The sequence below is a fragment of the uncultured Phycicoccus sp. genome (assembly GCF_947495705.1).
Lineage (GTDB): Bacteria > Actinomycetota > Actinomycetes > Actinomycetales > Dermatophilaceae > Phycicoccus.
In genome coordinates, this window is record NZ_CANLZR010000003.1 from 167,364 (window position 1) to 225,034 (window position 57,671).

The following is a 57,671-nucleotide window of genomic DNA, read 5'->3' on the forward strand; positions in this document are numbered from 1 at the left end:
CGACTCAGCGTAGTGATGATCGTCGACGCTGAACAGGAGCGTGTTGTGGGGCCGGTGATACATGGCAGCCGGCAGCGGACCCCGGGGTCCGAGGTATCAGGGCGTCGTCGGGACGCTCCTTCGTTCGAGGAGCCGTCGTGGCGGTGCCTCCGAGGTCTGCGCGCAGGGGCGCAGGCGTCGGGGCAGCGTCACGCGTCCTGCCGACGCAGGCAGGGAACGTGGCGGTGCCCGCCCAGGACGGACCCGGTCAGTCGGTGCCCGTCGGCGGCCGGGTGGCTGCCGACCAGGCGTCCTCGTGCTCGGCGCCGTTCGTGTCGGCCCGCGTCGAGGGCGCACCTGCGGTGGATGCGCCACCGGAGTGCTTCCCGCTCGAGGAGTCGTGCGAGATGGCCTCGGAGGCGATGGTCTTGCCCTGGCGCAGCGTCGATGCGGTGGCGCGGGCGGCGTCGGCGACCATGTCGGCGACGACGGGGGCGGCCTTGGTCCGGGCGACCTCCTTGGCGTGCGCGACCTGCTTCTGCACCGGCGGGGAGTTCCACACCTTGGTGGAGGTCCGCTGGATCTGCTCGTAGCGTCGCGTCCCGGCCTTGGCCCCGAGGACGTAGCCCGCGGCCATACCCGCGAGGAAGGACAGCTTGCCCATGGGGGCTCCTTTCGTCGTCCTCGACCTTACCTACCAGGCCTCCGCCGTAGTCCCCGGGTGCACCGACGTTCAGGGCATACCCTTGACCCTCGTCCGGCCTGTCCGGGTGAGGAGGGCTCGCATAGTGGCCTAGTGCGGCGGTCTTGAAAACCGCTATGGCGGCAACGTCATCGTGGGTTCGAATCCCACGCCCTCCGCCCACCATCTGCTGGCAGGTGCCTCCCACCACTGCTGGGACGGCCTCAATGCCCGTGAGACGGTACGGGCCTCTCAATCCCCCTGCCCCGGGGATGCACGGGCGCAAGGCCCGGCGGCTCGAAATTCGGCGTGCGTTCGACCCGAACGGAGCGTCAGAGGGCGAGACAGGGCGCAGAGGCCTAGTTCGCGGCGTAACGTGCAGGGGTGAATCTGGAATGGGTGGTACCGCTGCTCACGGCGGTTTTGGGGTTCCTCGGAGGTAATGGCTGGTCGCGTCTTCAGTTAAGCGGCCGGCTGCGTGCTGACGTCGCGGCCGAGGTTGAGATCCTCAACCAGATGCCTGCCGGGCGTGCCCGTGACGCGCTCGCTCAACACATCGACGGCCGGGTGCTTCTCCTGGTCGCCGAGCAAGAAGGCCGTACATCAACTGAGCGGCAGAATGTGCGTTGGGCTGTCGTATTCATTCTGCTTGGACTGCTCCTTCCGGTATTGGCCTACGTAGAACCTGAGTTTGCTGCCTCGCCGTGGCTTCCCAGCGCCTTCAGGGTTATGGGGGTAGCGATGATGGCATTTGGCTTCTTCTCCTTGATGCGTGTTCGGGAGCAACATCAGCAACGCAAGTGGGCCAAGCGTCGAGCAGCAGAGACCGATGTGATCGCTGCCCAGGGTTCCTCGTCGTCGCAGCCGGACTGAGACCCGCAGCCAGAGGGAGCAGCGCCGGCGTGGGTGTGGGCAGGATCGAAGGAGGTTGAAGATTGCCGAGCTACGAGTGCCTCGCGGTGATTGGTCGTCAGAAGAGCGCCGGCGCGCTGCGCGCCCCGGTGTAGAGCGCGACCCCCACGAGCATCACGGCGAACGTGCCGGACAGGTGGCGGGCGTCCACCCGGCTCGCGACCCGGCCGCCGACGAGGCTGGCGGCCAGGGCCGCCACCGTGAACCCGGCGATGAGGCGCCAGTCGAGGTCGCCAGCGCCCGCGGAGACCCGGCTCGCGAGGGCGGTGGCGCTGTTGACGGCGATGACGAGCAGCGAGGTGCCCACCGCCACCGGCATGGGGAACGCCAGCGCGAGCACGAGGGCGGGAACGACGACGAACCCGCCGCCGACCCCGAAGAACCCGGTGAACAGGCCGGCGACGCTGGCGGTGACGACGAGCTTGACCACCCGGGGGCAGGCGCAGCGCAGCGGCCGCAGGCTCAGCATGGGCTCGGCGGTCGGGTCCGCGTCGGGGGCGGAGCCGGGTCGCAGGGCCTTGCGCAGCATCAGCGTCGCGACGACGAGCATGAGGCCGGCGAAGGCGGTGAGCAGGACCTGCTGGGGCACCCGCGCCGCGAGGAGGGACCCGAGGATCGCTCCGCCCGCGCCGAGGCCACCGAAGAGCAGGCCCTGGCCCGCCCGGACCCGACCGGCGCGGGCGTGCTGGATCACCGCGCCCAGCGAGGTGAGCCCCACGATGACGAGCGAGGTCGTCGTCGCGGTCCGCGGGTCCTGCCCGAGCGCGTAGACGAGAGCGGGGACGGTGAGGACCGACCCGCCCCCGCCCAGCGCGCCGAGCGAGAGACCGATGAGCAGGCCGAGCGGGATCGCCAGGATCGGCACGTGCTGCTCTCGCCCGGCTCAGCGACGGCTGAGAACGCGGTCCAGGAAGGACGCCCCTTGCGGCTCGTCGCCGTGGCCCGGGCAGCGCTGGGGCTGCGGGACCCCGGCCATGACCTGGTCGACGTGCTGGCCGCAGCCGGCCCAGGTGGTCTTGCCGCAGATGGAGCAGTTGGCGGGTCGGCACATGATGGATCTCCTCGAGAGGTTGGGGGGTGGCGCAGAAGTACAGGGAAGGACGGACGGACGGTCAGGCGGCGGCGACCATCGGCAGCCCGGTCTCGCCGGCCTTCTCGAACTCGTCGTCGATGGCGACGACCCGGCGGCCGCGGGCGGCCAGAACGGAGGCCGCGATCGAGGCGCGGTAGCCGCTGGCGCAGTGGACCCACACCTCGCCGTCCGGCACCTCGTCGATCCGGTCGAGCAACTCGTGCAGGGGGATCGCGACGGCACCCTCGATGTGCCCGTCGCCGACCTCGGAGTCCCGGCGGACGTCGAGGACGGTGACCGGGCGGTGGTGCCGGACCTCCGCGAGGTCGGCGAAGACCGCCCGCGGGAAGGTGCCGAGCGGGGCGTCGGTCCACTCGCTCGGGTCGCCGGTGGCGGCGCCCTCGAGCCGGTCGATGCCGATCCGCACCAGCTCACGCTGGGCCTCGGCGACCTGCTCCGGGGTGTCGCCCAGCAGCGTGAGCGGGGTGCCCCACGGGATGAGCCAGCCGAGGTACGTGGCGAACTGCCCGTCGACGCCGATGTTGAGGGTGCCGGTGACATGGCCCGCGGCGAACGCGGTGCGGTTGCGCAGGTCGACGACCCACTCGCCGGCGGCGATACGCGCCGCGACGGTGTCCTTGTCGGCCGACTCCGGCGTCGACAGCTCGGGGGCGTCGGGGCCGGCGCTGTTCATCGGGCCCATGTGCACGTAGTAGGCGGGGTAGTCGTCGAGCCCGGCGAGGGTGTCGGCGACCCAGCGGTCCTCGTCCTCGGTGAGGACGGGGTTCTCGCGGCGCTCGGTGCCGATCGTCGAGGACGTGGAGTTCCCGGAGGAGCCGGACGAGCAGAAGGAGCCGAACCCGTGCGTGGGCAGCACGTCGGCGTCGTCGGGGAGGGTGTCGGCCAGCCGGTGCGCGGAGGCGAACTGGTGGTGGACGAGGTCGTCGGTGTGCTCGGGGCCGAGCAGGTCCGGCCGGCCGGTCGCGCCGAACAACAGCGACCCGCCGGTGAAGACGGCGACCGTCTCGGCCGCTGCGGTCTCGAGGGCGTACGACAGGTGGGTGTAGGTGTGTCCCGGGGTGGCGATGGCGCGGACCTTGAGGTCGGCGGACACCTCCACGACGTCACCGTCGCTCACGGGCGTGCGGTCGAAGGAGACCTCGTCCGCCGCGTTGACGTGGTACGCCGCGCCGGTCGCCTCGGCGAGGGCCAGGCCGCCGGTGACGTAGTCGTTGTGGATGTGGGTCTCGAAGACGTGCGTGATGGTGACGCCGGCCTCCGCGGCGAGGTCGAGGACCCGGTCGATGTCGCGCTGCGGGTCGACGACGAGGGCGACCGAGCCGTCGTGCGCGAGGTACGAGCGGTCGCCCAGCGTGGGGGTCTCCACGGGGAGGATGACAGGGGTGGTGCCGTTGCTCATGGCGGGGACCTTCCTGGTGGCTGTCGGTGAGTCCATGGTGGCGCGGTCGGGTGGGTGCCGGCGTGGACGTTGCGCACCACTTTAGTACCCCCGGGGGTATTGTTCCAAACCGAGCGGGAGGGCGCCGCCTCCAAGGTCGCAGGTGGCTCCGGGCCTGGGCCACCGTTCCGCGCGGCACAATCCGATGCGACCACCAGTGAAGGGAGCACGCCATGGGCTACGCCATGACCACCACCCTCGACACCCCGTTCGACCGGGCCGTCGAGGACGTCCGTTCCGCCCTCGGGGACCAGGGCTTCGGGGTCCTCACCGAGATCGACCTCGCCGGGACGCTCAAGGAGAAGATCGACGCGGACATCGCCCCCCAGGTGATCCTCGGGGCGTGCCGGCCGCCCCTGGCCCACGCCGCCGTTCAGGCGGAGCCGTCGATCGGCCTGCTGCTCCCGTGCAACGTCGTCGTCCGGTCCCTCGAGGACGGGCGGACCGCCGTCGAGGCGATGGACCCCCGCGTCATGGTCACGGTCACCGGCAACGAGGCCCTCGGGGAGGTGGCCGCCGACGCGCACGCGCGACTCGACGCGGCGCTGGCCGCCCTCGGCGGAACCGCCGGGAACTGAGGCCTCGCCACCCCCGGAGTGACGGCTAGCGTGGCGGGATGGTCGACCGGGAGCCCGTGCGCGTCGTCGGCGACGACGAGCTCGTCGCCGCCGACCCGACCGAGGGGATGCTGCGGCGGCGGGCGTTCGAGGTGCCGGGTCTGTGGGCTGGGCAGGTCGTCACCGCGCCCGGCTCGGTGTCCGGGTGGCACCACCACGACTCCAACACGAGCATGCTCTACGTCGTCCGCGGCGTGCTGCGCCTCGAGTGCGAAGGGGTCGACGGGTGGCTCGACGCACCGGCCGGCAGCTACGTCCATGTGCCGGCGTTCACCGTGCACCGCGAGTCCAACCCCGGGCAGGAGCCGTCGCTCGCCGTCATCGCGCGCTCGGGCATCGGGATCCCCACGGTCAACGTCGACGCGGCGCCACCGCCGCACCGCTGATGCCCTCCGTCTCGGTGCGCCGACGGGGCGCGGCCAGGGTCGCCGCGTGAGCGCCGACCAGGCCGCCGCGGCCCCCGACGAGCCGCGGGTCTCGACCCCCGACAACTCACTCGCGGCCGCGGTCCGGGGCCTCGAGGACGCCGCCGCCCCCGTCGTCGACGTCACCCGGCAGGCCGTCGAGACGGTGCGCCACCAGTCCGAGGCTGTGGCCGAGGTGGCCCATCAGGTCGCCGACGCCACGATCGAGGCGGCCGAGGTCGCCGAGACCCACGCCGCGGTCAGCACCGGGGCCCGCGTCGGCTTCTTCCTCGACGGGCTCCTCCATGCGGCGATGGGATGGGCCGGGCTCCAGATCGTGTGGATGGGCCGCAGCAGCAGCACCGCGGACGAGTCCGGCGCGTTGACCGGGATCGCGTCCTCGCTCGGCGGCCGGGCGGTGCTCTGGGTCGGCTTCCTCGGGTTCGCGGTCGTCGCTCTGTGGAACCTGTCGCGGGGGCTCACCGGGCGACACTGCCGGACCGGCCGCAAGCGGCTCGAGCACGCGGCCGACGGCCTCACCTACGTCACGGTGGCCTGGTCGGCCGCTGCCTTCGCCGTCGGCACGGGGCAGACGAGCCGGGAGTCGACGATGGGGATCACGCGCACCCTGCTCGCCCTGCCCGCCGGGGTGCTGCTCGTCGTCGGCACCGGTGTGGCCGTCGCCGGGGTGGGGGCCTTCAGCGTCTGGTCGGGCCTGTCGCGGGACTTCCTCCTCGACCTCGCCCAGCGGCCCGGGCGTCTCGTCGTCGCGGTCGGGATCCTGGGCTTCGTCGCCCGCGGGGTCGTGTACGGGCTCGTCGGCGTGCTCTTCTTCGTCGCGGCCTGGACCCACGACGTGGACGAGTCGACCGGGATCGACGGGGCGCTGCGCTTCCTGCAGGGCGTGCCGGGTGGCGAAGCGGCGCTCGCCCTCCTGTCGGCGGGACTGGTCGCGTTCGGGGTCTACCTCATGACGCGCGCCCGCCACCTGCGCGCCTGAGTGTGATCCGAGAGGTCAGGCCGGTGGGGGGATCTCGCCGGATCCCCGGGTGACCAGGGTCGGCTCGATGACCACCTGCCGCGGGGTCTGGGTGTCGCCCCCGATCCGGCCGAAGACCATCTCGGCCGCCGTCCGTCCGATCCGGCCGACGTCCTGGCGGATGACGGTGAGTGGCGGGTCGAGCAGGTCGGCGAGGGGGAAGTCGTCGAAGCCCACCAGGGCGACAGTGCGGCGCAACCCCCGCTCTGCCAGTGCCGCGACCGCCCCGGCGGCGAGGATGTTGCGCCCGGCGAAAATCGCCGTCGGCGGGTCCGCCAGGTCCAGGAGTGCCAGGACGGCGGCTGCCGCCTCGTCCGCGGTCGAGAGGTCGGTGACGACGAGCCCGGGGTCGGGGGTGAGGCCCAGGGCCTCGTGGGCAGCCCGGTACCCGGCGAGCCGGTCCTGGACCGTCGAGATCCGGGCGAGGTGGAACAGGCCGGCCACGCGCCGGTGCCCCTGCTCGAGCAGGTGCGCCGCCGCGAGCCGCGCGCCGAGAGCATGGTCGACCATGACCGAGTCGGCGACGATCCCGCGGGGCGGACGGTCGACGAAGACGACGGGAGGCCCGCTGCGCAACTCGGTCACGAGGTAGTCCTGGCGCTCGCTCGCCGGCATGATGACGAGGCCGTCGACCCGCCGGCTGACGAGGTCGTGGACGAGCTCCCGCTCGCGCTCGATGCCCTCGTCCAGACTGGCGGCGAGGACGGCGGTCCGGTGGGGGCGGGCGCCGTCCTCGAGCGCGCGGAGCAGGCCGGCGGAGTAGGAGTTCGACAGGTCCTGGACCAACGCTCCGAGCAGCCCCGTGCGGGCCACGGTGCGACGCAGGTTGCTCGCGGCGAGGTTGGGCCGGTAGTCGAGCCGCAGCACCGCGGCCGCCACCCGGTCCCGGACGTCCGCGGACACGCCGCTCTCCCCGTTGACCACCCGGGACACCGTCTTGAGGCTGACCCCGGCCAAGGCGGCGACGTCCCGCATGGTGGCGCGCGAGGGGCCGTCTGACAACGATGTCACGTTCACGTCTCGATGTGTATCGGATGTCTTGACCACATCGCAAGCAAACGATAGACATCGTCACGACAACGTTGTCAGGCGGATGTCCCCAGGGGGCGCGCGCCGGGAACTCGAAGGAGTCACGCACCATGAACCTGAGTCACATCACGGCAGTCCCGGCAGCCCGCCGGCTCGTCGCCTCCGCCGGCATCGTCGGCCTCGCGCTCACCGCCGCCGCCTGCGGCTCCGACGACGGCGGCGGCACCGGTGGCGACGCGGGTGGCGAGGAGACCATCGGCATCGCCCTCATCACGAAGGACTCCTCGAACCCGTTCTTCGTCGCCATGCAGAAGGGCGCCCAGGAGGACGCGGCCAAGAACAACGTCGACCTCACCATCGCCTCGGGCAAGCAGGAGGGTGACGACGCGGGCCAGATCGCGGCCATCGAGCAGGCCATCGTCCGCGGCGACAAGGGCATCCTCATCACCCCGATGTCCACGGGCGTCAACGACGCCATGACCAAGGCCCGCGACGCCGGCCTCTACGTCATCGCCCTCGACACCCCGCCGGACCCGCCGGACACCGTCGACATCACCTTCGCCACCGACAACCGCCTCGCGGGCAAGCTCATCGGCCAGTGGGCCGCGGGCCAGCTGGACGGGGAGAAGGCGACCATCGCCCTGCTCGACCTCTTCAACGACAAGATCGTCTCGGTCGACTACGACCGGGACCAGGGCTTCCTCGAGGGCATGGGCATCGACGTCGCGGACCCCAAGCGGAACGGGGACGAGGCGAAGACCGGCTCCTACTCCGGCGGCGACTACGAGATCGTCTGCAACGAGCCGAGCAACGGTGCCGAGGACGGCGGCCGGACGGCGATGGAGACCTGCCTGACCAAGAGCGACGGCATCAACGTCGTCTACACGATCAACGAGCCCGCCGCGGTCGGCGCCTCGGCGGCCCTCAAGACCGCCGGCATCACCGACGCGATCATCGTCTCGGTCGACGGCGGCTGCGCCGGTGTGGCGTCGGTCAAGGACGGCACGATCGGAGCCACCAGCCAGCAGTACCCGCTGAAGATGGCGACCCTCGGGATGGAGGCGATCGCCGAGATCGCCCGCGGCGGTGAGAAGCCGCAGACCACCGAGGGCCTGGACTTCTTCAACACCGGGGTGGCGCTGGTCACCGACAAGCCGGTCGACGGCGTCGAGTCGATCGACACCGACGAGGCATCGCAGATCTGCTGGGGCTGACCTGATGTCGTCGTCCACATCAGCTGCTGCCGCCGAGTTCGCTCGGCGGCAGCACAGCCCGCTCCAGCGGGTCCAGCACCTCCTCCACGGTTACCCGTGGCTCAGCCCGCTGGTGCTGCTCGTTCTCACGACGATCGTCTTCACGATCCTCAACCCGAGGTACATCTCGCCCAACGCCCAGTCACTGCTGCTCCAGCAGGTGGCGGTCATCGCGTGTCTCGCGATCGGGCAGACCCTCGTCATCCTCACCGCCGGCATCGACCTGTCGGTCGGGGCGGTCGCCATCCTCGCGATGATGGTCATGGCCACGCTGGCCGCCGAGAACGGCGTGCCCGGCCTGCTCGCGATCGTCATCGGGGTCACCCTGGCGGTGGGGGCCGGGCTGCTCAACGGCTTCCTCGTCACCCGGGTCAACCTCCCACCGTTCATCGTGACGCTGGGGACGCTGTCGATCTTCACGGCCATCGCCCTGCTCTACTCGGGTGGGTCGAGCATCCAGAACAACCGGCTCCCGGACATCATGAACGTCACGGGCAGGACGTTCTCGATCGGTGGGTTCCGGCTCACCATCGGGGTCGTCATCGTCCTGGCCCTCTACGCGATCGTCGGGTTCGCCCTCTCGCAGACCGCCTGGGGACGGCACGTCTTCGCGGTCGGTGACGACCCGGAGTCGGCCCGGCTCTCGGGTGTCGCCAGCAAGCGGGTCCTGCTGTCGGTCTACACGGTGGCGGGCCTCATCTACGGCCTCGCCGCCTGGATCCAGATCGGCCGCGCCGGGGCAGCGACGCCCAACGGCATCCCCGACGCCAACCTCGACAGCATCACCGCGGTCGTCATCGGCGGCACCTCGCTCTTCGGTGGCCGCGGCGGCCTGATCGGCAGCCTCCTCGGCGCCATCATCGTCGGCGCGTTCACGCTCGGGCTCTCTCTCGCGGGCGTCGACCAGCAGTGGCGGCTCCTCGCCATCGGTGTCCTCGTCATCGTCGCGGTCTCGGTCGACCAGTGGATCCGGAGGGTCAAGGCATGAGCACCATCGAGCGGCTTCCGCTGACCGTCGACCACATCCGGGACGACAAGCAGCACATCTACGAGGCCGAGCCGGTGCTGTCGGCGCGCAAGCTCGTCATCACCTTCGGGCGGGTCATCGGGCTCGACGGCGTCGACGTCGACCTGTACCAGGGCGAGGTCCTGGCGGTCATCGGGGACAACGGTGCCGGCAAGTCGACCCTGATCAAGTGCCTGACCGGGGCGTACGTCCCGGACTCCGGCCAGATCTACGTCGACGGCTCCCCGGTGCACCTGCGCCGGCCCCAGGACGCCCGTGAGGTCGGCATCGAGACCGTCTACCAGCAGCTGGCGGTCATCCCGGCACTCGACATCGCGAGCAACCTGTACCTCGCCCGCGAGGAGCGTCGTCCGGGCCCGCTCGGCTCGGTGCTGCGGATGCTCGACAAGAAGGGGATGAAGGAGCGCGCCGGTGGCGCCGTCCAGAACCTCGGCATCCAGACCATCCAGAACATGGGTCAGGCCGTCGAGACCCTCTCGGGTGGCCAGCGGCAGGCCGTCGCCGTCGCGCGGGCTGCCGCATTCGGGTCCAAGGTCGTCATCCTCGACGAGCCGACCGCGGCCCTGGGCGTCAAGGAGTCTGCCGCCGTCCTCGGGATGATCAAGCAGCTCCGCGACAGCGGCCTGGCGGTCATCCTCATCAGTCACAACATGCCGCACGTGTGGGAGGTCGCCGACCGGATCCACATCCAGCGGCTCGGCGGCTGCGCCGGTGTCATCACCCCGCAGTCGCACGACATGGGCGAGGGCGTCGCCATCATGACCGGCGCCACGACGCTGGAGCCCACCCCCTGAGAACGCGGGCCGCCGCACCCGCCGGACGACCGGGTGCGGCGGCCCGTTCCACCGCCCGCCGGGTGGGCGTCGGGGCGCGGTCGCAGACCGTGTGTCCGTTCCCCGAAACCGTCCCGCCGCACATCCGGCCCGCTCGCTGAGGGTCTGCTAGGTTCGCTGGCGGTTGCAGCAACAGCAGTACCTCGAACGGTCGAAACACCACGCGCCACAGGGGGCTGGAGTCGCATCCACGGCCGGCGCGAGGTGCGCCGGGCGAGCGCTACAGATGCAAAGGAAGTTGTCCCCATATGGCACAGGGCACCGTGAAGTGGTTCAACGCCGAGAAGGGCTTCGGGTTCATCGCCCAGGATGATGGCGGCCCCGACGTGTTCGTTCACTACTCCGCCATCGACGTCCAGGGCTACCGGTCCCTCGACGAGGCACAGCGGGTCGAGTTCGAGGTCACCCAGGGTCCGAAGGGCCCGCAGGCCGACCAGGTCCGCCCCATCTGACCCGGTCCACCGAGTCTCACGACGACCCCCGCCCGGCCTGCCGGGCGGGGGTCGTCCGCGTCCCACCCGTCCCGGCATTCCGGGGTCACCCCGGAAAGTCAGCGCAGCAGGGGGTGCGAGGTCGTGCTGCGCTGACGATGTCGTGCGTCGGCCCTGCAGACCTGCCCGGCCGGCCCACGAGCAGCGTCCGGGCGCCCGTCGTCCGGCGACGTCAGTACGACGACGTGACGACCAGGGTGGGCGCTGTCGCCCCTCCGGCCTCCCTGCTGGCGTAGGCGACGGCGGTGCTCCCGGTCTGGGTCAGGACGAAGGTCACCGACCCGTTGCCGGTGACGGCCACGGTGACCGGCACCTCGACCCAGCCGCCCTGCGTCGTGGGTGGCGCCGTCGCGACCGTCCCGCCGAAGGCCGGCGCGTTGGCGTAGGTGATCGTGCCCTCGTCCCAAGCGCCGGAGGACGTGCGGACGTCGAAGCCGCTGGTGTTCTTCGCGTTCGCGGAGATCCGCAGCACCGCCGAGGTGACGGTCGGGTAGAGGCCGCTCGGGGTGAACCGCAGGTACGAGTTGACCACCGGGTCGCCGTCCAGCCGCAGGGTCGTCGCGGTGCCGTACTTGGACGACGGCGAGCCCGCGTTGACGTACGCGTCGGCGGCGACGGCGAACGAGAGGGTCGCGGGCGGCGGCACCTGCGTGCGGGCGGTCACCGGGGCCGACCGGTCCGACCGGTTGCCCGCACCGTCGACCGCGTCGACGGCGTAGCCGTGGCTCGCGCCGGTGGTGAGGCCGGTGTCGGTCCACGACGTCTGGGTGGCCGCGAGGTTCGCGACCGTCGCGCCGTCGCGGTAGACCCGGTAGCCCGCGACCCCGCGCTCGTCGGTGGACGCCGTCCACGACACGGCGATGGAGGTGAGGCTCGCCCCGGCGGCCGACACGGCGGACGGGACGGTCGGCGGGGTGACGTCGACGGCCCACGTCCGCGCGGTGGCCGGGGGCGAGAGGGCGGAGTAGTTGGCGGCGGTGTCGACGGCCCGGACCTGGTACGAGTACGACGTGTCGGGGGTGCGTCCCGAGTCCAGCCAGGCGTCGGTGGACCCGCTGACGAGACCGACCGACGCCCCGTCCCGGAAGATCTCGTACCCGCTCACGCCGTTGTCGTCGGTGGACAGGGTCCACCCGAGCGCCACCGTGGTCTCCCCGGTCGCCGTGGCCTGGACCGACCCGGGCACCGTGGGCGGCGTCGTGTCGCTGGTGTCGGCGGGGATCGTCACCGACCCGGTCACCGGTTCCGAGACGTTGCCGGCGGCGTCGCTCGCAGTCAGGGCGTAGATGTAGGTCTCACCCGGCGCCACCGTGTCGTCGTCCCACGCCTCGGCGCCCGGCCCGAGCTGGGCCACGGTGCTGCCGTTGCGCTGGAGCCGGTAACCGGTGACGCCGACGTTGTCGGTCGAGGCGCCCCACCGCACGCCGACCGACGTGGGGCCGGTGAGGACGACGTCGAAGGGGTCGGGCAGCTCGGGTGGGGTCTCGTCCGGTGGCCGGACCGACGCCGTCGCGGACGTCGCCGAGCGGTTGTCGGAGGGGTCGACCGCGTCGACGGCGTAGACGTAGGTGCGCTGCGCGTTGACGTTGGTGTCGACGTACGTCGTCCCCGGGACGCTGTCGACGGCCACGCCGTCCCGGTACACGGTGTAGGAGGCCACGGAGTCGGCGTCGGTCGAGGCGTTCCACGACAGCTCGACCCGGTTCTGGCTCGGCGCCGTGGCGGTCAGGCCGGTGGGGGTCGTCGGTGGCGTCGTGTCCGGCGGCGGGACGCTGTCGACGACGAGGGTCGGCGCGGTGCTGCCGCTCTCGCGGCTGTCCACGGTGAACGCGGTCGTCTGCGTCGTCCGGAGCTGGAAGGCGTACGTGCCGTTGCCGGGGACGGCCGGGGTGACGTCGATGTCGACCCACGTCCCGGCGCTGAACGAGGTCACCGAGCCGGCGACCGCTCCCGGGGTCGGGGCGTTGGTCGCCGTCATCGTGAGCTCGGACCAGGAGGGCGACACCGTCCGGGCCGTGAAGGCCGTCCCCTTCTGGTTCGCCCACACCCGCAGGGTCGCCTTCGTCACCGTCGAGTGTGACCCCGTCACGGCGAACTTGACGTAGGACTGCATGAGCGGGTCACCGTCGTGCCGGAGCGTCGTGCTGCGGCCGTAGTTCTTCGTCGGGGACTGTTCGGAGGTGTAGGTGTCCTCGCTGGCGGTGACCGTCAGCGTCACCGGCTGGGGTGCCGGTGTCGTGACGGACGCGGTCGACGACGGCTCCGACTCGTTGCCCGCCGCGTCCAGGGCCGTCACGGTGAAGTCGTAGCGGGTCGACGCCTTGAGGGACTTGGCCTGGTAGGTCCGGGCGCCGACGGGCAGCGTCGCGACGACGACGCCGTCCCTGCGGACCCGGTACTGCGCCACCCCACGGTTGTCGTCGGCGGCGGTCCACGCGAGATCGGCGGTGAACGAGGCTCCGAGCGGCGCGCCCAGCGCGGCGGTGAGGCCCGCGGGGGCGGTCGGGGCGGTGGTGTCGGGGGACAGCGCAGGGCACCCGAGGAAGCCCGAGGCCAGGGTCTTCCCGGTGCCGCCGTTCGGGGTGCGGTAGGTGTAGTCGATGCGCTCCGGGTACACCTCGAGCCGCAGGGCGCCGTAGGCCTGGGCGGACTCCACGACCCGGGCGTCGGTGCTCTGCACGCCCTGGCTGGAGTGACCACCGGCACCCGCGACCATCTGGACCACGCCCTGGGGGTCCGGCTGCTGGTCGGCGCCGAGCGGCATCCAGTGCTGGTACTGGTGGTCGTGCCCGTTGAGGACCAGGGTCACGTCGTGCTGCCGGAGCAGGCTCCAGATGGCGGACATCCGCTGGGAGGGGGCCTCGCTCCCGACGGTGTTGAGCGGGTGGTGGTACATGACGACGGTGCACGGGTTCGCGCGGGTGGCGAGGTCGTTCGCCAGCCACTGGTACTGCGACGAGCCTGCCGCCGTCTGGCCGTACTGCGTCGTCGAGTCCAGCGCGATGAAGTGCCAGCCGCCCGCGTCGAAGCTGTAGTAGTGCGGGATGTCGTTCCAGTAGCGGAAATACCCGTCGGCGACGTACTGCCCCTGCACCTTGTTGTACTCGTGGTTGCCGACCACCGGGGCGGTGATGTCGCGGAACCGGCCGAACCACGTCGAGGGGCCGCCGTACCAGTTCTTGAACTCGGTGATCGTCCCGTCCTCATAGACGTCGCCGAGGTAGGTGAACAGCTGGGGACTCCAGGACGCCATCATGTCGGTCACGTCGGTCGCCGCCTGCTCACCGCCGGCCCCGTCGCCGACCGCCGCGAACACGACGGGCTCGGTCTTCGTGGCCACCGGTGCTGTCGGAGGCGTCCATGACCCCGTGGGGCCGGGCTGCGTCGTCACGCCGTTCGACAGGGTGATGGTCGCCGACACCGGGGTGGACGTCGTCCCGTCGCGGAAGACGGCGGTGGCGACGATCTCCGCGGGCCCGTCGACGTAGTCGGCGGTGTCGAGGTCGAACCGGTACGGCGCCTCGTAGTCGGTGATGAGGTACTCGTCGCGCATCGAGTACTCGACCTTCGCGACGCGGGGGCCCGCGGTGCTGACGTCGACCGTCGTCGACACCTGCACGGTGCCCGAGGCGGTGCTCGTGCTGGCGACCGCGAGACACGTGGACGCGCCCCACCCGCCACCGTTGGTGGTGGCGCACGCACTGACGGCCGCTCCGCTGGGTGGGGCCGCGGCGAGCGCGGCGACCAGAGTCGAGACGACTGCAACTGCGACGGTCCACCGGCGCCTACCCACCATGTTCACGCTGGCGCTCCTGTCCCGCCTCCGGGGCGGACCTCGATCCGGCGATCCGACGAGTCGTCCGGGCGGACTGCGTCGTGCGCGGAAGGCTCGCCGAGGAGCGTGGCGCACCCCTGCGGCCCGAACACAACGTAGGGGCCGCGCCGTTGCCGCGGCTATAGCCCGACTGAGGCATTCCCGACTCGGCGACGTTGCGTTAGGTTCGGCGACTGTCATCGTCGGACGGACGGGAATACAGGGCTCCTGCGTCGGCGATGGCGGTACAGGACAGGGGTGTCCACCATGCAGGGACTGTTGACGTGCCATGGGCCGGAGTCGGCGAGCCGACTGCCGAGACCAGCGACGAGCCGAGGCCCGGGGGGTCTCCGATGACGGCAATCGACGCACCACGCAACGAGATCGGGATCCGACACGACAACGAGCCGGCGGACCAGGTCCGCGTGCGGACGCCGGCGACGGTCATCGTGCCGACGCGCAACGAGGAGGGGAACGTCCGCGAGCTGCTCCGCCGTCTCGTGCCCGTGCTTCCGGCCGGCAGCGAGGTCATCTTCGTCGACGACAGCGACGACGACACGGTCGCTGTGATCGAGGAGGCAGCGGCCGATCGTGCTCTGCCGGTTCGGGTTCACCACCGCGAGCCGGGCCAGCGCGGTGACGGGCTCGGCGGCGCGGTCGCCGCGGGGCTCGCCAAGGCGACATGCGACTGGTGCGTCGTCATGGACGCCGACCTCCAGCACCCGCCCGAGCTCGTCCCGGTGCTCGTCGCCGAGGGGCAGGCGACCGAGAGCCAGCTCGTGGTCGCGAGCCGCTACGGCGGGGCCGGGGACGCGGACACCTTCAGTGCGGGCCGGGCGGCGCTGTCGACCTGGGCGACCCGGCTGACCAAGGCGTTCTTCCCTCGCCGCCTGGCGGCGGTGCACGACCCGATGTCCGGCTTCTTCGCCGTTCGGCGCGACGCGGTCGACGTGACCTCGCTGCGCCCGAACGGCTTCAAGATCCTCCTCGAGATCGCGGTGCGCTGCGGCCCGTTGCGGACCATCGAGGTGCCGTTCCACTTCGGCCGGCGCTTCGCCGGCGAGAGCAAGGCCAACCTCGCCGAGTGCGCGCGCCTCGTGAGCTCGCTGTCGCGGCTGTGGTTCGCCGCGCGGAGCACCCGGCCGGCCGGGCGGATGCTCGGGTTCGGTCTCGTGGGCCTGAGCGGCCTGCTCGTCAACACCGTCGCGCTGTGGTTCGTCGCGCAGGTCGTCGGGCTGCACTACGCCCCGGGCGTGGTCCTGGCGACGGTGGCGTCGACGGTCTGGAACTGGGCGCTGCTCGAGCGGCTCGTCTACCCCTCCGGCGCACGCCGGGCGAGGATGGCGCGGCTGGGTGCGTTCGCGGGCCTCAACGTGCTGGCGCTGTTCCTGCGCGTCCCCCTGATCGCGTTGCTCGTGGAGTCCCTCGCGGTCAACTACCTCGTCGCGAACGCCGCCACCATCGTGCTCATCTTCGCGCTGCGGTTCGTCCTCAGTGACAGCGTCATCTTCCGGGGTACGACGACGGCCGCGACGGCGCCCGAGGCGCCATCCACGGCCGCGCCCGTCGCGGACACCACTGTCGCGGCCGCGGCGGCACCCGTCGCGGCGCCCGTTGCGGCACCCGCTGCCGTGGTCCCGACCCCGGTCGCGGCGACCGTCGCGCCCACCCTGGACGAGGTCGCTCCCGAGGAGCCGGCGGTGGTCGCCACCGCGACCAACGCCCCCGGCAACGACGGCTACCTGCCACACCGGTACGTCGTTCCCGGCGTGGCGACGATCGGCTCCGAGGTCCCGCTGCCCGAGCTGCAGTGGTTCCTCACGCCGTTCCGGACCCGCGGCCCGTTCGACATCGAGATCCGCGTCGGCCGGATCGGCCACCTCCACGGCCACGTCCAGTTCGTCGCCGAGGACGCGTCACGCCGCTACGAGGAGCACCTCGGCGCGTTCGGGGCGAACTTCCACATCGAGATGGGCGATCGGATCCGAATCACGGTCGGGCCGCTGCTCGAGCACTCGCCGCACGTGCTGTACACCAACGTCGTCGAGGCCCTGCTGCGCTTCCTCGCCGTCACCCACAAGCGGGTGCTGCTGCACTCCGCCTGTGTCCGCCTGGGCAACACCGGGATCATGCTGTCGGCGCGGACGGACACCGGGAAGACCGGGACGATCCTGCGGCTCATCCGCGAGGAGGGCGCGACGTTCCTCTCGGACGACATGACGATCATCTCGCCCAAGGGACGAGCCCACTGCTTCCCCAAGCCGCTGACGATCAGCCATCACACGCTGCTCGCGGTGGACTCCCACGGTCTGTCGAAGCGGGAGTGGCGGTGGCTGCGGCTGCAGAGTCGGCTCCACTCCAAGGAGGGCCGCCAGTTCGGGATGCGGCTCGCTGCGATGAACCTCCCGATCATGACGGTGAACGCGATGACCCAGGCCGTCGTGCCGCCACCGAAGTACGACGTGGACCGTCTCGTGCCATGCGACGTGGCCCGGCGCGTGGACGTGTCGGACCTGTTCATCATCGAGCGGGGACTCAACGAGATCGCCGATGTCTCCACCGGGGACGCGCTCCCCGAGCTCATCGACAACACCGACGACGCGTACGGGTTCCCGCCATTCGCGACGTTGGCTCCGACGCTGGTGGTGGGCGGCATGGACTATGCCCAGCTCCGCCGGCGTGAGGAGGAGCTGCTGGCGAAGGCGTTGCGCCACATCCGAGTCCGTCGGGTCGTCCGCGACGACTTCGGCTGGCCCGCAGCGATCAGGTCGCTGGTGGCCGAGGACTCCATCCGTGCTGCGGACGGCGAGGGGGCGGGCCGACGCGCGCGGCGTGGGCTCCGTCGAGGAAAGGTCCATGCGCCAGTCGCTGCATCCTGAGACGCCCGTGGTGGCGGGCGGCAGAGGTCGTCTGCCCGCCTCACGGTCCGCGGTCGGAGCCCGGTGGGTCTTTCCCGCCGGGCTTTCGGCCATGCTCGTCGGCGCGGCATGGGTGCGGATGTCGGGGCTGTCCGGTGCCGGCCTCTCGAGCGACGAGGCGGTGTACATCGGCCAGGGTGTCGCGGTGGCGGGGGACCCGTCCTGGTCGGCCGTGCGAGCCCACCCTCCGCTGCTCGGGGTCATCGTCGAGGTGGTCACCGGCGGCGGCGCCGGTGACCTCGGCGCGCGCTCCCTGAGCGTCGCGTTCGGGCTCGCCGCGGTCGTCGTCGCGGCGCTGCTCGCCCGTGAGCTCGGCGGGGTCACCGCCGGGCTCACCGCCGGGGCCGTGGTGGCGCTCATGCCGTACCACCGCGACGTCACCCGACTCGCCCTCGTCGAGGTCCCGATGGCGACCGTCGCGGGGCTGGGCCTCCTCCTCGTCGTTCGCGGGGCGCGGACGGGGCGGCCACGGCTGCTCGCCGCGGCGGGCGCCACGTTCGGCGTCGCGACGCTCTTCAAGGAGACCGCGCTCCTGACGGTGCTGGCCGTCGTGCTGGCGCTCCTCGTCGGTGACCCGCGCGTGCCGGCCCGCGTGGCACTGCGGGCCGGGGCCTGGTTCGCGGGTGTCGCGGCGCTCTACCCCGCGTGGCTCGCGGCGACCGGCGGCCTGGCCCGGGCGGCCGACTATCTCTTCTGGCAGACGGGGCGTCGCGGCACCGACCCGGTGCCGTTCTACCTCGACCTCGTCGCGCCGCGCGTCGGGTGGGCCGTGCTGGCCGCCGCCTGCGTGGGCGCCGTCGTCGCCGGGCGGGCCCGGCTGCCGGGCGTGACCGCCGTCGTGCTCGCCGTCGTCGTCCCGCTGGGGTTCTACCTCGTGTGGCCGGTGCACGGCTACCCCTACCTGCTCGTCGTCGTCGTGCCCCTCTCGGCGCTCGTGGGGGTGGCGGTCGCGGCCCTCGCCGACCGGCTGCGGCAGGGTCGGCTGCTGCGCCTCGCCCCGTGGGTCCTCGCTGTCGCGGTGGCGCTCGCCGGCCCGGCCGCCGCGAGCCCCCAGCCGCCGGACGTCGCCGGAGCGAGCGGCGTCGCCGGCCTGCGGGAGGCCTCCTCCTGGCTCCGCGCGGCCGACGCCCGGACGGTCGTCACCGCGGCGCCGTGGGTGGCCAACATCGTGCGGCACTACACCCCCGAGGCCACCGTGACGAGCCTCGCGCGTGAGCTCGACCTCGATGCCGTCAACCCGGCGTACCGGGGCGGCCCACCAGCGCTGCCCGGTGGTCGCGTGCACGTCGTGTGGGACGCCTGGTCGGCAGCCTCCGACCCCATGGGGACCGCGGCGCTGCTGGCCGAGGCGCGGGGCCGGGGCGCCCGGGTCGCACACGTCGAGCTGGCCGAGCCCGGGTCAAGACCGCGGATCCTCCTCGTCGTCCTGGCGGTCGACCCGTGACCCGCACAGCAGCCAGGACTATGCTGCCGAGCCTCCGAGGTTCGGCCGACGGAGGGAGGGACCTCGTGGTCATCGCGATGATCCGCGCCCTCCTCGTCGTGCTGGCCGTGGCCCTCGGCCCGCTGGCCGGCACCGCCCCGGCGGTGGGCGCACCGGCCGAGGCCCCGCCGCCTGCGGGCGTCGAAGCCCCGTCCCCCGACGCGGTCCCCATCTGGGCCTACTACTACATCTGGTTCGACCCGTCGTCGTGGGACCGAGCCAAGTCAGACACCCCGCTGCTGGGCACGTACAGCTCCGACGAGCGCACCGTGATGCGCCGCCACGTCGAGCTCGCGCAGTCTGCCGGGATCGACGGCTTCCTCGTGTCGTGGAAGGACATGGCGACCCTCAGTGAGCGCCTCGAGCGGCTCGCCGGGGTGGCGCGCGAGGCGAACTTCCGGCTGGGGATCGTCTACCAGGGCCTCGACTTCGCCCGGCGCCCCATCGAGACGCGCCAGGCCTGTGCGGATCTCGAGACGTTCGCGACGACATGGTCCGCCGACCCGGTCTTCCATCTCCTGGGAGACCGTCCCGTCGTCGTGTGGACGGGCACGGACCAGTTCCCGACCGCGGACATCGAGCAGTGCGTCGCCCCCGTCCGCGGCCGCCTCCAGGTCTTGGCGTCCTCGCGGAGCGTCGAGGAGTGGGACCGCGTGTCGACGGTGCTCGAGGGGAGCGCCTACTACTGGTCCTCGGTCGACCCGCGCAAGGAGTGGTACCCCCGCAAGCTCGCCGAGATGGGGAACGCGGTCCACGCGGACGGGGGGCTCTGGGTGGCGCCCGCGGCCCCGGGGTTCGACGCCCGGCTCATCGGGGGCAAGACCGTCGTTCCACGCGAGGGTGACCGGACTCTCACCACTGAGCTCGAGGCGGCCGTGGCAACGTCCCCGGACGCCATCGGCCTCATCTCGTGGAACGAGTTCAGCGAGAACTCGCACGTCGAGCCCAGCGAGCGCTACGGCATGTCCGCGCTGCGGACGCTGGCGTCCTTCACCGGCAGCGGGGCGACCCTCCCGGTGCTCGACTCGAGCGCCCCTCCGCCCCGGCCCACGGCCTCCGGGGTCAACGGGGTGGCCGCGCTGCTCATCATGGGGACCATCCTCGGCGGACTCCTCGTGTGGACACGATGGCGGCGCGAGCCACTCACCCCCGACGGCGGGACGCCGTGATGACGCCGGAAGCCCGCACCGCCGTGCTGCGCCGGTACCTTCCCCCCGGAGTCGCGGACCGGCGGGCGCGCCTCCCGGTGGCGTTCACGGCGGCCCGGGTCCGGGCGGTCCGCCCGGCCGCCGAGGCGTTGGCTCGCCGGGTCCTGCCGCTGACGGGCATCCTCGTGCTCGCTCTGGCTCTGCGCGTCTGGCGCCTCGACGCCGTCGGCTTCAACAGCGACGAGGCCGTCTACGCGGGGCAGGCGGCGAGCATCACGGGTGACCCCGAGTCGCTGCCGTTCTTCCCGGTCTTCCGGGCCCACCCGCTGTTGTTCCACACAACCGTCTCGGTCGTCTTCGAGGTCTTCGGGGTGAGCGACCTCGCGGCCCGTCTCACCTCGGTCGCGTTCGGGGTGGGTGGCGTCGTCGTCGCCTACCTCATCGGGAAGGAGCTCTACGGCCGCACCACCGGGCTGCTCGGCGCGTTGCTCGTCGCGGTGATGCCGTACTGGGTCATCGTGAGCCGCCAGGTACTCCTCGACGGGCCGCAGTCCTTCCTCGCGGGGCTGTCGATCTGGGCGCTCGCGCGTTTCGTCAACCGACGGAGCACGGGCTGGCTGTTCACGTCCGCGGTGTTCCTCGGCCTGTCCGTGCTCGCGAAGGAGACCTCGATCATCCTCGGCGGGTCCGTGTTCGCCTTCTTCGCCCTGTCCCCCGGCCTCCGGCTCGGCGCGCGGCGCCTTGCCGGAGCCTGCCTCGTCTTCGTCGCGGTCGTCGCTGCGTACCCTCTCTCGTTGCGCCTGGCCGGCGCGGCGAGCACCGGCGGCGCGTTCATCACCTACCAGCTGTTCCGGCGGCCGAACCACGGCTTGGAGTTCTACCCCCTCGTCGTGCCGCCGGCCCTCGGGGTCGGCGTCGTCGTCGCGGCACTGGCCCTCGCCGTCCTCACCTGGCGGCGCGCCACGTGGCGCGAGACGCTGCTCTGGTGCTGGGTGGTCGTGCCCGTCGCCTTCTTCGAGCTGTTCCCGGTCAAGGGCTACCAGTACCTGCTCCCCGCAGCCGTCCCGATCGCCGTCCTCGCCGCCCGCGCCCTGCTCACCTGGCCGCGATGGTGGGCAGACCGGCGCGGGCCGGTCCACCGGGGCGTCCCGCGGCTCGTCGTCCTCGCCGTGCTGCTCGGCTCGCTGGCCCCGACCGTCGGCGCGCTCACGGGGACCGAGCGCGACACCGCCCTCGCAGGCACCGGCGGCCTGCCCGGTGGGCGGGAGCTCGGTGCCTGGATCCAGGAGAACGTGCCTGAGGGGGTGACGATGATGACCATCGGGCCGTCGATGGCCAACATCATCAAGTGGTACGGGGGGCGCCAGTCGCTCGGCCTGTCGGTCAGCCCGAACCCGCTCTACCGCAACCCCGTCTACGACCCGATCCCCAACCCCGACCTCGCGATCCGCCGCAACCAGGTCCAGTACGTCGTGTGGGACAGCTTCTCGGCGGACCGGTCCTCGTTCTTCTCGGACTCGGTCATGCGCTACGTCGAGCGGTACAACGGGCGCGAGGTGCACCGGCAGGAGATCGAGAGGACCGACGACTCGGGCGAACCGACCCGGGTGCCGGTCATCATCGTGTACGAGGTCCGGCCGTGAGCGCCCGACGGCACCGCATCGCCGCCGTCGTCGCAGCCGTGGTGGTGGCCGGCGCCGCGCCGGTGTTCGTCGGTGTCGCGGCGCCCGGGGTCGCCCCATCGGCCGAAGCCACACCCGCGGTCGTTGCGGCGCCCGCACCGGACCTCGGTCTCGAACCGGTGGCGGCACCGCCCGGAGGCGTTCCGACGGCCGAGGACACACCGACGGCCCAGGACACACCGACGGCCGAGGACACACCGACGGCGACGCCGATCAAGCACTTCCTCTACCTCATGCAGGAGAACCACAGCTTCGACAACTACTTCGGTACCTACCCGGGAGCCGACGGGTTCCCCCCGGGGACCTGTGTTCCGGTGCAGCTCGATGATCCCTCGGGGGACTGCGTCGAACCGTTCTGGATCGGCGACCGCGCGATCAGCGACCTCGGCCACACCGAGAAGGTCTTCCGCGCCCAGCTCAACGAGGGAGCCAACGACGGCTTCATCGACGCCTTCGCCGAGGAGGGCGACCCTACGGAACAGGCGATGGGGTACTACGACGACCGGGACCTTCCGTACTACTGGAACGTCGCCGACGAGTACGTGCTCTTCGACCGCTTCTTCACGTCGGCCGGGGGTGGCAGCGTGTGGAACCACATGTACTGGGTCGCCGGTGTCCCGGGGAACCCCGAGGCCGACAGCATCCCCGCGGACGGCTTCGGCGACATCCCGACGATCTTCGACCGCCTCGAGGAGGCCGGGGTGTCGTGGAAGTTCTACGTCCAGAACTACGACCCGTCGGTCACCTACCGCACCTACCGGACGGTCGACGACGCGAACAAGGGTGCTCAGGTGGTCTGGGTCCCGCTGCTGGCCTACGCCCGCTACCTCGACGACCCCGAACTGTTCGCCAAGATCGTCCCGCTCCAGCAGTACTACCGCGACCTCGCGGCCGGCACCCTGCCCTCGGTCGCCTACATCGTTCCGTCGGGTGCCAGCGAGCATCCGCCGGGCAGCATCGCGGCCGGGGAGCGGTTCGTGCGCACCCTGCACACGGCGCTGATGCGCAGCTCCGCGTGGGACAGCTCGGCGTTCCTGTGGACCTACGACGACTGGGGCGGGTGGTACGACCACGTCGTGCCGCCCCAGGTCGACGAGTTCGGCTTCGGCTACCGCGCGCCGACGCTGCTGATCAGTCCGTACGCCAAGCGGGGTCACATCGAGAGCGCCACCCTCGACTTCACCTCCGGCCTGAAGTTCATCGAGAACAACTGGGGCGTGGAGCCGTTGGCCGCCCGAGACGCGGCAGCGAACGACATCACCGGGGCGTTCGACTTCGACGCGCCTCCGCGACCCGCGCAGCTGTTGCCCGACACCCGCGAAACCCCGCCGGAGTACCCCTCCCCGCAACGGGTCATCTACCTCGCGTACGGTGCGGCGCTGCTGGTCCCACCGCTGCTCGCGGGTGCCGTCGCGATCCCGCTCCGTTGGAGGCGGCGTGCCACGATGTGAGCCCGGTCGCCTCGGGGTGCAGCCCCGCCGACGCCTCGCCGCGGCCTTGGCCGCCGCCGCGGTCCTGACGTTGGCCGGCGCGCTGGCCCCGGTGGCGACCGCCGCGGCGTGCCCGGAGGACCGTCCGGAGGTCGACGTCGCCGTCGAGACCGTCCCGGTGATTCCCGGCGCCCGGCTCGTGATCGGGGGGAAGGACGTGGTGACCGACGGGGCCGGGCGGGCGAGCGTGCGAACGTGCCGCCTGACGACGGCCCGCGACATCGAGGGGCCGACGGACCCGGTCCAGCTGCCGGGTGCCCGCCGCGCCGTGTTCGACCGCGTCTTCCTCACCTCGCGGGGGGCGAGGGTCTCGGTGGCGTTCGAGATGGAAAGCGAGGTCTCGTTCGCGTTCGCGGGGCTGCCGAGCCGGCAGATCGAACGGTTCACGCTGCGCTCGAGCACCGGTGACGTCATCAGCCGCACCTCGCTCGACCCCGTCTACCTCCGCAGCATCCGGGTCCTCAGGGGCCCCGACGGGCTCGAGGAACGGCGGATCTACTACTCCGTGGACTCGGTCGAGGTCGCCGGGTCCAGCGTGGTCAACAGGTCCCAGGTGAAGTTCTACCCGGCCGACCGGGCGGTCGTTCGCGTCCCCCTCCTCGCCTTCGAGGTCCGGGTCGAGGTGGTCGACCGGCTCTTCCGATGGCCGACCGGGTCCTCGGTGCGGCTGGTCCGCGAAGGTGAGCTCGACCTCGAGCTGCCCCTCGGGGAGCGTGGGGCGCTGTTCACCGAGGTGCCCCGCGGCACCTACGACGTCGTGGCCGACGCGCCCGGCCTGCGGATCGACCGCCGTCTCATCCTCTCCCGCGACCAGGTGGTCGTCATGCCGGTGCTCACCTGGCTCGACCTCGCCGTGCTGATCGGGGTCCCGCTGCTCATCGCGGTCGGACTGATCCTGGCGCCGCGCCCGCTGCTGCGTCGCCGGATCGTGCGGGTCCTGCGCCGGGGTGCCGGGTTCCTCCGAGGTCTCGTCGCGTTCCGGAGGCGACGGCCGGTACCGCGGCACAGCGGCAGTCCGTAGAGTTCGACCGTCGTGCGCCCGTGCACGTCACCGCGACGTGGTCGTGGGGCGGGCGCTCATCGGTGAAGGAGTCGTCGATGGCGGAGGCATCCCGTACCGCGAGGGCCGCTGCCCAGCGTCGTGGTGGCCGGCGACGCATCATCGCCGCCGTCGTCGCGGGAGTCCTCGTCGTGGCGTCCGCGGCCGGTGTGGTCTGGTGGTGGCTCGAGGGCAACATCACCCGGGTCGACGTCAGCGGGGACCTGTCCGACGAGCGGCCCTCGGAGCCCGAGGGGCCGCTGAACATCCTGCTCATCGGGTCCGACACCCGCGAGGGTCAGGGCACCTCGGACGAAGGGTCCGTCACCGGGGCCCGCTCCGACACGACGCTCATCGCGCACCTGTCCGGCGACCGCCGGCACGTGACGGTCGTGTCGATCCCACGCGACTCGATGGTCCCCGTCCCGCCGGACTGCGACGCCACCGTGCCGACGGACCAGTGGCCGGTGCAGCAGTTCAACACCGCCTACAGCCTCGGTGGGCCCGCGTGCCTCATCAACACGATCGAGGCCGACACCGGGATCTTCGTCAACCACTTCGCCGTCGTCGACTTCACCGGCTTCAAGGGCATGGTCGACGCGCTGGGCGGGGTGCCGGTCTGCACGAACGTCGCGATCGACGACCCCAAGGCCCACCTGACGCTCCCGGCAGGGCGCCACGTGCTCGACGGCGAGCAGGCGCTGGGCTACGTCCGCGTCCGCTACACCGAGGGCGACGGCTCCGACCTCGGGAGGATCGAGCGCCAGCAGGCGTTCCTGTCCTCGATCGTGCAGGAGGCGACCCGCACCTCGCTGCTCCTGCGGCCCGACCGCCTGCTCTCCTTCCTCGACGCGGCGACGAAGTCCCTGACGACCGACGAGGACCTCGGCATCGGGGAGATGCGCGACATCGCGTCGTCGGTCAAGGACACCGGCATCGAGAACATCGCCTTCGTCACGGTCCCCACCGAGACGTACCCGCAGGACCCGAACCGGGTGCAGTGGACCGCGGCGGCCGACACCCTGTGGCAGGCGCTGGCCGCGGACGAGCCGCTGACCGAGCCCACCGCGAGCGGCAGCCCGACCCCGTCGGCCACCGCGTCCCCGCTCACGGTGAGCCCCGCCGACATCTCCGTCGTCGTCGTCAACGCGACGGGCACCGACGGGCTGGCCGCTCAGGTCGCCGAGGCGCTCCAGGTGCAGGGCTTCACCCCCGTGACGACGGAGTCGAGCGCGGACCGGAGCTCCGGCGTCGTCGTCACGCACGGCCCCGGCCAGGAGGAGGCAGCGCGCACCGTGGCCGCGGCGTTCCCCCGCTCGACGACGAAGGAGGACGCCGCCCTGGGCGAGGCGGTCCGCGTCACCGTCGGCGCGGGCGCCGCGGCCGTCGTCGAGGTCCCCAACCGGCTCGGATCGGACCCCATCCCGTCCCCGACGGTCACCGCTCCCGCCCCGACCTCGACGATCGAGGCACGGACCGCGGACGAGGACATCTGCTCCTGACGGGGGATCGGACCGGCCTCGATGCCATCCCGTGGGCTGTCGATGCTTTCCCGCGCCGCAGCCCCTGACCCCTTGGCGCGGCGCCGGGTCCTTGGTTGTATGCGAGTGGGCTCTCCCGCCCCCCTCGAAAGGAAGTCTCGCTGTGACGCCACGGATCAGCGCCGATCTGCCGTCGGCTGACGTGTCCACCCCGGGCTACGACCGGACCGCCGCCACGGTGGGCATCGTCCACTTCGGGTTCGGCAACTTCCACCGCTCCCACGAGGCGATGTACCTCGACCGGCTCATGGAGTCCGGCCGAGGGCTCGACTGGGGGATCTGCGGGGTGGGGGTGCTGCCCCACGACGCGGTGATGCGGGACGCCATGCGCGCCCAGGACTGCGAGTACACCCTCGTCGTGCGGCATCCCGACGGGTCGCTCGAGCCGCGCATCGTCGGGTCCGTCCTGGAGTTCCTCTTCGGCCCGGAGGAGCCCGACGAGGTGTACGCCCGGCTCGTGGACCCCGCCGTCCGCATCGTCTCGCTCACCGTGACCGAGGGCGGCTACCTCAAGAACGCGGCGACCGGCAGGTTCGACCCCGCGGACGATTCCGTGGTCCACGACGTCGCGCACCTCGAGGCTCCCCGGACCGCGTTCGGGTTCGTCGTCGAGGGTCTGCGGCGTCGTCGGGCGGCCGACCTGGAGCCCTTCACCGTCCTGTCCTGCGACAACCTCCAGGGCAACGGCGACGTCTGCCGCCAGACCGTCGTCGGCTTCGCGCGCCTCGTCGACCCCGCCCTGGCGGACTGGATCGAGGCCGAGGTCGCGTTCCCGAACTGCATGGTCGACCGGATCACCCCGGCCACCACGGACGACGACCGCCGGCTGCTCGCCGAGCGGTTCGGCGTCGAGGACCGCTGGCCGGTGCCGGCGGAGCCGTTCACCCAGTGGATCGTCGAGGACGAGTTCCCCCTCGGCAGGCCGGACCTGGAAGCGGTGGACGTGCAGTTCGTCGACGACGTGAAGCCGTACGAGCTGATGAAGCTGCGGTTGCTCAACGCCAGCCACCAGGCGATCGCGTACCTCGGCGCCCCCCTGGGGTACCTGCACGTCGACGAGACGATGCGCGACGAGCGGATCCGCGCCTTCCTCGAGCGCTACATGGCCGACGAGGCGGTCCCGACCCTCGGAGAGCTGCCCGGGATCGACCTCCAGGGCTACATCGCGACGCTGCTCGAGCGGTTCGCCAACCCGAAGATCCGCGACACGCTGGTCCGGCTCGCCACCGACGGCGCCAACCGGATGGCGACGTTCACGCTGCCGCCGCTTCGCGAGAACCTCGAGGCCGGCCGGCCGATCGCGCTCGGCGCGCTCATGGTCGCCGCGTGGGCGGAGTACTGGGCGCTCATCGGCCGGGGCGGTCTGGGCCCGGGCGAGGTCCCGCCGGACGTGCACGCCGAGGCGCTGGCGGCCGCGGCGACGGCGGAGGACCCGGCGGCGTTCATCGGGCTCGAGGGGATCTTCGGTGACCTCGGCGGCGACCCGCGCTTCCGGGCCGAGTTCCTGCGGGCCCGCAGCGCCATCGCCGAGGACGGCATCCACAGCGCCCTCGACCGGGCGCTCGGGCTGGTCGCACCCTGACCGTTCGGCGCGGGCCGAGCGGGGGCTACTCGAGGTCGGCGCGCCGGCCCAGGCTGAACACCTCGGGTGGCGGCTTCTGCGACGACTCCAGCTTGCGGTAGGCCGTCGGTGTCGTCCCCACCTCGGTGAGGAACTGCCGGTTGAAGTTCGCCATGTTGCGGTAGCCGCTCTGGGCGGCGACCTGGGCGATCGAGTCCTCCGTGGTGTCGAGCAGCCGCCGGGAGTGCGCGATGCGCAGCTTCTTCACCATCGCGCTGAAGGTCGTCCCGGTCGCGCTCTTGAAATACTTCGAGAAGGTCGGCTCCGACATGTACGCCATCTGGGCCGCGGTGGCGAGCCGGATGTCGCCGGTGAGGTTCTCGAAGATGTAGGACAGCCCCGCCTCCACAGCCCCGAGCGAGTTGGCGTCCGTGGGGCGTCCCAGCCACTCGCTGGCGACGACCTCGTGCTCGTCCTCGGGAGAACGGGCGAAGAGGGCCAAGAGAGCGAACAGGTGCGACATCTGCTCGGCGCCCCGGCTGCGGACGACGTCGAGGATGGTCTCGGCGGCCCGCCACGCCGTGGCGCCGGAGAACACGAGCCCCCGGGTCGAGGCGGCGAGGACCCCGTCGATCTCCTGGAGCTCCGGGATGAGGTCCATGCACTGGCGGATCCACTCGTCGCTGAACTGGACGACCGCGTCCCGGTCGACGGCGACCTTGCCTTCGGGGAGGTCGCTGACCCAGTCGTGGGGCAGGTTCGGGCCCATGAAGCTCACGTGGCCGGGCGAGAACGTGCCGACGTAGTCGCCGGCGATGAAGCTGCCGTGCGTCTTGGTGATGAGGTGGATCTCGTACTCCGGGTGCGCGCCCCAGCCGCAGATCTCGCTCGGGAAGTCGTGGGTCAGGGCGCGGATCGCGTGCTGCGGGTCCGGCGGGATCACCTCGCGCCGGGGAGCCGGGGGGTAGGGGCTGCGGACCAGGGTCTCGTCGTGGGACGCGCCCTCGACGACCAGGGACGGGAAGTCGACGAGGCGAGCCCGCGGAGTCCCCGTGGATCGATATGAAATCGTCACCACCTCCGGGTTGCGGTCTTGACCCAGGCGGTACCAACCGCCCGTCCAAGTGGGGATTCCTCGACCGGGCCGATGGGCGGCCTGGCCGCGTGAGAAAGATAGTACCGAAACCACGGTGTACATGGACCTTGTCGGGATGTCGGCCCCCTCCCTACTTTCGAGGTGTACCTGGTCCGCAGCGCTCAGGGACCCTCGGAGCTCCGGCTCCGCGAACTCACCCCGCACCCGTCCTCGGGAGCGGTGTACCTACCGAAGGAGTCAGGAATGCTCTCGAAGAAGCGAGCACTCACGTTCAGTGCGGGGGCGATGGCGTCGGCCATGGCGCTCGCGGCCTGTTCGTCCGGTGCGGTCTCGTCGGACGACGGGGCCGGCGGCGGTGACGTGACCCTCAATGTGGCGACCGTCAACAACGGCCAGATGAAGGACATGGAACAGCTGAAGTCGGAGTACGAGGCCGCCAACCCCGGCACCACCGTCAACTTCCAGGTGATGGAGGAGGCCGACCTTCGCGCGGCCGTCACCGCGGACGTCGCGAGCGGCGCCGGCCAGTACGACATCGTCACCATCGGCGCCTACGAGACCCCGCAGTGGGGCGCCAACGGCTGGCTCGTCGACCTCACTCCCGAGCTCGAGGCCGACGCGAGCTACGACGTGGACGACCTGCTGCCTCCGGTCCGCGACGTCAACACCCACGAGGGCAAGCTCTTCGCCGTCCCGTTCTACGGCGAGTCGTCGTTCCTCATGTACAACAAGGAGGTCCTGGACAAGGCCGGTGTGAGCTTCTCGGGTACGCCGACGTGGCCGGAGGTCGCTGAAGCGGCCAAGAAGGTCGACACCTCGGACATGGCCGGCATCTGCATGCGCGGCAAGCCCGGCTGGGGCGACCTGTTCGGCCCGCTGACGACGGTGATCCAGACCTTCGGTGGCGGTTGGTACGACATGGACTGGAACGCGACGGTCGACACCCCGGAGTGGAAGGAGGCCGTGTCCTTCTACAAGACCATGCTCGACGAGTCGGGCCAGGCCGACCCGGTGTCGTACAGCTTCAACGAGTGCCTCACCGCCGTGAAGGAGGGCAAGGCCGCGATGTGGGCGGACGCCACCGTGGCGGCCTCGATGCTCGAAGCGGATGACTCCCCGGTCAAGGGCAAGATGGGCTACGTCCCGATGCCGGTCGTCGAGACCGACCAGTCCGGCTGGCTGTGGAGCTGGAACCTCGCGATCCCGTCGTCCACGAAGAACAAGGACGCCGCCGTCGACTTCGTGAAGTGGGCGACCTCGAAGGACTACATCAACCTCGTCGGCGAGAAGATCGGCTGGTCGAACGTTCCCCCGGGCTCGCGCACCTCGACGTACGAGATCCCCGAGTACAAGGAGGCCGCTTCGGCCTACGCGCCCCTGACCCTCGAGGTCATGAGCTCGGTGAACCCGAAGCAGCCGGGCGTCAACCCGCAGCCGTGGGTCGGCATCCAGTACGTCTCGATCCCCGAGTTCCAGGACGTCGGCAACCAGTGCGCGCAGCAGATCGCGGACTACATCGCGAACCGGACGTCGGTCGACGACGCCCTCGCCCAGTGCCAGTCCGTCGCGCAGAAGGCCGGCGACGCCCACAAGGGCTGACCGTCTCGTGACCGTCTGATCAGCGGTGCCGGGGCCGACCCCACACGGTCGGCCCCGGCACCCACCCCGTCGAAACCCACGTCGCACAAGGGAGTGCTCGGATGTCCATGACAGACGTCGACACGGTGGAGGCCAAGACCGCCACCGATCCACGGCGGGTGAAGAAGGGCGAGTTCCGTTCCGCCCGCGGGCTCGCCGCCCCGGCCATCATCTTCCTCATCCTCCTCACGCAGGTCCCGTTCCTCGTCACCATCGGTTTCTCGACGATGAACTGGAACCTGCTCTACCCGCAGGACCGCGGCTTCACGGGCTTCGACAACTACGTCACCGCCCTGTCCTCGGGGGCGCTCTGGCCCTCGATCCTGGCCACCGTCCTCATCACCGCCCTGTCGGTGACGCTGTCGCTGCTCTTCGGGCTGCTGTTCGCGCTCCTGCTCGACCGCAAGTTCCCCGGGCAGGCCATCGCCCGGACGCTGATGATCACCCCGTTCCTCATCATGCCGGCCGCGGCCGCCCTGATCTGGAAGTACTCGATGTTCGACACGAACATCGGCATCCTCAACTGGCTCTCCCGGATCACCGGCCTCCCGGTCGTGTCGTGGTCCACCGAGCACCCGCTCGCGTCCGTCGTCATCGTCCTGACCTGGCAGTTCACGCCGTTCATGATGCTGATCCTGCTCGCCGGCCTGCAGGGTCAGGACAAGGCGATCATGGAGGCCGCTCAGGTCGACGGTGCCGGCACCTGGCGGACCTTCACCTGGATCACGCTGCCGCACCTGCGGATGTACGTCGAGATCGGCGTGCTGCTCGGCTCGGTCATCATCATCCAGGTCTTCGACCCCATCGCCATCCTCACCAAGGGCACCGGCGGGACCAAGACCCTCGCCTACCTGCTCTACGAACGCGCGTTCATCGGCCTCGACGTCGGGGAGGCCGCCGCCTACGGCGTCGTCACGGTCGTCCTCACGATCATCGTGGCCACCATTGCGCTCCGCACGCTCTTCAAGGTCTTCATGGCAGGAGGGTCACGATGAACACCAAGGCCAAGGGCACACTCACCACGGTCGGCACCTGGGTACTGGTCCTGATCTTCTTCTTCCCCGTCTTCTGGATGTTCCTCAACGGGTTCAAGCCGGAGTCCGTGGCGTCATCGACCACACCGAGCCTCTTCTTCAGCCCGTCCACCGAGGGCTTCCAGGCCGCGTTCGACCGGGGGATGCAGGGCTACCTCATCAACTCGCTCACCGCGTCGGTCACCGCGACCATCATCGCCGTGCTCCTCGCGATCCCCGCGGCGTACGCCCTCAGCATCCGCCGAGTCAAGAACGTCGAGGGCTCCCTGACGTTCTTCATCTCCACCCGGTTCATGCCGCTCGCCGCGGTCGTGCTCCCCCTGTTCATGATCTTCAAGGAGCTCGGGCTGCTCGACAACATCTACGCGCTCGCCGTCGTCTACGCCGCGGTGAACCTGCCGGTGACGGTGTGGATGATGCGCTCGTTCTTCCTCGAGGTGCCGTTCGAGATCATCGAGGCCGCCCGCGTCGACGGTGCCGGTCTGTACCGCGAGATCGTCCGGATCGTCCTGCCCCTGGTGCTGCCCGGGGTCGCTGCGGCCGCGCTCATCGCGTTCATCTTCAGCTGGAACGAGTACTTCCTCTCGACGCTGCTCACGAGCTCGTCGGCACGCACGACGCCGCCGTTCCTCGGGAGCTTCGTCGACGGGCGCGGTCAGTTCCTCGCCGTCCTGTCCGCGGCCGCGACCGTCGCCGCCCTGCCGGTCATCATCGCCGGCTGGGTCGCGCAGAAGCAGCTCGTGCGCGGTCTGTCGATGGGAGCCATCAAGTGACCGACGGCGCTCCCGTCGTCCGGCCCGTCCCCCACCCCCGAGGAGTCCCCGATGCCCGCACCCATCCGTAGCCTCGACGGCACCGTCGTCGTCGTCACCGGTGCGGGTGGCGGGATCGGCGGCGAGACCGTCCGCCAGGCCGTCGAGGCCGGGGCGCGGGTGGTGGCGGGCGACGTGCGGCTCGAGGCGCTGGCCCCGCTCGTCGACGAGCTCGGCGCCGACCGGGTGGTCCCGGTCGGCGGCGACGTCCGCGACGAGGCCACCGCGCAGGCGCTCGTCGACGCCGGCGTCGAGGCGTTCGGCCGGGTGGACTCGGTCGTCGCCAACGCGGCGGTCGGGTTCTACGGCGGGCTCCTCGACATGAGCCCGGAGCAGATCTCGCTCATGGTCGACGTCAACGTCAAGGGCACCGTGTGGCTCGCGCGGGCGGCGGTGCAGCGGTTCCGGGCCCAGGGTGACGGTGGCGACATCGTCATCCTCGGCTCGGTGGCCGGACTGCTCATCGGCGGCGGCAAGGAGGCCGTGTACGCGGCCACCAAGGGCGCCCAGATCAACCTCGGCTACGCGCTCGACCGCGAGCTGCGCAGTGAGGGGATCCGGACCACCGTCATCGCCCCGGCGGGGGTCAACACGGCCTTCGCGGCGGCCGACGGCCGGTTCGGGGGCGGCGACCCGGCGTCGGGCCACTTCATGGAGCCGGGTGACATCGCGGGCGCGGTGCTGCACACGCTGCAGCAGCCGCGGCGGATGCGCACTGAGCTGTGGACGATGTGGAGCCTCGCCGAGAACCACTGACGGCCGGAAGCCCCGCATGGTCGGTGGAGGGACCCGCGGGTCGCCCCGGTTCGTTCCTCACCGGCGCGACCCGCTCCCGGCATCCACCCGCGTCCGCACGTGGGAAACCCCGGTCGCACGCGGAACGATGGTCGGCGGAGGGACCCGCGGGTCGCCCCGGTTCGTTCCTCACCGGCGCGACCCGCTCCCGGCATCCACCCGCGTCCGCGCATGGAAAACCCCCGGTCGCAAGCTCCCGGGGGTTTCCATGTGCGGAGGCGGAGGGATTTGAACCCTCGATGGGCTTGAGACCCAAACCGCATTAGCAGTGCGGCGCCATAGACCGGACTAGGCGACGCCTCCAACGCCTGCACAGGGTAGCCGCCGCTGCCGTTGCCGAGCAAAGCGGTGGGGGCTCGGGTGGCACGAGGCCGCCGAGCCGCGCCCCGGCCGTACCGTCATCCCCGGCGTTCGGTCCCGACGCGGTGGGCCGACCCGAAGACCCACCAGCGCATCGCCGCGTACTTGACTGCGGTAGCGCCGAGGGTCGTCACCGCGACGACCCCGGTCTCGAGCCACGTTGGGGCGCCCGGTACCACGGCGCCGAGAAGCCCAAGCCCTCCCGAGGTCATCCCGAGGGTCAGCGCGAAGACGACGAGCCCCTGCACCTGGTGCCGGGCGGCTCCGTCGCGTCCGCGGATCCCGAACGTCCAGCGCCGGTTGGCCCAGGTGTTGGCCACCGCCGCCACGAGCAGCGCGACCGCGTTCGCGGCCTGGGGGGTACCCACCTGCCGGAGGAGGACGAACCCGCCGAGGTGGAGCACGGTGCTCGCCGCGCCCACCGCCGCGAACGTCACGAGCTGGGCAGCGACCCCGAGCCGGCCGGTGCGGGCCGCGCCGCCCACGCGTCCGGCGGTCGACGTCGATGGGGGCGCCATGGTGCTGGTCATGACGCCGAGCCGAGCGGCTGGGTGAGGTCGTAGAACGTGTCGCCGCCGATCGTCACCTCGGTGAAGTGCTGCGACACCCAGGCCGCGATCTCCGTTGCAGCCTCGGACCCGCCCTGCTGGCCGCCGAAACCGCCACCGGCGAGGAAGTAGTGGATCCGGCCGGCGTCCACGTACTCCTGGAACTGCTCCAACGTTGGGGCGGGGTCTGACCCGTTGAACCCGCCGATCGCCATGACGGGCAGCTCGGTGCCGAGCTGGAGGCCGGCCGCGCTCTGTGAGCCGACCGCTGCGGCGACCCAGTCGTAGCTGTCGGCATCGGCCGACAGGGCCTCGACGACCGCCGCGTCGGGGACCGAGGCGTCGAGGAGGCCGCCCGCACCTCCGCCGGGGGCCTGACGGGTCGTGCCGCCGGGAGCCTGACCGGTCGTGCCGCCCGGGACGCCACCGGCCGGGGCGCCGCCCCGACCGCCCCCGGCACCGCTGCTGGTGGCGGGCCCGGCCGTGACGATGGACCCGCTGTGCGCGGTCGCGAGAGTGGTCGCCGCGTAGGCGGCCGGCCCCGCGAGAGCGCCGACCAGGGCGGCTCCGGCAACGGCGAGGGCGACCCTGCGGGAAAGACGGCCGACGACGAGGAACAGCACCGCTGCCGCGAGGCCGACCATGAGCACCCCGACCCGCAGCCAGTCGCCGTACTCCGTCGTGCGGGAGAGGAGGGCGAACGCCCACCCCGACGTCACGAGGGTCGCGATCGCCAGGGCGAGGGCCCCCGAGTCGCTGCGCCGGCGCTCCCACGCCTCGGCGGCGCCCATCCCGACGAGGGCGGCGACGGGCGGCGCGAGGGCGACCGTGTAGTACTCGTGGAAGATGCCCTCCATGGACGAGAAGACCAGGGCCGTGACGAGCAGCCACAGCCCCATGGCGAGGTAGGCCGCGCGACGGCGGTCGGTACGGGGAGCGCGGCCGCGGAACGCCAGGCCCGCGAGGAGGAGCACGAGCGCCGCCGGGAGGAGCCACGAGATCTGGCCGCCCACGACGGAGCCGAACATCCGCAGCAGCCCTACGCCGTCGGAGAACGGGCTGCCGCCGCCACCGACGCGTCCCACCTCGGACCCGTCGAGCCGGCCGAGGCCGTTGTAGCCGAACGTCAGCTCGAGGAACGAGTTGGTCTGGCTGCCGCCGATGTACGGGCGCATCGACTCCGGCACCAGCTCGACGATCGCGACCCACCAGCCGGCGGAGGCGAGGAACGCCCCGGCCGAGGCGAGACCGCCGAGAAGCCGGCGACGCAGCGTCGTGTCGGCGCACAGCATCCAGACCAGCGCGACGGCCGGGACGACGAGGAGCACCTGGAGGCTCTTGGTGAGGAACCCGAAGCCGGCGAACACCCCGGCCAGGGCGATCCACCGGATGGACCCTGCCTCGACGGCCCGCAGCGTCGCCCAGACGGCCAGCGCCATGAGAAGGGCGAGCAGTGCGTCCGGGTTGTTGAACCGGAACATGAGGACGGCCACCGGGGTCAGCGCCATGACCGCCCCGGCCAGGAGGGCGCCGCCGTGGCCGAACCAGCGGCGCACAGAGGCGTGCACGACGGCGACCGTCCCGACGCCCATGAGCACCTGCGGCAGCAGCATCGCGAACGAGCTGAGGCCGAGGAGCCGCACCGACAGCGCCATGACCCACAGGGATGCGGGCGGTTTGTCGACGGTGATGGCGCTGCTCGCGTCGAAGCTGCCGAAGAAGTACGCCGTCCACGAGACGCTGCCCGCCTGCACGGCCGCCGAGTAGAAGCTGTTCGCCCACCCGCCGGCCGTCAGGTTGTAGAGATAGGCGACGCCGGTGACGACGAGCAGCGCGAGAAGCCCGGGGCGGGCCCACGCCGGGTCGGTCTCGGGACCGCGCAGGGCGGTCCGGACCCGCGCGCGAGCGCGGGCTGACCCGGAGTCGCGGGCGGGGGGCGGCGTGGAGGCCGCCGGGGTCGGGTCGGCCTCGTCGCGCGGGGTCGTCGGCAGGGTCGCGGTGTCCATGACATCCACGGTTCCGGCGGCGTCTGTGCGGCTGCTGTGGCACGCCTGTCGCCACCGCCAGAGATCGGCGCCGGCGCGCGCGCGAACCGGCAGAGCGCCCGCGGGCCGCCTGAGCGAGGATGGGGTCCATGGACGTGACGATCCGCCCGGCCCGCGCCGAGGAGCACGACGCCGTCGGGGCGTTGACCCTCGCGGCCTACGCGGCTGACGGCACGATCACGGCCGAGCACCCCTATGCGGCACGGCTGCTCGACGCCGATGCCCGGGCCCGTGACGCCGTCCTGCTGGTGGCCACCGACGCCCTCGGGGCGGTGGTCGGGACGGTCACGTACGTCCCCCCCGGTACCCCGTTCGCGGAGGTCGGCGGGCCCGGCGAGGCCGAGGTGCGGATGCTCGCCGTCGCGCCGGACGCCCGCGGTGCCGGGGTCGGCCGGCTGCTCAGTGACGAGTGCGTCCGGCGGGCACGGGCGGCGGGCTGCGACGCCGTCGCCCTGTCGAGCGGGTCGTGGATGACCGCCGCGCATCGCCTGTACGAGCGCCTGGGCTTCGTCCGCACTCCCGAGCGCGACTGGTCGCCCCGCGCCGGCATCGACCTCGTCGCGTACCGCCTCCGCCTCTGACCCCCGAGCCCCGACATTGCGGGGTCACCCCGGAATGTCAGGGTCGCAGGGGTTGCGAGGTCGTGCGGCGCTGACGAAGTCCTGCGACGAGGGCCGCCGCGGGCTCAGGTGGCGGGCAGCAGGACCGAGAAGGTCGTGTCGCCCGGGTCGGACCGGACCTCGACCCGCCCCCCGTGCGCCTGGCCCACCGCCGCCACGATCGACAGCCCGAGGCCCGTCGAGCCCTGGGCGCGGCTGCGCGAGTCGTCGCCGCGGGTGAACCGCTCGAAGACCTTGCCCTGCAGGTCCTTCGGGATGCCCGGGCCGTTGTCCGACACCGAGATCCGCACCATCGAGCCCTCGGGCCGCAGCGACGTCACGACGCGGGTGCCCGACGGGGTGTGGGTTCGGGCGTTGGCGAGGAGGTTGGCGAGGATCTGGTGCAGGCGGGCGCCGTCGCCGGTGACCTCGACCGGCTCGTCGGGCAGGTCGAGCTCCCACGCGTGGTCGGGCGCGGCGGCGTGGGCGTCGCTCACGGCGTTCATCGCGAGCAGCGAGAGGTCGACCGGCTCGCGCTCCAGGGGCCGGCCGGAGTCGAGGCGTGCGAGCAGCAGCAGGTCCTCGACGAGCTCCTGCATCCGCAGGGCCTCGGACTCGACGCGGCCGATGGCGTGCGTCACCGTCGGCGGCACCGGGTCGTCCTCACGACGGGTCAGCTCGGCGTAGCCACGGATCGAGGCCAGTGGGGTCCGCAGCTCGTGCGAGGCGTCGGCGACGAACTGCCGCACCCGCATCTCGCTGTCCTGGCGGGCCTGCAGCGCCTGCTCCACGTCGTCCAGCATGGTGTTGATGGCCAGGCCGACCTGCCCGACCTCGGTGCGCCCGTCGGCGTCCCTCTCGGGCACCCGGACCCCCAGGGAGACGGCGCCCGAGTCCAGCTGGAGCGTCGACACCTGGCGGGCCGTGGCGGCCACCCGGTCCAGGGGCGCGAGGCTCCGCCGGATGACGACCGCACCTCCCGCGCCCACGAGGACGAGACCGACGACCGTCCCGCCGACGACGAGCGCCAGCAGCTTCGCGAGCAGCTCGTCGGCGGGAGCGGTCGAGACGCCGACGACGAGGGTGCCGCCGTCGCGCGTCGAGCGGGCCGTGACGAGGTACTCGCCGACGGACTCGCCGAGAGCCACCCGGACGGGCTGCCGGCCGTCCAGGGAGGCGGTGACCCGCTCCACCGCGTCGGCGTCCAACGAGCCGTAGTCCCCGTTGCGCAGGACGACGCTGTTGAGCTCGGCGTCGGTGCGCGGGTCGGTGGTGACCGCACCGTCGGGGGTGAGACCGAGGACGAGGATCTTGTCCCCGCCCGGCGCTCCGCCCCGGCCGCTCAAGGGGGGAGCCCGGCCGTCGCCGTCGGCGTCGAGGTCGGGCAGACCTTGCCGGTCCCCGGTGCGGTTGAGGGCGCCCTCCAGGTCCTGGGTCAGCCGGGCCTCGAGGTACCGGCGGGTCTCGAGCACGGTGAGGGCGCTCGTCGCCAGCATGACGACGGTGAACAGGGCGAGGACCGACGCGAGCAGCTTGGCCCGCAGCGTCCAGTGCGACGGCCCGGGCGGGCCCGCCGGCAGGCGGGGGAGGGTGGGCATCGGTCAGTCGGCCGGCTTGAGCACGTAGCCGACGCCGCGCATCGTGTGGATCATCGGGGACCGGCCGACGTCGATCTTCTTGCGCAGGTAGGAGATGTACAGCTCGACGACGTTGGCCTGGCCGCCGAAGTCGTAGTTCCAGACGCGGTCGAGGATCTGGGCCTTGGACAGGACCCGCTTGGGGTTGCGCATGAGGTAGCGGAGCAGCTCGAACTCGGTGGCGGTGAGCTGGATCGCGGTCCCGCCGCGCGTCACCTCGTGGCTGTCCTCGTCCATCGTGAGGTCGCCGACGACGAGCATCGAGTCGCCCTCGTCGGTGGCGACGGCGGTGCGCCGCATCAGCGCGCGGAGCCGGGCGACGACCTCCTCGAGACTGAACGGCTTGGTCACGTAGTCGTCGCCGCCCGCCGTGAGACCCGCCACGCGGTCCTCGACGGCGTCCTTGGCGGTGAGGAAGAGCACGGGCACGTTGGGGTCGTCGCCGCGCATCCGGCGCAGCACCTCGAGGCCGTCGAAGTCCGGGAGCATCATGTCGAGCACGACCGCATCGGGCCCGAACTCCTTCGCGGTGCGGACGGCCTGGATGCCGCTCGCCGCGCTGCGGACCTCCCACCCCTCGTAGCGCAGCGCCATCGAGAGCAGCTCGGTGAGGTTGGGCTCGTCGTCGACGACGAGGACCCGGACCGGGCTGCCGTCGAGTCGGGCGAGGGCCGGGGCGGGGGCTGGGGCGGTCTGCTGGCGGCTCGGCATGCGTCGAGTCTGGGCGTCCCGGCTAGGACGATCCGGTGCGCCGGCTGTGCGCTTCCTGTGGGCCACCCGTTCAGGTTGCCAGGGCCGCCCTGGGTCCGCCACAGGCTCGCCACAGCCGCCGTCGCCACGCTGCTGTCGCCGAGTCCCCGCCGATCGAGAGAAGGACCCCCATGAGCGAGCGCCCCGACGAGCACAGCCCGCCCGCATCGCCCGACGCGACCCCGGCCGCGGACGACGTGGCGCCCGACCCCAGCCCGGCATCGGGCGGGTCCTCGCCCGGCCAGTGGTCCGGACGACGGACCGCGGTGGCGGTTGTCGCGGCCCTCGTCGTGGGAGTGGTCGGCGCGCTCGGCGCGAGCGCGGCCATCGCCCGGACCGACGGGGGCGGGGTGGGGGAGTTCGGCCGGGGCGGCCAGGGCCAGTTCCCCGGCGGGCCGGGTGGCTCGGACCGCCGCGACGGTGGTGGCGACCCCCGGGGCTTCGGCGGCGACCGTCCCGGCGGGCCCCGCGACGGCAGCGACGGTGGGGCACGTCCCGGCCAGGAGGCGCCGGGCTCCAGCGACCCTTCGGATGCCAACGTCCCGACCCCCACGGCGTCGCCCATCTGATCCGCTCGGCCCGATTTCTCGGGCGGGTGGGGCCTCCGGTAGTCTGCTCAGTCGTTGCGCTGACGCGCGACGGGCGCCCGTAGCTCAACGGATAGAGCATCTGACTACGGATCAGAAGGTTAGGGGTTCGAATCCCTTCGGGCGCGCTCTGTGTTGAGACAGACGACGGGCCCCCGGCCAGCGGAAACGCTGTCGGGGGCTTACTCGTGCCCGGCAGCCTGCTGGTTCGCTCCGGGTGCGTGGGCCCCGAAACGGGCCCCCGGGACGCACCGCGTGGGCTGCCAAAAACCCCGTGCATGCCTGGGCAGGCTCAGCGGGTGCCAGTAGGTGCAGACAGCGTTTGTGCTGGGCACGCACGGCCATGGCGCAATCGTCACGCGTCGAAGTCGGACAACCAGCCGACCACCCTGGCGCTGGTCTCGGTGCGTGGCGGCACGTTGGTCACTCCCGCGGCTGTGTGGGAGGTCGGCCGTTGCCCACCTGCGCTTGTCGTCCACGGCTCCAGTCCGGATCATGGAGGTGCTGCTTCGGGATGTCGATCGGGAGGAGCAATGCGCATCACTGTGACCGAGGATGACTACCTGTTCCTCATGCGACATGCCGCGCACCTCGAGGGACACTTGACACTGGAAGGGTCGGAACGCGTTCGGCAAGTCGCAAGTCGCTGGGGCGAATGGGTCGCGTCGGAGTGGCGTCACGAGACGGACCGCCGGATCCGGCTCTGGTGCACGAGTGCTGCGGTGCCGGAAGTACAGGAGACGCTCGACCTGCTGACTCTGGGAGTGTCGGAAACCTTGGAACGCTCGGGCGGCACGCCGTCTGGGCGCTTCGCTGTCCATCCTGAGCCGGAGGCCGATGCCAGCCATCCCCCGCCACTCGGGAGCCGCCGGCAGCGATGGATGGGCCGGCCTCTGCCCGACCACGCGACGGCTTGCCTAGATCCGGCGCTTGCGCTGACGGCGTACTCACCCAGTCAAGAGGCGTTCACTCGCCTGCGCTGCTGGCTGGACTCCTCTTCGACTGGGGACACGGAAGCACGCGGCGCACGCAAAGACGCGCCTCTGCTCGTCGGGAACGATCCGCTGATCGGCTACCTGGCGTCGGCACTTGTTGGTCAGCCGGTACCGGTGGCTCGCGGGGAGCTGGTCTGCCTGGTTCGTGCTGGTAAACGCTGGCGCCTCTTGTGGACCATCTCAGACGACGGGCCCGACGAGGAGGAAGCCGTGCGGGCCAAGATCAAATCGAAGATGAATACGGCCGCCGGACTCGGCACCGTGATCGTTGGGCTCACGACGTTCCTTCTGCAGAACGCGCTGCAGCAGCAGCCGACGCTCTTCCAATGGCTGGCATTCGCCGCGCTGGGCACGTCTGCCGGCCTCTATTTCGCAGCACTTTTCTTATACGACAGCCTGCAGATGCCGGTGCGCTTTTGGGGCGCGCGCTTCGAGACGCGAACGGCGGTACGCCACAGGGGCGGAATCCGGATCCCGTCGCGGCTGCGGCACGGGAAGGTGTTGGTTCGTCGCCCGCCGAGCTCATCGGCTCGTCTGCTGCAGTCCAGCATGCTCAGGGTGTGGACGTGGATCTTCACTCCTGCTTGCGTCCTGGGGGGCGTTGGCGTTGCCTTCTATGCGCTCGGTGCAACCCCGAGCGGGACCGGCGTCGCCGTCGAGGTGGAGTTGTCCCATGTCCTGGTGGCGATGTTCGTTCTCGCGGCCTCTGTCTCAGCGTGGGTTGCCTGGCATCGACCGAACCTTGGAGCGTCCGACTAGGTGCACTGCTCCGGGGGCGTCGGTGACGGGGCGACGTGTGCCTCGGCGCTCGTGCCGGAGCGATGAGTGATCAGCACAGCCCGCTGTCGGCCGTGATCAGGACGAGATAGCTGCGCGTGAGACGAACGCACATGACCGGGGCCGAGACTCTGCCGGGCCAGGGCCGAGGGGTTCACGGTGGCCGTTGGCACTGCTACTTTGCTGTGATCCTCGAGGAGTTGATCCAGCGGGTATGAACATCGCCGGTCGTGTCGTGGACGCCGCAGCCCGGCGCGGGCTGCCGGACCTGGTCGTGGCTGCCCTCGAACGTCGCGTCGAGGGCGCAGACGTCCGGTTGGGAAGCGATGTCACCGAGCCCGACGGCTCGTTCCAGATCGACGTGGACAGTCGGCTAGGCACGGGTGGGCCGCTCACCCTCGTGCTGGTCGTGTCCGGGCCTGACGCCGCGGGTTCGGATGCGGTGGAGCTGCACGAGACCAAGCCGAGGGTCACGAGCCCGGGGGGACGCGAGCGCTTCCTCATCAACATTGATCCCGATCTCCTGGAGAGCCGCGGGCTCCCGTCGTCCCAGACGCCCTTCGACACCGCGTCCATCGCGCAGGGTCTTCGTGAGCGGGCGCGTGCCCTAGCCGCGCTCGACGAAGAGTGGAGGACCACCGCACGGGCACGCGTGGAGGTACGTCGGCAAGAGGCGGAAGCCTACGAGACCACCTTCCGGGAGGCGTTCCTCCGCGACGTCTCGACCCGACCCGAGGACGTCGCCGAGGGTGAGCTGCTCGCCCTCGAGGACGACCCCGACCGCAGTGTCGCGGCCCTCGCCGCCGTGGCCCTCGAACGAGGGGTGACCCGCATTCGGCGGCCCGCCAACGCCACCGACGGCGGGCCTCGCCGAACCAGGTACTTCCTGACGGCCGAGCAACGAGTACTGCTTCAGGAGCTGCTCGACGCAGCGCCTGGCTCGCTGACGCGGGACCAGCTGGAGGCCGTTCTGCGGCTGGGGGAGGACGAGTCCGCTAGAACACGACCCACCCGCCTGTCGGAGCTCGACACGGACCTGGAGCGCTTTCTCGAGGAGACCTACGACGAACGTTGCGCCGCAGACATCCTCGCGCCCCCAGCTACGCCGGGTGACGCCGGAGACGGCCTAGACGAACCGCCCGAACCCGAGAGCCCGGAGCCGGCATCTACCGGTATCGAGGAGCTCGTGGCCCGCACGGTGGGCGACGTCGACGCGCCGTTCAGCGAGCTCGGGACCAGGCCGGGGCAGGGGGACATCGTCGGCAACATCCGCAGTTTCGCGCTGGCACCGGGGCCAGCGGACGTTCCCGCGTACTTCGACTTCCACCAGCTGGGGATTGCCTTCCCGCACGTGTGGAAAGAGTTCCTCGACGAGCGGGTCGAGCCTTTGGCCCGGGCCGCATTCACCCGCGTGCAGGACCTCGGCGGCGACCCCGGGGAAGCCCGCCTCCGCGGGGGCATGCGGCCACTGGCCGCGCTGGGCCATGAAGCGGACCTCGTCGCGTCCGCCGGAGTGGAACCGGCACCCCGCGCGCTGTACCTGCAGCGCCCCGCGGGCCCGAGGGCCCACCTCGGCAGGGACGACGGCATCCTCGTCGACCCCGGTCTGCCGCAGGGCCCCGACTTCCCTCCGCCGCCCCCGGTTCCCCCCAGCCCTCCGGACCCACCCGGCGGCATCGGAGGTGTCCCACTGCCGGACAAGACCTCCGATGTCGGCAACTTCAACGAGATGGCGGACAGCACGCCACGCTCGCTGCTGGACCGACTCCACCGGATCCTCAGGGGTCCCTACTCGTTCACCGCCTTCGGGGCCGACGCGAAGGAGCGCGCGGTCAACTTCGGCCTGACGGTCACCTACCGACAGCGATGGGAACCCGTGACGTACCAGGTGGGCGAACTCGTGCGGACCATCACGCTCGCCCCCGGTGAGACCAAGAAGTACACGAAGAAGATGCGCGTGACGCGAAAGCGTGCCGAGAAGGAGATCGAGAAGAACTCCTCGATCCGCCGCGACGAGTTCGACACGACCACGCGGGCCGAGACCGACATCATCCGGAAGGCCCAGGCGAAGACGAACTTCTCGATCACGGCCGAAGGTACGTACAACTTCGGCATCGCCAAGGGCGACAGCACCACGTCAACGGACCACGACGCCGAGAGCGCCTCCGACGACACGAAGAAGTCCTTCCGTGAGGCCGTCATCAAGGCCAGCCAGGAGTATCGCCAAGAGCGCACCCTTGATGTCTCGAGCGAGTCCGCCTTCGAGACCGAGGACGTCGAGATGGGGGAGATCTCTAATCCCAACACCGAGCTCACCGTGACCTACCTGTTCTTCGAGCTCCAGCGGCGGTTCCGGGTGACGGAGCGTATCCACGCCGCCCAGCCGGTTGTGCTCGTCGCGCAGGACCTCCCCCGACCGAACGAGGTCGACGAAGCTTTCGCGATCCGGTACGGCTGGGTCCTGCGGCGCGCCCTTCTCGACGACAGGTACGAGGCGGCACTCGACTACGTGTGCGGGCCCCTGGCTGGCGACAAGGTCGCCCGCGACGCGCTGTACACGGCGATGCTCGACCACAAGGCGATCGTCGACCGACTCAAGGACGACCTGTACGCCCTCAAGGAGCAGGCCAGCGAGGGGTACGAGGCACTCCGCCGGGCCGTCGAGGCCCGGATCAAGGCGGCTTCCGAGGAGGAGACCGACGGCTTCCTCTCGGATCTGAAGGAGAGCTTCCTCGGGGGTGGGCAGGACCCCGAGGCCGCCCGGATGCGCGAGGAGGCTGCGCGCAACCACGAGCAGCGCGCGGTCGAGGAGGTGAAGCGAGTCACCCTGGCGCTGCAGCGAGAGGTGAGCGCCTACGCCGAGGCGACGGAGAAGTACACCCGGGCCCAACAGGCGTTCAAGGAGTGGGAGCTGCGTATCGCCGACCTCCTCGTCCACCTCAAGGAGAACATCTGCCACTACATGCAGGCTGTGTGGGCTTACGAGCACCCCGACCAGCGGTTCATGCGGCTGCGGATGACGAAGGTCCCCGGCTTCCGGCCGGCGGCCGCCGGGCAAACGTACGAGTTCCTGGGTGACCTCGACCTCACGAGGCAGACGGTGGCCGCGGACGGGTCGGTGGTCGAGCGCCGAGCCGTGGAGTTCGCGTTCACGCCGGACCTGGAGGTCGTGCAGGACGAACGCACCCTCGCCGAGGTCGCGGACCTCGACGACCTTCTGGGCTTCAAGGGCAACTACCTGATCTTTCCGCTCCGCGAGTCCAACCCCCTCACCGACTACCTGCTGGAGCCGTACGTCGACGCCGGATTTCGGCTGATCGACCCGCACGACCCGGGGAACATCAGCCGGGAGGATTTCGCCCGCTATGTCTGCCATCTTCGCGAGTCTCTCGACGACGAGGGCTTCGAGGAGCTCCGGCCGGCCCTCCTCGAACGCTTCAGGAAGCTGCTCCTCACGGACCCCGTCCACGGCGACGAGGTTGTAGTCCCGACGGGTTCCGCATACATCGAGGCCCTCCCCGGCGCACGCCCCCTGCTCGAGGACTTCAAGCTGGCACACCGCGCGGTCGACGTCCTCGACGCTCGTGAAGACGTGCGTGAGGCCGCCCTGGAGAACCTGCGGCGCGCGGCCCGCATCCTCGGCGACGACCTCGAGGACCCTGACGTCGACGCCCGCTACGTCATCGAGGGCGGCGGCCCGGTGACGATCGGCACTCCCGACCTGCCCCCGGGCCCACCCCCACCTGACGACGGATAGCGGCACCGTGAGCGGGAATCTCCCCGAGGGTGTCACGGTCCTCAAGCGACCGCAGCAGCTCGTCAGCATCCCCGACCGGGAACTGCACGACCTCCTCGAGACGGCGCGGGGGTTCTTCGCCCGCGCCGCGGAGCGCGGGTACAAGCCCGGCTACCGCCTCAATCAGGCCAAGGGGATGACCGGCGAGCACGAGGCCATCCGCGAGGTGCTGCGGCGGCTGCCTGCCGGGACGCAGTCAGTGTGGGTCCCGAGTCGCAACGTCAACGTCGACATCCTCGACGGGTTGCTCGTCCAGCCGGACGGAACCTACGTCGTCATCGAGGCCAAGTTCCAGACCGGAGGCGGCAATCCGGTGCTCGGAACCACCAACCGGGTCGTCCTGACCGCAGACGCGGGCGGGAACGTGCAGGTGACGAAGATCAAGGGCGGCACGACTCAGCTGTCGCGTGAATGGCTGAAGGACCGCATCGCCGAGATAAGCGCACGCGCCCGCAAGCTGGCGGGACCTGAGCGCCGTGCGGCAAAACGCCTCGCGCGGGACCTCGACGAAGCACTACGGGCGGGCCGGATCCGGGCCCTCGCGGTGTCAGTGACGGAGCAGGGCACGGTCGACGTCGTCGTGGACCGCACCCGCGAGCTGTACGGCGCCCTGGGGCAGCCGTCCGCGGCGACAGGTGGGGCGGGCTCGGGTTCCGCCGCAGAGCGGGGGGTGTCTGGCACAGAACGTGGAACGGGTTCTCGTGGCGTCGACGACGACGTCGCGACGAAGCGCTCGAGTCGGACGGCCACGTCAGTCGGCTCGGACGACGCGCCCTCGGCCGGGTCCGCACCTCGGGCGGCTGCGGCTGTCACCGACGACGTGGCAGGAGACGTCGCGAACGTGCGGACCCGAACCGGCCGGCTCGCGGGCGGCTTCCAAAAGGTGAGCCGCTTCTCACCTAAGTTCACCGGCACGGTGATCCTCGAAGTCGCCAAGGCGGTGCTCTTCGGTGCGCTCCGCGCGAAGTTGGCCAAGGTCAATCTCGAGATGACCGCCGCGTCCTACGCCCGGAACGTCTATGAGCCGTACATCGCACCCCACGTCCTGCAGGCGATCCGGCTCGGGCGCAGCGAGGAGTGGGACGTGGCGCGCCCGAAGGACGTCAACCGCTACGTCTACCTGGTGCACGGGTACGAGGTACGGATGCACCAGGAGGCTGAGACCCTCGCCGACGCCATCGTCATCGTCGGAGGCGGCTTCGAGATTGCCGAGACTCTCCAGGAGGTCCGCGCTACCCGTCCAGGTGACCTGTGGTGGCTCAGCCGCAAGACCCCACTGTCCGAGCAAGCCATCCTCGAGGTGGACAAGCGACGGAAGACCGACGAGAAGGACGTCGTCTCCTACTTCCACCGCAGAGCGACACTGGTGTACTCGCCACGTGTTGCCCAGGCATGGCGGTGGATCGACGGTGTCCAGGACGATGCGATCCGGCAGCTCAATGCGCTAGCAGCACGGCTCGAGGCCGACGGCTACGGTCCGTGGGTGGCAAAGGGGGCGTCCGCGATCGCCGAGCAGGTGAACGACGCCGCGTTCCTCGCCGCCACATGGACCGTGGAGCTCGCGCGGATCCCGCTGCCGGCGACGTACCACGCCGAGCTGAGCCGGCTTCAGCTTTCCCTGCTCCGTGGGGACGTCGGGCTGGGTCTGGCCGCGGGCTATCGCCGCGACGAGAGGGCGTTGCTCGTCGCCTATCTCGGGGTCGACCCCTTCTTGTCGCGTCGACGGATGGAGAGGGAGCTCAGGCGCAGCAAGGAGCGTGAACGCATTCGGCGCATCCAGGAAATGGCACGGCACGCCGGGTGGCGCTAGGCGGCGACCGGCGACCACCCGCACGCCGTCCACGGCAACTGACTGGATGAGACATCCATGGCGCCAGCCCACTCTGGCGGGACGGTCGCTGGTCGCTGTCGCCGGGCGGGATTGCTCCCGGGCTTCGTGCAGGGCTGCGGACCTCGCGCCGGAGCGGCTGATCGGCCGGACGGAGCCATGAGACCGGGGATACTCGAGGTCATGACGAGGGCAGGAGGACCCGAGGCCGGTCCGGCCCGGTCCGGCGGCGAGGCCGCGGCGCCCGATGTCACGTTGCGCATGGTGGCCGCTCACGCGGGGGTCTCGAAGTCCGTCGTCTCGCGGGTCCTGCAGGACTCCCCGCACGTTAGCCCGGCCCGGCGGGACGCGGTGCTCGCGGCGATCGAGGAGCTCGGCTACCGGCCCAACAGCTTGGCGCGCAGCCTGACGCAGCGCCGCACCCACATCGTCGGAGTCCTGCTGCACGACATCCGCCAGCCGTGGTTCACGGACGTGATGGAAGGCGTCAGCGTCGGGCTGACCTCCGCCGGGCTGCTGCCGTTCATCGCCGATGGCCGACTCGACCGGCGGCTCGACCAGCGCGTCGTCAGCTCCTTCATGGACCTGCGCCTCGACGGCCTGATCCTCGCCGGCACCACCCCCGAGGCGCCGGAGCTCATCGACGCCGTTGCGCGGATCCCCAGCGTCGTCCTCGGCGGCCGTGACATCCGGCACGACCGGGTCGATGTCGTCGCCCAGGACGACCTGGCCGGAGCCGCCGCGGCGATGGACCACCTCGGGGCGCTCGGCCACCGTCGCATCCACCACGTCGCCGGCGACCTGGGCCGCGGCTTCGACCTGCGCCGGGAGGCGTACCTGGCCTGGATGCGGAAGCGCCGTCTGGTTCGCCAGGCCCGCATCGAGACCGACGAGACCACCGAGGCCGGGGGGTACGCCGCCGCTCGGCGGCTGCTGGCGGTACCGGCGGAGTCACGAGCGACCGCGATCTTCGCCGGCTGCGACGCCGCCGCCGTCGGTGTCCTCGCCGCCGTTCGCGATGCGGGCCTCGCCGTCCCCGAGCAGATCTCGGTGATGGGCTTCGACGGGACGTATCTCGGTGCGGCGCAGCACATCCGCCTCAGCACCGTGGACACGGACATCGTGGGGATGGGGCGCCTGGCGGCGGAGCGCCTGGTATCGCGCATCGCCGACCCGCGGCGCGCTGCCGTCGAGACCCTGCTCGTGCCGACGGTCCTCCCGCGCTCGACCACCGGGCCGGCGCCTGCCGGTTAGCCCCGGCCGACCCGGCCGACCCGGCCGATCGAGCAAATGTCAGCATATGCAGACAAGCCATTGACATGAGGATGGGACCGGTCCCATGCTGAGTGCAGCGCACTGCTGACCACTGCCAGACGGGCCACGCCCGGCCCCAGAAGAGAGGCCCACTCGCATGTCTTCCCCGTCCCTCGGTGTGGCCGTCATCGGCGCCGGCATGGTCGGCCGCGCGCACTGCGCCGGCTACCGCTCCGCCACCCAGCTGTACGACCTCGACCTGCCCGACGTGCGGCTCGTCGCCGTCGCCGACGCCCACGAGCCGTTCGCCCTCGACGCGGCCAAGCGATTCGGCTACGAGCGCGCCGTGACCTCCTGGCAGGACATCGTGGAGGCCGACGACATCGACGTCGTGTCCGTCGCCATCGCCAACGAGCTGCACCGGCCGGTCGTCGAGGCGCTGCTCGCCGCCGGCAAGCACGTGCTGTGCGAGAAGCCGCTGGCTCCGTCGGTCGAGGACGCCCGGGCGATGGTCGCGGCCGCCGACGCTGCCGACAGCCAGTCCGGTGTCGGGTTCTCGTTCCGCCGCACACCCGCCATCAACGCCATCCGCGCGCAGGTGGAGGCCGGCGGCATCGGCGAGCTGCGGCACTTCAACGGGCACTACTGGTGCGACTACGCCCTCAACGCCGACGCGCCGATCAGCTGGCGCTACAAGGGCGGCCCGGGCAGCGGCGCGCTGGCCGACATCGGCAGCCACATGATCGACCTCGGGGAGTACGTCTGCGGGCCGATCACGAGCGTCAGCGGCGGCACCTTCCAGACCTTCACGACCACCCGCCCGGTGCCGGTCGGTGCCGTCGTCGGGCACGCCGCCGGCGGTGCGGTGAGCGCCGAACGCGACACCGTCGACAACGAGGACATCGCCACCTTCACCGCCACCTTCGCCAACGGCGCGGTCGGCACCTTCTCGATCTCGCGCGTCGCCCACGGGCGCCCGAACGGCCTCGGCTTCGAGGTGTTCGGGTCCACGGGCATGGCGGGGTTCGACCTCGACCATCCGGGGGTCTTCACCTTCGCGGACCAGGGGCCCGGAGCCGAGACCAACGGCGTCCGCGAGGTGCTCCTCGGCCCTCAGCACCCCGGCCTGACCCGTGGCCTGGCGATGGACTTCCCGTCGGTCGGCTACGGGCAGAACGACCTCTTCGCCTGGCAGTCCCGGGCCTTCCTCGACCAGGTGGCCGGTGTGGGGAAGATCCCGCCCGTGCCCTCGCTGCGCCACGGACTACACAACATGGAGGTCCTCGCGGCCGTCACCCGGTCCGCCCTCCACGGCGGCACCGCCGTCACCCTCTCCTGACCCGACAAGGACCTGCCATGAAGCTCGGCGCGTACACCGCCTGCCTCCACGACCACACCCTCCCCGACGCCCTCGACGTCCTGTCCGGCCTGGGGCTGACCTCGGCGGAGGTCAACTCCGGGGGTTTCATCCCCTCCCCGCACTGCCCGGTCGACGGGCTGCTCGCCTCCGCCGGCCAGCGTGAGGAGTACCTCGGGATCTTCGCCGAGAAGGGCGTGGAGCTCACCGGGCTGAACTGCAACGGCAACCCGCTCAATCCGCTGCCCGGCGTCGGCCCCAAGCACGCCGACGATCTGCGCCGCACCATCCAGCTGGCCGGCCGGCTCGGGGTGGAGCACGTCGTCACGATGTCGGGCAGCCCCGGCTCCGACCCCGACGCGAAGTACCCCTCCTGGGTCGTCAACGCCTGGGACAACGTCTACATGGACGTCCTGGACTACCAGTGGTCGGTCGCCGTGCCCTTCTGGAAGGAGATCGACGCCCTCGCCCGCGACAACGGGGTCAAGGTGGCGATCGAGCTGCACCCGCAGAACCTCGTCTTCAACGTGCCGACCATCGAGCGCCTCGTCGAGGCGACCGGCGCCACGAACGTCGGTGTCGAGATGGACACCTCGCACCTGATGTGGCAGCAGATGGACGTGCCCACCGTCATCCGGCGCCTCGGCTCGCTCGTCTACTTCGCCGCCGCCAAGGACGTCGCACTCTTCGACGGGGTCAAGACCAAGGGCGTGCTCGACAACGAGTTCACCCGCGTGCCCGCCGACGACCCGGACAAGGTGCCGACCGGCTACGGCCACTGGTGCAACGCCTGGCCCGAGGACCCCGCCTGGCGCTTCGTCGCCGTCGGTGTGGGCCACCCCGTGGAGTACTGGGTCGAGGTGCTGCGGGCGCTGCGTGAGGTCGACCCCGACATCACCGTCAACATCGAGCACGAGGACGCGTCGATGTCCGTGCTCGACGGCCTCGGCGCTGCGGCCCGGACGCTGCACGAGGCGGCCTCCCGGCTCTGACGCTCACCCGCCGGGCAGCGGCGTTCCCCGTGTCAGGAAGTCCGTGAGCGCCCGGCGGGACACGGCCTCCGTCGTCTGCAGGAGCTGATCCTCGGGCGAGGCGTTCTCGCGCAGGTGACGGCTCACCTCCCGCACCAGGGCCTCCACGTCGGCCGCGGGCACGGCACCGGCGTACCCCAGAGCGAGGCGCGCTCCGAGCGCCCGCTCCGCGTCGCTCAGCCCGGTGGCCGCGGGCGGGAGGACCAGCGTCTGCTGCGCCGTCGCCGACGCCTCTGCGCTCGCCGACGCGGCGGGGCCCGTGACGAGGGCCGAGACGACGAGCATCACTGCCGCCGCGGCCCTCCGGCCCCGGGGCACGAGCGCGCCCAGTCGGTTCCGCAGCGACCGGTGGGACCTCGACGGTGCCGGCGGCGCGGCCGCAGGGGTGGAACGGCGGAGCAGGGCCATCACCCGAGAGTCCCGCACGTCCCTGTCGGGAGTCTCTGTCCCTCCTGTGGATCGCCACGGAGGAGCAGACCCCGAGCGGCCGCCCCGGCAGGTCGCCCGGGCGGCCGCTCGCTGCGTCGACGCTCAGCCGACCGGTACCGCGGGGTCCGACGACGGGCGGGGTCGGCGCCGCGTCAGCTGGGCTTGGGAGCGCCTGGACGGGCGTACCGCACCCAGGTGATGCCGACGCACATGACGGCCCAGGCGATGCCGGCCGAGTAGAAGGCGACCGGCCCCAACGTCGTGACGCCGATGCCGAAGAAGAACGGCCCGAAGGCGGCGATCGCGGCGGTCCAGCCGATGACCCCGCCGGCCTGCCGGCGCTCGAAGATCATCGGCATCTGCTTGAAGGTCGAGGCGTTGCCGATGCCGCTGAAGAGGAAGATCGCGAGCATCCCGTAGAGGAACTGCCGGAAGCCGGCGTCCAGCGCCGCGGCCGAGGACACGTCAGGGGTGAGCGCCGGGATCGTGTAGGCGATCGAGGCGATGAGACCGAGGCCGGAGATCAGGGTCCACTTCGCGCCGCCCATCCGGTCGGTCAGCGGTGAGAAGGCCACCCGGGCACCGGCGCCGATGAGCGGGCCGAGGAAGACGAACTTCACGACGTCGGGCACCGCGTAGCCCTCGACGAGGAGCGTGGCGTCGGCCCCGGCGCCCTGGACGATGGCGTCGTTGCCGATGCCGTACAGGTTGGCCATGAGCAGGCCGAACTGCGCGGCCAGGCCCGAGAAGGTCCCGAAGGTCATGATGTAGAGCAGCGTCATCCACCAGGTGTCCTGGTTGCCGAAGATGTCGAACTGCTGGCGGAAGTTCGCCTTGACGGGCACCGAGCGGAGCATCGTCCACGCGAGGATCGCGCCGACCACCATGAGCGGGATCCACACGAAGGCCGCGTTCTGGTACCAGACCGTCACGGGGGCCTGGCCGGGCTGGGTCAGCTGCTGGCTGCCACCGAAGACCGCCAGCGCCGACAGCGCGATGAGGTAGGGGGTGAGGAGCTGGACGAGGGAGACCCCGAAGTTGCCGATCCCGGCCTGCAGGCCGAGCGCCGTGCCCTGCATGCGGCGCGGGAAGAAGTACGACGTGCTCGGCATGAACCCGGAGAAGGCGCCGCCGCCGATGCCCGCGAGGAAGGCCAGCACCATGAGCTCCCAGTAGGGCGCGGTGGGGGACTGCACCCGCACCCCCCACCCGAGGGTGGAGGCGATGAGCAGCAGGCTGGTCAGCGACACCATCCGCCGGGTCCCCAGCATCGGCGGCAGGACCATCCACACGAGCCGCAGCAGTCCCGCGGCCAGGCCCGGCATCGCCGCCATCCAGTACAGCTGGTTCTTGGTGAAGTCGTACCCGAGGGCGTTGAGCTTGGGGATGATCGCGCTCGGCAGGAACCACGCCACGAAGGCGAGGGTGAGGCAGAACGTGGTGATCCACAGGGTGCGCCAGGCGAGCGACTTGTCCCACGTCTCCTCGTTCTCGGGGTCCCAGGACTCCAGCCAGCCGCCGGGGTTCTTCGCGGTCGAGGTGCTCATGTCGTCACTCCTGGGGATGCGAGGCGGTCAGCGGGCGGCTGTGGGGGTGGTGGTCTCGAGCTGCCGGGCGAGCTCGGGGGACTCGCCGTGCAGCATCCGCAGGACGGTCCAGTGCATCCACAGCGCGCAGGCGGCGATGAGGAGGAAGAGCACGAAGAACGTGGACGTCGGGAAGCCCGACCACGCCTTGGTGTACGCGAACAGCGGCGGGAGGAAGAAGCCGCCGAGCCCGCCGAGCATCCCGACGAGTCCGCCGACGGAGCCGACGTTCTCGGGGAAGTACTCGGGGATGTGCTTGTAGACCGCGGCCTTGCCGACGCCCATCGCGCTGCCGAGGATGACCAGGAGGATGGTGAACGGGACGATCCCGAGCGAGTAGGCGAGGTGGGAGGTCTCGCGGCCGTCGGCGTGGTCGATGACGATGTGCCCGTTCGGCATCATAAGCAGGGCCGAGGCGCCGAGCATGACGCCGAAGACCCAGTACATGACCCGGCGGGCGCCCCAGCGGTCCGAGAACCACCCGCCGAGCGGGCGCAGCAGCGAGGCCGGGAAGATGTAGAGCGCGGTCAGCAGCCCGGCCACGGTGAGGGTGACCCCGAAGTTGTCGACGTAGTACTTCGGCAGCCAGGCCGCGAGGGCGACGTAGGCGCCGAAGAAGGCGACGTAGTAGAGGCTGAACCGCCAGACCCGGATCTGCCGCAGGGGCGCGAGCTGGGCGGAGAGAGTGGAGGACCGCCCGGGCATCTTGTCGTCCGACGGGGTGCCGAACCACAGCGCCGCGGCCATGACGAGCAGGAGCCCGGCGTAGATGACGGGCACGAGCCGCCAGCCGCCCTCGAGCGTCCCGCCGAGGTACATCGCGCCCGCCGTGCCCGCGATCAGCGGTGGGCCGATGAACTTGGTGACCGACGCCCCGACGTTGCCGGCGCCGAAGAGACCGAGGGCGAACCCCTGGTGCTCCCGGGGCTGCCACGCGGCGTTCCAGGCGATGCCCGAGCTGAACGAGTTGCCCGCGAACCCGACGAGGAAGGCGAGGGCGAGGATCGCCCCGTAGCTCTCGGCCTGGGCGACGAACCAGGCGGGGATCGCGGTGAGGACGAGGAGGGAGGTCATCACCTTCCGTCCGCCGATCCGGTCGGTGAGCATCCCGGCGGGGAGCCGCCACAGCGAGCCGTTCAGGACGGCGACCGCGCTGATCCAGGCGAGCTCGGTGTCGGAGAGCCCCAGCTCCTTCTGGATCGGGACGCCGAGGATGCCGAACATCAGCCAGGCGGCGAACATCAGGGTGAACGCGGTGGTCGAGAGCCACAGGACGCGGCCGGCTCCGGGGTGCCCGGCCGGGGCCGGGGGAGGGCCGGGCCGCACGCCCGTCGTGGATGCGGTCATCGGCTCCTCCATTTGGCGGACGTTCATCCTCTAAATCGTGACGGCGGCACCGTACCGCTCTCACGGTCCGCTCGTCAAACTACGGCCGGTAGTAGAGATTCGCGGCACGCATGACCGCCTGCCTTCTCGGTCTATCGCGAGTTGCGGTAGGGTGTCGCCGGCCGAGGGGATGTGGTTATATAGCGCATCGGATTCATCTAAATGTGCCGACGAGGACACGATGACCACCACAGACGAGCACGACGCGGCGGCGCTGCTGGCCTCGCCGGTGCGCCGGTCGCTCGTCGCCGCCCTCGAGCGGCAGAAAGCCGAAGCGAGTATCGACGACCGCGGGATGACCGCCGCCGAGCTCGCGCCCCTGGTCGACCTGCACGTGAGCACGGTCCGGTTCCACCTCGACCAGCTCGTCGCGGCCGGCGTCATCGTCGCCGACTTCCGCCGCCGCGAGACGGCGGGCCGACCGCGCAAGGTCTACCGCCCGGCCCCCCGGCCGCTCGTCCAGGGCGGCGACCCGCTGCGGCTGCTCACCCAGCTGCTCACGGAGGCGATGACGGCCACGGTGCACGGCGAGACGGTCACGCCCTACGAGGCGGGCCGCCGGTGGGCGCGCGAGCACCTCGAGGGCCACCCCGACCGGACCCCTGCCGACAGCCCCGGCGTGTGGCTCGGCCGGGTCGGCGAGGTCATCGACGTCCTCGACGGGTGGGGGTACCACCCCGAGGTCTCGACCTCCGAGGGGGGCCGCACGGCCCGCGTCGAGCTCAGCGACTGCCCGTTCCTCGACCTGGCCCGCGACAACCAGGCCGTCGTCTGCGGGGTGCACCTCGGGCTGATCGCCGAGTCGATGAAGCAGGCCGGGGAGGCCGATGCCGACGTCACCCTCGAGCCGTTCGTCACCGAGCACCGCTGCCTGGCCCACATCCGCACCACGACCCCGTTCCGCTCCGCGTAGGCCCACCAGGAGGACCTCGATGACCACCGCCGGACTCGATGGACCACTGGCCGACGCCCTCGTGGGCACGCGCCGCTTCTTCACCCGTGGGGAGGTGTCCGCCGACCGCCGGGCCCTGCACCACCAGGGTGGCCGGACCGGCGACGCCTTCTACCGCGACCGCTGGTCCCACGACAAGGTCGTCCGCAGCACCCACGGGGTGAACTGCACGGGCTCGTGCTCGTGGAAGGTCTACGTCAAGGACGGCATCATCACGTGGGAGGCCCAGCAGACCGACTACCCGTCGACCGGCGCCGACCGCCCGGAGTACGAGCCCCGCGGCTGCCCCCGCGGCGCCGCCTTCAGCTGGTACACGTACTCACCCACCCGGGTGCGCTACCCGTACGTCAGGGGCGTCCTGCTCGAGATGTTCCGTGAGGCCAAGCGGGCCGTCGGGGGTGACCCCGTCGTGGCCTGGGCCTCCATCGTCCAGGACCCCGTGCAGGCCAAGCGCTACAAGTCGGCCCGCGGCAAGGGTGGGCTCGTCCGCTCCACCTGGGAGGAGGTGGTCGAGATCATCGCCGCAGCCCACGTCTACACCGTCAAGCGGTGGGGGCCCGACCGGATCGCCGGCTTCTCGCCGATCCCCGCGATGTCACCGGTCTCCTACGCCTCCGGCGCGCGGTTCCTCGAGCTCATCGGCGCTCCGATGCTCTCGTTCTACGACTGGTACGCCGACCTGCCCAACGCCTCGCCGCAGATGTTCGGCGACCAGACCGACGTCCCGGAGTCCGGCGACTGGTGGGACGCCGGCTACCTCATCATGTGGGGCTCCAACGTCCCGATGACCCGCACCCCCGACGCGCACTGGATGACCGAGGCGCGCTACCGGGGCCAGAAGGTCGTCGCCGTCGCGCCGGACTACGCCGAGAACGTCAAGTTCGCCGACGAGTGGGTCCCCGCCCAGCCCGGCACCGACGGCGCGCTCGCGATGGCGATGGGCCACGTCATCCTCAAGGAGTACTTCGCCGACCGGCAGGTGCCCTTCTTCACCGAGTACAACCAGCAGTACACCGACCTGCCGTTCCTCGTCGCCCTCGACGAGGACACCGGTGCCGCAGGTGGCGCCGACGGCGACACCGTGTACCGGCCGGGCAAGTACGTCGTCGCCGGCGACCTCGACCTCCCCGAGGCGACGTCGGAGAACGCGATGTGGAAGCCCGTCCTCCTCGACGGACGCACCGACGACGTCGCGGTGCCCCAGGGCTCGGTCGGCTTCCGGTACGGCGAGGAGGGCTGGGGCAAGTGGAACCTGGACCTCCAGGGCATCGAGCCGGTCCTCAGCCTGTTCGGCAGCGCCACCGAGTCGGTCCCCATCGCCCTCCCGCGGTTCGACACCGCCGACGGCAAGGTCGAGCACGTCCTGCGCGGCGTGCCCGTCCGCCGGGTCGGCGGCCGCCTCGTCACCACCGTCCTCGACCTCATGCTCGCCCAGTACGGCGTGCGGCGTGAGGGCCTTCCCGGCGTCTGGCCCGAGGGCTTCGACGACCCGTCCACCCCGGCCACCCCGGCGTGGCAGGAGGAGATCACCAGCGTCCCCGCCGAGCAGGTCGTCCGCCTCGCGCGCGAGTGGGCGCAGAACGCGATCGACACGCAGGGCCGCGGGATGATCCTCATGGGCGCCGGCACGAACCACTGGTTCCACAGCGACCAGATCTACCGGGCGATGCTCGTCCTCACCTCCATCACCGGCTGTCAGGGCCGCAACGGCGGCGGCTGGGCGCACTACGTGGGCCAGGAGAAGATCCGCCCGATCATGGGCTTCCAGCACCTGGCCTTCGCCCTCGACTGGCACCGGCCGCCGCGGCACATGAACCAGACCGCGTACTGGTACGTCAACAGCAGCCAGTACCGGTACGACACCTTCACCGCCGACGACGTCGACGCCGGCACCGGGGTCTTCGCGGGCAAGGGCGTCATGGACCTGCTCGCCCAGTCGGTCCGGCTCGGCTGGACCCCCAGCTACCCGACGTTCAACCGGAGCAGCCTCGCCCTCGCCGACGAGGCCGACGCCGCCGGGATGGCACCCGCCGACTACGTCGTCGAGCAGCTGAAGTCCGGTGACCTGACCTTCGCCATCGAGGACCCCGAGGCCGAGGAGAACCACCCCCGCATCCTCAGCCTGTGGCGCGCCAACCTGCTGGGCTCGAGTGCGAAGGGCAACGAGTACTTCCTCAAGCACCTGCTCGGCACCGACGGGGCGGTCACGGCCAGGGAGGCTCCGCCCGAGCAACGGCCGGCCGGCGTCACGTGGCCCGACACGATCCCCGAGGGCAAGCTCGACCTGCTCATGACGATCGACTTCCGGATGACGAGCAGCACCCTGTTCTCCGACGTCGTCCTCCCGGCGGCCACGTGGTACGAGAAGCACGACCTCAACACCACGGACATGCACCCGTTCATCCACTCCTTCAACCCGGCCATCGCCCCGCCCTGGCAGTCCAAGACCGACTGGGAGGCGTGGAAGGCCATCGCCCGCCGGTTCTCCGAGCTGGCCGTCGACCACCTCGGCACCCGGCGGGACGTCGTGGCCAAGCCGCTGTGGCACGACACCCCCGAGGCGCTGGCCACCGTCCACGGCGTCGTCAAGGACTGGCGCACCGGCGAGGTGGAGCCGGTCCCGGGCAAGACCCTCCCCGTCCTCGCGGTCGCCGAGCGCGACTACCCCGCGGTGTTCGAGAAGATGACCTCGGTCGGCCCGCTCCTGGAGAAGGTCGGGATGCTCACCAAGGGCGTGCCGTACGACGTCACGCGCGAGGTCGACATCCTGCGTCACCGCAACGGCGTGACGCACGGAGGCGCCGGCGACGGCCAGCCCCGGCTCGAGACCGACATCCAGGTCGCGGACGCGATCCTGCACCTGTCCGGCGTCTCGAACGGGCACCTGGCGACCCAGGGCTTCAGGA

At 71.3% G+C, this 57,671-nt stretch carries 43 protein-coding genes, 3 tRNA genes and 1 pseudogene (1 of these 47 only partly in view); 32 read left to right on the forward strand and 15 right to left on the reverse strand.

Annotation, left to right across the window (positions count from 1 at the left end):
- Positions 1 to 247: 247 nt before the first annotated feature.
- The gene (locus tag Q0963_RS05985; protein ID WP_299444112.1) at positions 248 to 643 is read right to left on the reverse strand and encodes a protoporphyrinogen oxidase; all 396 of its coding nucleotides are present in this window, start codon (positions 641 to 643) and stop codon (positions 248 to 250) included.
- A gap of 110 nt (positions 644 to 753) precedes the next feature.
- Between Q0963_RS05985 and Q0963_RS05990 the strand changes: the two genes are divergently transcribed.
- Both Q0963_RS05990 and Q0963_RS05995 read left to right on the forward strand, forming a co-directional pair.
- A tRNA-Ser gene (locus Q0963_RS05990) sits at positions 754 to 840 on the forward strand.
- Positions 841 to 1,045: 205 nt separating this feature from the next.
- Positions 1,046 to 1,534 (forward strand): hypothetical protein, encoded by a 489-nt coding sequence (locus Q0963_RS05995; protein WP_299444116.1) that lies wholly within the window; start codon positions 1,046 to 1,048, stop codon positions 1,532 to 1,534.
- Positions 1,535 to 1,631: 97 nt separating this feature from the next.
- Here the strand turns inward: Q0963_RS05995 and Q0963_RS06000 are convergent, their stop codons facing one another.
- The 3 genes from Q0963_RS06000 to Q0963_RS06010 all read right to left on the reverse strand — a co-directional run bounded on the left by Q0963_RS06000 (position 1,632) and on the right by Q0963_RS06010 (position 4,065).
- Positions 1,632 to 2,438 carry a sulfite exporter TauE/SafE family protein gene (locus tag Q0963_RS06000; RefSeq protein ID WP_299444119.1) on the reverse strand — a complete coding sequence of 269 codons (807 nt, stop codon included), beginning with the start codon at positions 2,436 to 2,438 and terminating at the stop codon, positions 1,632 to 1,634.
- An 18-nt stretch (positions 2,439 to 2,456) separates the two neighbouring features.
- On the reverse strand, positions 2,457 to 2,624 hold the full coding sequence (locus Q0963_RS06005; RefSeq protein WP_299444122.1) for a hypothetical protein: 168 nt from the start codon (positions 2,622 to 2,624) through the stop codon (positions 2,457 to 2,459).
- A gap of 61 nt (positions 2,625 to 2,685) precedes the next feature.
- Positions 2,686 to 4,065 carry an MBL fold metallo-hydrolase gene (locus Q0963_RS06010; RefSeq protein WP_299444125.1) on the reverse strand — a complete coding sequence of 460 codons (1,380 nt, stop codon included), beginning with the start codon at positions 4,063 to 4,065 and terminating at the stop codon, positions 2,686 to 2,688.
- 224 nt (positions 4,066 to 4,289) lie between these two features.
- Between Q0963_RS06010 and Q0963_RS06015 the strand changes: the two genes are divergently transcribed.
- From Q0963_RS06015 to Q0963_RS06025, 3 genes are read left to right on the forward strand one after another with little or no spacing between them, the layout of a single operon-like run.
- The gene (locus tag Q0963_RS06015) at positions 4,290 to 4,682 is read left to right on the forward strand and encodes a DUF302 domain-containing protein (RefSeq protein ID WP_367180034.1); all 393 of its coding nucleotides are present in this window, start codon (positions 4,290 to 4,292) and stop codon (positions 4,680 to 4,682) included.
- Positions 4,683 to 4,720: 38 nt separating this feature from the next.
- Positions 4,721 to 5,107: a cupin domain-containing protein gene (locus Q0963_RS06020; protein WP_299444131.1), complete on the forward strand. Its 387-nt coding sequence runs from the start codon at positions 4,721 to 4,723 to the stop codon at positions 5,105 to 5,107.
- Between the two features lie 46 nt (positions 5,108 to 5,153).
- A complete protein-coding gene (locus Q0963_RS06025) occupies positions 5,154 to 6,125 on the forward strand; it encodes a DUF1206 domain-containing protein (RefSeq protein ID WP_299444134.1) in 972 nt (323 codons plus the stop codon).
- Positions 6,126 to 6,140: 15 nt separating this feature from the next.
- On the opposite strand, the gene Q0963_RS06030 is transcribed toward Q0963_RS06025, so the two are convergent.
- The gene (locus Q0963_RS06030; protein WP_299444137.1) at positions 6,141 to 7,175 is read right to left on the reverse strand and encodes a LacI family DNA-binding transcriptional regulator; all 1,035 of its coding nucleotides are present in this window, start codon (positions 7,173 to 7,175) and stop codon (positions 6,141 to 6,143) included.
- Positions 7,176 to 7,303: 128 nt separating this feature from the next.
- On the opposite strand from Q0963_RS06030, the gene Q0963_RS06035 reads away from it, so the two are divergent.
- From Q0963_RS06035 to Q0963_RS06050, 4 genes are all read left to right on the forward strand, one after another.
- A complete protein-coding gene (locus Q0963_RS06035) occupies positions 7,304 to 8,407 on the forward strand; it encodes a substrate-binding domain-containing protein (RefSeq protein ID WP_299444140.1) in 1,104 nt (367 codons plus the stop codon).
- Positions 8,408 to 8,411: 4 nt separating this feature from the next.
- Positions 8,412 to 9,434, forward strand: a complete 1,023-nt coding sequence (locus Q0963_RS06040) for an ABC transporter permease (protein ID WP_299444143.1) — start codon at positions 8,412 to 8,414, stop codon at positions 9,432 to 9,434.
- Positions 9,431 to 10,267: an ATP-binding cassette domain-containing protein gene (locus tag Q0963_RS06045; RefSeq protein WP_299444146.1), complete on the forward strand. Its 837-nt coding sequence runs from the start codon at positions 9,431 to 9,433 to the stop codon at positions 10,265 to 10,267. Before Q0963_RS06040 ends, Q0963_RS06045 begins: the two co-directional genes overlap by 4 nt.
- 287 nt (positions 10,268 to 10,554) lie before the next feature.
- Entirely contained in the window at positions 10,555 to 10,758 is a 204-nt protein-coding gene (locus Q0963_RS06050) for a cold-shock protein (protein WP_299444149.1), read from the forward strand.
- A 211-nt stretch (positions 10,759 to 10,969) separates the two neighbouring features.
- Here the strand turns inward: Q0963_RS06050 and Q0963_RS06055 are convergent, their stop codons facing one another.
- Entirely contained in the window at positions 10,970 to 14,593 is a 3,624-nt protein-coding gene (locus Q0963_RS06055; protein WP_299444635.1) for a DNRLRE domain-containing protein, read from the reverse strand.
- 371 nt (positions 14,594 to 14,964) lie between these two features.
- Between Q0963_RS06055 and Q0963_RS06060 the strand changes: the two genes are divergently transcribed.
- The 8 genes from Q0963_RS06060 to Q0963_RS06095 all read left to right on the forward strand — a co-directional run bounded on the left by Q0963_RS06060 (position 14,965) and on the right by Q0963_RS06095 (position 27,494).
- Positions 14,965 to 17,490: a glycosyltransferase gene (locus tag Q0963_RS06060; protein WP_299444152.1), complete on the forward strand. Its 2,526-nt coding sequence runs from the start codon at positions 14,965 to 14,967 to the stop codon at positions 17,488 to 17,490.
- A 91-nt stretch (positions 17,491 to 17,581) separates the two neighbouring features.
- On the forward strand, positions 17,582 to 18,973 hold the full coding sequence (locus Q0963_RS06065) for a glycosyltransferase family 39 protein (protein WP_299444155.1): 1,392 nt from the start codon (positions 17,582 to 17,584) through the stop codon (positions 18,971 to 18,973).
- A 65-nt stretch (positions 18,974 to 19,038) separates the two neighbouring features.
- Positions 19,039 to 20,181: an endo-1,3-alpha-glucanase family glycosylhydrolase gene (locus Q0963_RS06070; RefSeq protein ID WP_299444158.1), complete on the forward strand. Its 1,143-nt coding sequence runs from the start codon at positions 19,039 to 19,041 to the stop codon at positions 20,179 to 20,181.
- Positions 20,181 to 21,803, forward strand: a complete 1,623-nt coding sequence (locus tag Q0963_RS06075; RefSeq protein WP_299444161.1) for a glycosyltransferase family 39 protein — start codon at positions 20,181 to 20,183, stop codon at positions 21,801 to 21,803. Before Q0963_RS06070 ends, Q0963_RS06075 begins: the two co-directional genes overlap by 1 nt.
- Positions 21,800 to 23,293, forward strand: coding sequence for a phospholipase C (locus Q0963_RS06080; protein WP_299444164.1), 1,494 nt, complete (start codon positions 21,800 to 21,802; stop codon positions 23,291 to 23,293). The genes Q0963_RS06075 and Q0963_RS06080 overlap by 4 nt, the downstream gene beginning before the upstream one ends.
- Before the next feature lie 16 nt (positions 23,294 to 23,309).
- A complete protein-coding gene (locus Q0963_RS06085) occupies positions 23,310 to 24,353 on the forward strand; it encodes a hypothetical protein (protein ID WP_299444167.1) in 1,044 nt (347 codons plus the stop codon).
- Positions 24,354 to 24,430: 77 nt separating this feature from the next.
- Entirely contained in the window at positions 24,431 to 25,873 is a 1,443-nt protein-coding gene (locus tag Q0963_RS06090; RefSeq protein WP_299444170.1) for an LCP family protein, read from the forward strand.
- A 142-nt stretch (positions 25,874 to 26,015) separates the two neighbouring features.
- Complete coding sequence (locus Q0963_RS06095) at positions 26,016 to 27,494, forward strand: mannitol dehydrogenase family protein (RefSeq protein WP_299444173.1); 1,479 nt, start codon at positions 26,016 to 26,018, stop codon at positions 27,492 to 27,494.
- A gap of 25 nt (positions 27,495 to 27,519) precedes the next feature.
- Here the strand turns inward: Q0963_RS06095 and Q0963_RS06100 are convergent, their stop codons facing one another.
- On the reverse strand, positions 27,520 to 28,548 hold the full coding sequence (locus Q0963_RS06100) for an AraC family transcriptional regulator (RefSeq protein ID WP_299444176.1): 1,029 nt from the start codon (positions 28,546 to 28,548) through the stop codon (positions 27,520 to 27,522).
- 264 nt (positions 28,549 to 28,812) lie between these two features.
- Between Q0963_RS06100 and Q0963_RS06105 the strand changes: the two genes are divergently transcribed.
- From Q0963_RS06105 to Q0963_RS06120, 4 genes are all read left to right on the forward strand, one after another.
- On the forward strand, positions 28,813 to 30,168 hold the full coding sequence (locus Q0963_RS06105; protein WP_299444179.1) for an ABC transporter substrate-binding protein: 1,356 nt from the start codon (positions 28,813 to 28,815) through the stop codon (positions 30,166 to 30,168).
- A gap of 107 nt (positions 30,169 to 30,275) precedes the next feature.
- On the forward strand, positions 30,276 to 31,202 hold the full coding sequence (locus tag Q0963_RS06110) for a carbohydrate ABC transporter permease (protein ID WP_299444182.1): 927 nt from the start codon (positions 30,276 to 30,278) through the stop codon (positions 31,200 to 31,202).
- Positions 31,199 to 32,014, forward strand: coding sequence for a carbohydrate ABC transporter permease (locus tag Q0963_RS06115; RefSeq protein ID WP_299444185.1), 816 nt, complete (start codon positions 31,199 to 31,201; stop codon positions 32,012 to 32,014). Before Q0963_RS06110 ends, Q0963_RS06115 begins: the two co-directional genes overlap by 4 nt.
- Positions 32,015 to 32,065: 51 nt before the next feature.
- The gene (locus Q0963_RS06120) at positions 32,066 to 32,809 is read left to right on the forward strand and encodes an SDR family oxidoreductase (protein ID WP_299444188.1); all 744 of its coding nucleotides are present in this window, start codon (positions 32,066 to 32,068) and stop codon (positions 32,807 to 32,809) included.
- Positions 32,810 to 33,061: 252 nt separating this feature from the next.
- Here Q0963_RS06120 and Q0963_RS06125 read toward each other — a convergent pair.
- The 3 genes and pseudogenes from Q0963_RS06125 to Q0963_RS06135 form a co-directional block, all read right to left on the reverse strand.
- Positions 33,062 to 33,151: transfer RNA gene (locus Q0963_RS06125), tRNA-Ser, on the reverse strand.
- Between the two features lie 95 nt (positions 33,152 to 33,246).
- Positions 33,247 to 33,738, reverse strand: a complete 492-nt coding sequence (locus Q0963_RS06130) for a GtrA family protein (RefSeq protein ID WP_299444191.1) — start codon at positions 33,736 to 33,738, stop codon at positions 33,247 to 33,249.
- Positions 33,738 to 35,762, reverse strand: a pseudogene (locus tag Q0963_RS06135) (ArnT family glycosyltransferase); the annotation flags it as partial. The gene Q0963_RS06130 and the pseudogene Q0963_RS06135, both read right to left, overlap by 1 nt.
- A gap of 128 nt (positions 35,763 to 35,890) precedes the next feature.
- Here Q0963_RS06135 and Q0963_RS06140 point away from each other — a divergent pair.
- The gene (locus Q0963_RS06140; protein ID WP_299444194.1) at positions 35,891 to 36,382 is read left to right on the forward strand and encodes a GNAT family N-acetyltransferase; all 492 of its coding nucleotides are present in this window, start codon (positions 35,891 to 35,893) and stop codon (positions 36,380 to 36,382) included.
- Between the two features lie 104 nt (positions 36,383 to 36,486).
- Here the strand turns inward: Q0963_RS06140 and Q0963_RS06145 are convergent, their stop codons facing one another.
- Positions 36,487 to 37,998, reverse strand: a complete 1,512-nt coding sequence (locus Q0963_RS06145) for a cell wall metabolism sensor histidine kinase WalK (RefSeq protein ID WP_299444197.1) — start codon at positions 37,996 to 37,998, stop codon at positions 36,487 to 36,489.
- 3 nt (positions 37,999 to 38,001) lie between these two features.
- Complete coding sequence (locus tag Q0963_RS06150; protein WP_299444200.1) at positions 38,002 to 38,748, reverse strand: response regulator transcription factor; 747 nt, start codon at positions 38,746 to 38,748, stop codon at positions 38,002 to 38,004.
- A gap of 170 nt (positions 38,749 to 38,918) precedes the next feature.
- On the opposite strand from Q0963_RS06150, the gene Q0963_RS06155 reads away from it, so the two are divergent.
- The 8 genes from Q0963_RS06155 to Q0963_RS06190 all read left to right on the forward strand — a co-directional run bounded on the left by Q0963_RS06155 (position 38,919) and on the right by Q0963_RS06190 (position 50,373).
- Positions 38,919 to 39,356, forward strand: a complete 438-nt coding sequence (locus Q0963_RS06155; protein ID WP_299444203.1) for a hypothetical protein — start codon at positions 38,919 to 38,921, stop codon at positions 39,354 to 39,356.
- A 73-nt stretch (positions 39,357 to 39,429) separates the two neighbouring features.
- Positions 39,430 to 39,502, forward strand: a tRNA-Arg gene (locus Q0963_RS06160).
- 405 nt (positions 39,503 to 39,907) lie between these two features.
- Positions 39,908 to 41,128 carry a hypothetical protein gene (locus tag Q0963_RS06165; RefSeq protein ID WP_299444206.1) on the forward strand — a complete coding sequence of 407 codons (1,221 nt, stop codon included), beginning with the start codon at positions 39,908 to 39,910 and terminating at the stop codon, positions 41,126 to 41,128.
- Between the two features lie 232 nt (positions 41,129 to 41,360).
- The gene (locus tag Q0963_RS06170; RefSeq protein ID WP_299444209.1) at positions 41,361 to 44,903 is read left to right on the forward strand and encodes a hypothetical protein; all 3,543 of its coding nucleotides are present in this window, start codon (positions 41,361 to 41,363) and stop codon (positions 44,901 to 44,903) included.
- A 7-nt stretch (positions 44,904 to 44,910) separates the two neighbouring features.
- Complete coding sequence (locus tag Q0963_RS06175) at positions 44,911 to 46,752, forward strand: hypothetical protein (protein ID WP_299444212.1); 1,842 nt, start codon at positions 44,911 to 44,913, stop codon at positions 46,750 to 46,752.
- A gap of 201 nt (positions 46,753 to 46,953) precedes the next feature.
- Entirely contained in the window at positions 46,954 to 48,024 is a 1,071-nt protein-coding gene (locus Q0963_RS06180; RefSeq protein WP_299444215.1) for a LacI family DNA-binding transcriptional regulator, read from the forward strand.
- Between the two features lie 157 nt (positions 48,025 to 48,181).
- Positions 48,182 to 49,363 (forward strand): Gfo/Idh/MocA family protein, encoded by a 1,182-nt coding sequence (locus Q0963_RS06185; protein WP_299444218.1) that lies wholly within the window; start codon positions 48,182 to 48,184, stop codon positions 49,361 to 49,363.
- Between the two features lie 17 nt (positions 49,364 to 49,380).
- Positions 49,381 to 50,373 carry a sugar phosphate isomerase/epimerase gene (locus tag Q0963_RS06190; protein ID WP_299444221.1) on the forward strand — a complete coding sequence of 331 codons (993 nt, stop codon included), beginning with the start codon at positions 49,381 to 49,383 and terminating at the stop codon, positions 50,371 to 50,373.
- 3 nt (positions 50,374 to 50,376) lie between these two features.
- On the opposite strand, the gene Q0963_RS06195 is transcribed toward Q0963_RS06190, so the two are convergent.
- The 3 genes from Q0963_RS06195 to Q0963_RS06205 form a co-directional block, all read right to left on the reverse strand.
- Positions 50,377 to 50,697, reverse strand: coding sequence for a hypothetical protein (locus Q0963_RS06195; RefSeq protein ID WP_299444224.1), 321 nt, complete (start codon positions 50,695 to 50,697; stop codon positions 50,377 to 50,379).
- Between the two features lie 296 nt (positions 50,698 to 50,993).
- On the reverse strand, positions 50,994 to 52,388 hold the full coding sequence (locus Q0963_RS06200) for an MFS transporter (RefSeq protein WP_299444227.1): 1,395 nt from the start codon (positions 52,386 to 52,388) through the stop codon (positions 50,994 to 50,996).
- 27 nt (positions 52,389 to 52,415) lie between these two features.
- Positions 52,416 to 53,801 (reverse strand): nitrate/nitrite transporter, encoded by a 1,386-nt coding sequence (locus Q0963_RS06205; RefSeq protein ID WP_299444230.1) that lies wholly within the window; start codon positions 53,799 to 53,801, stop codon positions 52,416 to 52,418.
- Between the two features lie 193 nt (positions 53,802 to 53,994).
- Between Q0963_RS06205 and Q0963_RS06210 the strand changes: the two genes are divergently transcribed.
- Together Q0963_RS06210 and Q0963_RS06215 are read left to right on the forward strand one after the other, a co-directional pair.
- Entirely contained in the window at positions 53,995 to 54,726 is a 732-nt protein-coding gene (locus Q0963_RS06210; RefSeq protein ID WP_299444233.1) for a metalloregulator ArsR/SmtB family transcription factor, read from the forward strand.
- A 19-nt stretch (positions 54,727 to 54,745) separates the two neighbouring features.
- Positions 54,746 to 57,671, forward strand: the 5' portion of a protein-coding gene (locus tag Q0963_RS06215) for a nitrate reductase subunit alpha (RefSeq protein ID WP_299444236.1). 785 nt of this gene lie beyond the right edge of the window; 2,926 of the gene's 3,711 nt are visible here — the first part of the coding sequence; its start codon is at positions 54,746 to 54,748; the stop codon falls past the right edge of the window.

What these genes read in the sequence shown, in the direction of transcription:
- Q0963_RS05985 (WP_299444112.1), bottom strand. Translation starts at nt 643, where the DNA reads ATGGGCAAGCTGTCCTTCCTCGCGGGTATGGCCGCGGGCTACGTCCTC.
- Q0963_RS06005 (WP_299444122.1), bottom strand. Translation starts at nt 2,624, where the DNA reads ATGTGCCGACCCGCCAACTGCTCCATCTGCGGCAAGACCACCTGGGCC.
- Q0963_RS06010 (WP_299444125.1), bottom strand. Translation starts at nt 4,065, where the DNA reads ATGAGCAACGGCACCACCCCTGTCATCCTCCCCGTGGAGACCCCCACG.
- Q0963_RS06015 (WP_367180034.1), top strand. Translation starts at nt 4,290, where the DNA reads ATGACCACCACCCTCGACACCCCGTTCGACCGGGCCGTCGAGGACGTC.
- Q0963_RS06020 (WP_299444131.1), top strand. Translation starts at nt 4,721, where the DNA reads ATGGTCGACCGGGAGCCCGTGCGCGTCGTCGGCGACGACGAGCTCGTC.
- Q0963_RS06035 (WP_299444140.1), top strand. Translation starts at nt 7,304, where the DNA reads ATGAACCTGAGTCACATCACGGCAGTCCCGGCAGCCCGCCGGCTCGTC.
- Q0963_RS06040 (WP_299444143.1), top strand. Translation starts at nt 8,412, where the DNA reads ATGTCGTCGTCCACATCAGCTGCTGCCGCCGAGTTCGCTCGGCGGCAG.
- Q0963_RS06045 (WP_299444146.1), top strand. Translation starts at nt 9,431, where the DNA reads ATGAGCACCATCGAGCGGCTTCCGCTGACCGTCGACCACATCCGGGAC.
- Q0963_RS06050 (WP_299444149.1), top strand. Translation starts at nt 10,555, where the DNA reads ATGGCACAGGGCACCGTGAAGTGGTTCAACGCCGAGAAGGGCTTCGGG.
- Q0963_RS06055 (WP_299444635.1), bottom strand. Translation starts at nt 14,593, where the DNA reads ATGGTGGGTAGGCGCCGGTGGACCGTCGCAGTTGCAGTCGTCTCGACT.
- Q0963_RS06060 (WP_299444152.1), top strand. Translation starts at nt 14,965, where the DNA reads ATGACGGCAATCGACGCACCACGCAACGAGATCGGGATCCGACACGAC.
- Q0963_RS06065 (WP_299444155.1), top strand. Translation starts at nt 17,582, where the DNA reads ATGCTCGTCGGCGCGGCATGGGTGCGGATGTCGGGGCTGTCCGGTGCC.
- Q0963_RS06075 (WP_299444161.1), top strand. Translation starts at nt 20,181, where the DNA reads ATGACGCCGGAAGCCCGCACCGCCGTGCTGCGCCGGTACCTTCCCCCC.
- Q0963_RS06090 (WP_299444170.1), top strand. Translation starts at nt 24,431, where the DNA reads ATGGCGGAGGCATCCCGTACCGCGAGGGCCGCTGCCCAGCGTCGTGGT.
- Q0963_RS06105 (WP_299444179.1), top strand. Translation starts at nt 28,813, where the DNA reads ATGCTCTCGAAGAAGCGAGCACTCACGTTCAGTGCGGGGGCGATGGCG.
- Q0963_RS06110 (WP_299444182.1), top strand. Translation starts at nt 30,276, where the DNA reads ATGACAGACGTCGACACGGTGGAGGCCAAGACCGCCACCGATCCACGG.
- Q0963_RS06115 (WP_299444185.1), top strand. Translation starts at nt 31,199, where the DNA reads ATGAACACCAAGGCCAAGGGCACACTCACCACGGTCGGCACCTGGGTA.
- Q0963_RS06120 (WP_299444188.1), top strand. Translation starts at nt 32,066, where the DNA reads ATGCCCGCACCCATCCGTAGCCTCGACGGCACCGTCGTCGTCGTCACC.
- Q0963_RS06130 (WP_299444191.1), bottom strand. Translation starts at nt 33,738, where the DNA reads ATGACCAGCACCATGGCGCCCCCATCGACGTCGACCGCCGGACGCGTG.
- Q0963_RS06140 (WP_299444194.1), top strand. Translation starts at nt 35,891, where the DNA reads ATGGACGTGACGATCCGCCCGGCCCGCGCCGAGGAGCACGACGCCGTC.
- Q0963_RS06145 (WP_299444197.1), bottom strand. Translation starts at nt 37,998, where the DNA reads ATGCCCACCCTCCCCCGCCTGCCGGCGGGCCCGCCCGGGCCGTCGCAC.
- Q0963_RS06150 (WP_299444200.1), bottom strand. Translation starts at nt 38,748, where the DNA reads ATGCCGAGCCGCCAGCAGACCGCCCCAGCCCCCGCCCCGGCCCTCGCC.
- Q0963_RS06155 (WP_299444203.1), top strand. Translation starts at nt 38,919, where the DNA reads ATGAGCGAGCGCCCCGACGAGCACAGCCCGCCCGCATCGCCCGACGCG.
- Q0963_RS06165 (WP_299444206.1), top strand. Translation starts at nt 39,908, where the DNA reads ATGCGCATCACTGTGACCGAGGATGACTACCTGTTCCTCATGCGACAT.
- Q0963_RS06170 (WP_299444209.1), top strand. Translation starts at nt 41,361, where the DNA reads ATGAACATCGCCGGTCGTGTCGTGGACGCCGCAGCCCGGCGCGGGCTG.
- Q0963_RS06180 (WP_299444215.1), top strand. Translation starts at nt 46,954, where the DNA reads ATGACGAGGGCAGGAGGACCCGAGGCCGGTCCGGCCCGGTCCGGCGGC.
- Q0963_RS06185 (WP_299444218.1), top strand. Translation starts at nt 48,182, where the DNA reads ATGTCTTCCCCGTCCCTCGGTGTGGCCGTCATCGGCGCCGGCATGGTC.
- Q0963_RS06190 (WP_299444221.1), top strand. Translation starts at nt 49,381, where the DNA reads ATGAAGCTCGGCGCGTACACCGCCTGCCTCCACGACCACACCCTCCCC.
- Q0963_RS06195 (WP_299444224.1), bottom strand. Translation starts at nt 50,697, where the DNA reads ATGCTCGTCGTCTCGGCCCTCGTCACGGGCCCCGCCGCGTCGGCGAGC.
- Q0963_RS06200 (WP_299444227.1), bottom strand. Translation starts at nt 52,388, where the DNA reads ATGAGCACCTCGACCGCGAAGAACCCCGGCGGCTGGCTGGAGTCCTGG.
- Q0963_RS06205 (WP_299444230.1), bottom strand. Translation starts at nt 53,801, where the DNA reads ATGAACGTCCGCCAAATGGAGGAGCCGATGACCGCATCCACGACGGGC.
- Q0963_RS06210 (WP_299444233.1), top strand. Translation starts at nt 53,995, where the DNA reads ATGACCACCACAGACGAGCACGACGCGGCGGCGCTGCTGGCCTCGCCG.